Origin of the sequence: Streptomyces sp. NPDC001980 (genome assembly GCF_040296885.1) — a bacterium.
Lineage (GTDB): Bacteria > Actinomycetota > Actinomycetes > Streptomycetales > Streptomycetaceae > Streptomyces.
This window is the reverse complement of sequence record NZ_JBEOYD010000058.1, coordinates 1-51,617: the sequence shown is the minus strand read 5'-3', so window position 1 is coordinate 51,617 and position 51,617 is coordinate 1. Positions and strand designations below refer to the sequence as shown.

43 protein-coding genes are annotated in these 51,617 nt (G+C 72.0%); 25 read left to right on the top strand and 18 right to left on the bottom strand.

What is annotated here, in order from left to right; translation table 11 throughout:
- Nucleotides 1–231: 231 nt before the first annotated feature.
- Nucleotides 232–1,833: a serine/threonine-protein kinase gene (locus ABT137_RS46180; RefSeq protein ID WP_351718968.1), complete on the top strand. Its 1,602-nt coding sequence runs from the start codon at nt 232–234 to the stop codon at nt 1,831–1,833.
- Nucleotides 1,834–1,851: 18 nt separating this feature from the next.
- On the opposite strand, the gene ABT137_RS46175 is transcribed toward ABT137_RS46180, so the two are convergent.
- Nucleotides 1,852–2,526: a hypothetical protein gene (locus ABT137_RS46175; protein ID WP_351718965.1), complete on the bottom strand. Its 675-nt coding sequence runs from the start codon at nt 2,524–2,526 to the stop codon at nt 1,852–1,854.
- Nucleotides 2,527–2,647: 121 nt separating this feature from the next.
- Between ABT137_RS46175 and ABT137_RS46170 the strand changes: the two genes are divergently transcribed.
- Both ABT137_RS46170 and ABT137_RS46165 read left to right on the top strand, forming a co-directional pair.
- Nucleotides 2,648–3,097, top strand: a complete 450-nt coding sequence (locus tag ABT137_RS46170) for an Lrp/AsnC family transcriptional regulator (RefSeq protein ID WP_351718962.1) — start codon at nt 2,648–2,650, stop codon at nt 3,095–3,097.
- A 265-nt stretch (nt 3,098–3,362) separates the two neighbouring features.
- Nucleotides 3,363–5,195 (top strand): arabinofuranosidase catalytic domain-containing protein, encoded by a 1,833-nt coding sequence (locus ABT137_RS46165; RefSeq protein ID WP_351718960.1) that lies wholly within the window; start codon nt 3,363–3,365, stop codon nt 5,193–5,195.
- On the opposite strand, the gene ABT137_RS46160 is transcribed toward ABT137_RS46165, so the two are convergent.
- Together ABT137_RS46160 and ABT137_RS46155 are read right to left on the bottom strand one after the other, a co-directional pair.
- The gene (locus tag ABT137_RS46160; protein ID WP_351718980.1) at nt 5,080–5,508 is read right to left on the bottom strand and encodes an NB-ARC domain-containing protein; all 429 of its coding nucleotides are present in this window, start codon (nt 5,506–5,508) and stop codon (nt 5,080–5,082) included. The genes ABT137_RS46165 and ABT137_RS46160 overlap by 116 nt on opposite strands.
- 88 nt (nt 5,509–5,596) lie before the next feature.
- Entirely contained in the window at nt 5,597–6,121 is a 525-nt protein-coding gene (locus ABT137_RS46155; RefSeq protein ID WP_351718958.1) for a MarR family winged helix-turn-helix transcriptional regulator, read from the bottom strand.
- Nucleotides 6,122–6,160: 39 nt separating this feature from the next.
- On the opposite strand from ABT137_RS46155, the gene ABT137_RS46150 reads away from it, so the two are divergent.
- Complete coding sequence (locus ABT137_RS46150) at nt 6,161–7,087, top strand: EamA family transporter (RefSeq protein WP_351718955.1); 927 nt, start codon at nt 6,161–6,163, stop codon at nt 7,085–7,087.
- On the opposite strand, the gene ABT137_RS46145 is transcribed toward ABT137_RS46150, so the two are convergent.
- Complete coding sequence (locus ABT137_RS46145; protein WP_351718977.1) at nt 7,058–7,999, bottom strand: L,D-transpeptidase; 942 nt, start codon at nt 7,997–7,999, stop codon at nt 7,058–7,060. The genes ABT137_RS46150 and ABT137_RS46145 overlap by 30 nt on opposite strands.
- 540 nt (nt 8,000–8,539) lie before the next feature.
- Here ABT137_RS46145 and ABT137_RS46140 point away from each other — a divergent pair.
- Nucleotides 8,540–9,967: an alkaline phosphatase family protein gene (locus ABT137_RS46140; RefSeq protein WP_351718953.1), complete on the top strand. Its 1,428-nt coding sequence runs from the start codon at nt 8,540–8,542 to the stop codon at nt 9,965–9,967.
- An 81-nt stretch (nt 9,968–10,048) separates the two neighbouring features.
- Here the strand turns inward: ABT137_RS46140 and ABT137_RS46135 are convergent, their stop codons facing one another.
- Nucleotides 10,049–11,956, bottom strand: coding sequence for an FHA domain-containing protein (locus ABT137_RS46135; protein WP_351718950.1), 1,908 nt, complete (start codon nt 11,954–11,956; stop codon nt 10,049–10,051).
- 439 nt (nt 11,957–12,395) lie between these two features.
- On the bottom strand, nt 12,396–13,418 hold the full coding sequence (locus tag ABT137_RS46130; protein ID WP_351718947.1) for a LacI family DNA-binding transcriptional regulator: 1,023 nt from the start codon (nt 13,416–13,418) through the stop codon (nt 12,396–12,398).
- A gap of 168 nt (nt 13,419–13,586) precedes the next feature.
- Between ABT137_RS46130 and ABT137_RS46125 the strand changes: the two genes are divergently transcribed.
- The 9 genes from ABT137_RS46125 (at nt 13,587) to ABT137_RS46085 (ending at nt 27,046) form a co-directional block, all read left to right on the top strand.
- A complete protein-coding gene (locus tag ABT137_RS46125; protein WP_351718944.1) occupies nt 13,587–14,858 on the top strand; it encodes an ABC transporter substrate-binding protein in 1,272 nt (423 codons plus the stop codon).
- Between the two features lie 63 nt (nt 14,859–14,921).
- A complete protein-coding gene (locus tag ABT137_RS46120) occupies nt 14,922–15,827 on the top strand; it encodes a carbohydrate ABC transporter permease (RefSeq protein ID WP_351718942.1) in 906 nt (301 codons plus the stop codon).
- 41 nt (nt 15,828–15,868) lie between these two features.
- On the top strand, nt 15,869–16,732 hold the full coding sequence (locus ABT137_RS46115; RefSeq protein ID WP_351718939.1) for a carbohydrate ABC transporter permease: 864 nt from the start codon (nt 15,869–15,871) through the stop codon (nt 16,730–16,732).
- Nucleotides 16,733–16,734: 2 nt separating this feature from the next.
- Nucleotides 16,735–19,383 (top strand): hypothetical protein, encoded by a 2,649-nt coding sequence (locus ABT137_RS46110; protein ID WP_351718976.1) that lies wholly within the window; start codon nt 16,735–16,737, stop codon nt 19,381–19,383.
- Between the two features lie 59 nt (nt 19,384–19,442).
- A complete protein-coding gene (locus tag ABT137_RS46105) occupies nt 19,443–21,158 on the top strand; it encodes a class I mannose-6-phosphate isomerase (RefSeq protein WP_351718936.1) in 1,716 nt (571 codons plus the stop codon).
- Entirely contained in the window at nt 21,155–22,123 is a 969-nt protein-coding gene (locus ABT137_RS46100; RefSeq protein ID WP_351718933.1) for an ROK family protein, read from the top strand. Before ABT137_RS46105 ends, ABT137_RS46100 begins: the two co-directional genes overlap by 4 nt.
- 29 nt (nt 22,124–22,152) lie before the next feature.
- Nucleotides 22,153–25,026: a glycosyl hydrolase family 95 catalytic domain-containing protein gene (locus tag ABT137_RS46095; RefSeq protein ID WP_351718931.1), complete on the top strand. Its 2,874-nt coding sequence runs from the start codon at nt 22,153–22,155 to the stop codon at nt 25,024–25,026.
- Between the two features lie 274 nt (nt 25,027–25,300).
- On the top strand, nt 25,301–26,197 hold the full coding sequence (locus ABT137_RS46090) for an RNA polymerase sigma-70 factor (RefSeq protein ID WP_351718928.1): 897 nt from the start codon (nt 25,301–25,303) through the stop codon (nt 26,195–26,197).
- Nucleotides 26,198–26,299: 102 nt separating this feature from the next.
- Entirely contained in the window at nt 26,300–27,046 is a 747-nt protein-coding gene (locus tag ABT137_RS46085; RefSeq protein WP_351718926.1) for an SDR family oxidoreductase, read from the top strand.
- 66 nt (nt 27,047–27,112) lie between these two features.
- Here the strand turns inward: ABT137_RS46085 and ABT137_RS46080 are convergent, their stop codons facing one another.
- Complete coding sequence (locus ABT137_RS46080; protein WP_351718923.1) at nt 27,113–27,454, bottom strand: hypothetical protein; 342 nt, start codon at nt 27,452–27,454, stop codon at nt 27,113–27,115.
- Nucleotides 27,455–27,790: 336 nt separating this feature from the next.
- Between ABT137_RS46080 and ABT137_RS46075 the strand changes: the two genes are divergently transcribed.
- From ABT137_RS46075 to ABT137_RS46055, 5 genes are all read left to right on the top strand, one after another.
- Nucleotides 27,791–28,477, top strand: coding sequence for an alpha/beta fold hydrolase (locus ABT137_RS46075; RefSeq protein ID WP_351718920.1), 687 nt, complete (start codon nt 27,791–27,793; stop codon nt 28,475–28,477).
- Between the two features lie 158 nt (nt 28,478–28,635).
- Nucleotides 28,636–31,419: an ATP-binding protein gene (locus tag ABT137_RS46070; RefSeq protein WP_351718917.1), complete on the top strand. Its 2,784-nt coding sequence runs from the start codon at nt 28,636–28,638 to the stop codon at nt 31,417–31,419.
- A gap of 242 nt (nt 31,420–31,661) precedes the next feature.
- Nucleotides 31,662–33,452, top strand: coding sequence for a CocE/NonD family hydrolase (locus ABT137_RS46065; protein ID WP_351718914.1), 1,791 nt, complete (start codon nt 31,662–31,664; stop codon nt 33,450–33,452).
- A 117-nt stretch (nt 33,453–33,569) separates the two neighbouring features.
- The gene (locus ABT137_RS46060) at nt 33,570–34,394 is read left to right on the top strand and encodes a DUF1684 domain-containing protein (protein ID WP_351718911.1); all 825 of its coding nucleotides are present in this window, start codon (nt 33,570–33,572) and stop codon (nt 34,392–34,394) included.
- Nucleotides 34,395–34,444: 50 nt separating this feature from the next.
- Nucleotides 34,445–35,131: a TetR/AcrR family transcriptional regulator gene (locus tag ABT137_RS46055; RefSeq protein ID WP_351718908.1), complete on the top strand. Its 687-nt coding sequence runs from the start codon at nt 34,445–34,447 to the stop codon at nt 35,129–35,131.
- On the opposite strand, the gene ABT137_RS46050 is transcribed toward ABT137_RS46055, so the two are convergent.
- From ABT137_RS46050 to ABT137_RS46010, 9 genes are all read right to left on the bottom strand, one after another.
- Nucleotides 35,128–35,823: a DinB family protein gene (locus ABT137_RS46050; protein WP_351718905.1), complete on the bottom strand. Its 696-nt coding sequence runs from the start codon at nt 35,821–35,823 to the stop codon at nt 35,128–35,130. The genes ABT137_RS46055 and ABT137_RS46050 overlap by 4 nt on opposite strands.
- A gap of 116 nt (nt 35,824–35,939) precedes the next feature.
- The gene (gene paaE, locus ABT137_RS46045) at nt 35,940–37,052 is read right to left on the bottom strand and encodes a 1,2-phenylacetyl-CoA epoxidase subunit PaaE (protein WP_351718902.1); all 1,113 of its coding nucleotides are present in this window, start codon (nt 37,050–37,052) and stop codon (nt 35,940–35,942) included.
- Nucleotides 37,052–37,567 carry a 1,2-phenylacetyl-CoA epoxidase subunit PaaD gene (gene paaD / locus ABT137_RS46040; RefSeq protein ID WP_351718899.1) on the bottom strand — a complete coding sequence of 172 codons (516 nt, stop codon included), beginning with the start codon at nt 37,565–37,567 and terminating at the stop codon, nt 37,052–37,054. The genes paaE and paaD overlap by 1 nt, the downstream gene beginning before the upstream one ends.
- Nucleotides 37,561–38,391 carry a 1,2-phenylacetyl-CoA epoxidase subunit PaaC gene (gene paaC, locus ABT137_RS46035; RefSeq protein WP_351718896.1) on the bottom strand — a complete coding sequence of 277 codons (831 nt, stop codon included), beginning with the start codon at nt 38,389–38,391 and terminating at the stop codon, nt 37,561–37,563. The genes paaD and paaC overlap by 7 nt, the downstream gene beginning before the upstream one ends.
- 9 nt (nt 38,392–38,400) lie before the next feature.
- Nucleotides 38,401–38,691, bottom strand: coding sequence for a 1,2-phenylacetyl-CoA epoxidase subunit PaaB (gene paaB, locus ABT137_RS46030; RefSeq protein WP_093507257.1), 291 nt, complete (start codon nt 38,689–38,691; stop codon nt 38,401–38,403).
- On the bottom strand, nt 38,688–39,659 hold the full coding sequence (paaA, locus tag ABT137_RS46025; RefSeq protein ID WP_351718893.1) for a 1,2-phenylacetyl-CoA epoxidase subunit PaaA: 972 nt from the start codon (nt 39,657–39,659) through the stop codon (nt 38,688–38,690). Before paaA ends, paaB begins: the two co-directional genes overlap by 4 nt.
- Nucleotides 39,660–39,798: 139 nt before the next feature.
- Complete coding sequence (locus ABT137_RS46020; protein WP_351718890.1) at nt 39,799–40,650, bottom strand: 3-hydroxyacyl-CoA dehydrogenase family protein; 852 nt, start codon at nt 40,648–40,650, stop codon at nt 39,799–39,801.
- The gene (locus tag ABT137_RS46015; protein WP_351718887.1) at nt 40,647–41,450 is read right to left on the bottom strand and encodes an enoyl-CoA hydratase/isomerase family protein; all 804 of its coding nucleotides are present in this window, start codon (nt 41,448–41,450) and stop codon (nt 40,647–40,649) included. The genes ABT137_RS46020 and ABT137_RS46015 overlap by 4 nt, the downstream gene beginning before the upstream one ends.
- The gene (locus ABT137_RS46010) at nt 41,447–42,667 is read right to left on the bottom strand and encodes a thiolase family protein (protein ID WP_351718885.1); all 1,221 of its coding nucleotides are present in this window, start codon (nt 42,665–42,667) and stop codon (nt 41,447–41,449) included. Before ABT137_RS46010 ends, ABT137_RS46015 begins: the two co-directional genes overlap by 4 nt.
- A 203-nt stretch (nt 42,668–42,870) precedes the next feature.
- Here ABT137_RS46010 and paaI point away from each other — a divergent pair, with 203 nt between their 5' ends.
- Genes paaI through ABT137_RS45995 form a run of 3 tightly spaced genes read left to right on the top strand, consistent with a single transcriptional unit; the run spans nt 42,871 to nt 45,173 of the window.
- A complete protein-coding gene (gene paaI / locus ABT137_RS46005; protein ID WP_217555826.1) occupies nt 42,871–43,302 on the top strand; it encodes a hydroxyphenylacetyl-CoA thioesterase PaaI in 432 nt (143 codons plus the stop codon).
- Nucleotides 43,299–44,645: a phenylacetate--CoA ligase PaaK gene (gene paaK / locus ABT137_RS46000; RefSeq protein WP_351718882.1), complete on the top strand. Its 1,347-nt coding sequence runs from the start codon at nt 43,299–43,301 to the stop codon at nt 44,643–44,645. The genes paaI and paaK overlap by 4 nt, the downstream gene beginning before the upstream one ends.
- A 42-nt stretch (nt 44,646–44,687) precedes the next feature.
- A complete protein-coding gene (locus ABT137_RS45995; protein WP_351718879.1) occupies nt 44,688–45,173 on the top strand; it encodes a GNAT family N-acetyltransferase in 486 nt (161 codons plus the stop codon).
- Nucleotides 45,174–45,331: 158 nt separating this feature from the next.
- Here the strand turns inward: ABT137_RS45995 and ABT137_RS45990 are convergent, their stop codons facing one another.
- Nucleotides 45,332–46,390 carry a glycoside hydrolase family 5 protein gene (locus tag ABT137_RS45990; protein ID WP_351718876.1) on the bottom strand — a complete coding sequence of 353 codons (1,059 nt, stop codon included), beginning with the start codon at nt 46,388–46,390 and terminating at the stop codon, nt 45,332–45,334.
- A gap of 256 nt (nt 46,391–46,646) precedes the next feature.
- On the opposite strand from ABT137_RS45990, the gene ABT137_RS45985 reads away from it, so the two are divergent.
- Nucleotides 46,647–47,741: a LacI family DNA-binding transcriptional regulator gene (locus tag ABT137_RS45985; RefSeq protein WP_502984683.1), complete on the top strand. Its 1,095-nt coding sequence runs from the start codon at nt 46,647–46,649 to the stop codon at nt 47,739–47,741.
- Here ABT137_RS45985 and ABT137_RS45980 read toward each other — a convergent pair.
- Nucleotides 47,707–49,308 (bottom strand): FAD-dependent monooxygenase, encoded by a 1,602-nt coding sequence (locus tag ABT137_RS45980; protein ID WP_351718873.1) that lies wholly within the window; start codon nt 49,306–49,308, stop codon nt 47,707–47,709. The genes ABT137_RS45985 and ABT137_RS45980 overlap by 35 nt on opposite strands.
- Nucleotides 49,309–49,476: 168 nt before the next feature.
- Here ABT137_RS45980 and ABT137_RS45975 point away from each other — a divergent pair, with 168 nt between their 5' ends.
- Nucleotides 49,477–50,433 carry a GlxA family transcriptional regulator gene (locus tag ABT137_RS45975; protein ID WP_502984682.1) on the top strand — a complete coding sequence of 319 codons (957 nt, stop codon included), beginning with the start codon at nt 49,477–49,479 and terminating at the stop codon, nt 50,431–50,433.
- 119 nt (nt 50,434–50,552) lie between these two features.
- Nucleotides 50,553–51,548, top strand: a complete 996-nt coding sequence (gene gap, locus ABT137_RS45970) for a type I glyceraldehyde-3-phosphate dehydrogenase (protein WP_351718871.1) — start codon at nt 50,553–50,555, stop codon at nt 51,546–51,548.
- Nucleotides 51,549–51,617: the final 69 nt, after the last annotated feature.

The following is a 51,617-nucleotide window of genomic DNA, read 5'->3' as shown; positions in this document are numbered from 1 at the left end:
CGCCGCCCGCCCATTGTGCTCCACGCAGCCCCTGGCGCCCCACAACCCCACCTGTTCCGTGCGCTCCCCTGGCCCCCCACGCCACCTTTGCGTACCCGACTTCCCCGTACGCATCGCACCAACTGATATGAATACCTCACCGCAGGCCATGTCCACGCGGATGCCGAGGGGGGCTCCGCTCGCAGGTGGTGGGCCGCCCGGTCGCGACGCGCTCACCGCCCGGAGACGTTCATGAGAAGTCTCGATCCCACGGATCCGCCCGCCGTCGGCGGCTACCCGCTGCTGGCGCGGCTCGGGGAGGGAGGCATGGGGCAGGTCTTCCTCTCCCGTACGTCCTCCGGCCGGCCGCTGGCGCTGAAGACCGTGCGGAGCGAACTCGGCCTGGATCCGGGGTTCGAGGAACGGTTCGCGCGTGAAATCGCCAGCAGCGACCGGGTACGGTCACCGTGGACGGTCGCGGTCGTCGACTACAGCGCGCCGGGGCAGCGGCCGCAGTGGCTGGCCACGGAGTACGTCGCGGCGCCGGCCCTCGCCGACTGGGTGCACCGGTACGGTCCGCTGCCGGAGGCCGCGGTCCGTGCCCTCGGAGCGGAACTCGCCGAGGGGCTGCGGGCCGTGCACCGGACAGGGCTCGCGCACCGGGACGTGAAGCCGTCCAACGTGCTGCTCGGCCGCCGCCATCCGCTGCTCATCGACTTCGGTATCGCCCGGGCCGCCGACGACACCCGCCACACCCGCACGGGCGGCGTCATCGGTTCCCCCGGATACATGGCTCCCGAGCAGGTCACGGGCGGCGCCGCCGCGGAACCCGGCGACGTGTTCGCACTCGCGGCGGTCCTGGTGTACGCGGCCACCGGTGCGGGGCCCTTCCTGCGCCGCGGCGAGGAGCCCTCGGCGGCGCAGCTGCTCTACCGGATCGTGCACGAGGAACCCGACCTCGCCGACGTACCGCCGTCCCTGCTGCCGGTGCTGGCGGCCTGTCTGCACAAGGCGCCGCAATCCCGCCCCACCGCACAGGAGTTGCTGGAACGGCTCGGACCCGGCTCCCCTGAGTGGGCCGGCGTCCCGCCGCCGCGTCTGGCCGAGGACCTCGCCGCGCGGGAGGCCGAGCTGCGGGCCCTGCTGGAGGCGTCGACCGCCGCCGTACCGCCGCGGACCGCGCCCCCACCGCCGGTTGCGCCCACGACTCCGGGGTTCGGTCCGCCGTCGGCGTACGGTCCTTCGGCCGGGACCGGCACAGTTCCCCCGGCCACCCGGAACGGGGCGGCCCGGACCCGGACCACCGTCGTGGCCGTCGCGGTGCCGGTCGCCGCCGCGGCCGTCGCCGCGGCGGTCTGGTGGGGCGGAGCCGGGGACGGGCAGGACACGGACGGTACGCCGCCGCCGACGACACCCTCTCCCTCCGCGGCCTCGTCCGGCCCGGCCGCGGCGAACGCGCTGCCCGCGTCCTGGGTGGGGACCTGGAAGGGCACCGGCCCCGGCAGCACCGCGGGCGACGGCGTGTTCAGCGCCCGTACGACGAAGGTGTCCGTGACCCTCACCCTGCACGCCGCCGAACGGGGCGATCTCGTGGGCCGGCAGGTCAGCCATGTGACCGAGGCGGGCAGCGGCGACGACATCGGCTGCACCGAGACCCTGCGGCTGCAGGAGACCCACGGGACGACCATGGTGTTCCAGGCGGTCACCAGTACCCCCACGGATCCGTCGCTGGGTGTGGTGTGCAGACCCGGAAACGTCTACACCCTGGCCGAGGACGGACGGGACACCCTGGCGCTCGGAGACGAAGGCAGTCAAGCGGCGGGCTCACCGGCCCGCCTCCGGCGCGTCACCTGACCGGCCGCCGTGGGGCGTTCACAAGGCCGTGCAGAGCAGCAGCAGGAAGGCGAGGGTGCCGGGTACGACGGTCAGCGCGGCGCGCATCATCACGGCGGCGGCCTGCGGGCCGGTCGCGCGGTGGGTGGCCGGGGCCATCACGGCCAGCAGGACCGGGAACGCGGCCAGGACGCCCGCGGCGAAGGGGCCCAGGGCGCGGGCGGCCGTCATCGCCAGCGGGACCGTGACGACCGACACCGCCATCCTCGTCCCGACCTCCCGGCCGGGGTGTACCCGGCGGATGACGGGTCGCCCGGCGGGCGCCGGGGGCGGCCAGGTCGCGAGGCCGGCGCAGGTCACGGCCAGGGCGCCGACGGCGGTCAGCCAGACGTTCGGGCACGTGGCCGCCACCACGGCGGCCGCGGCGGTAGCGGTCAGGGCGACGGCAAGAGCGCGGGCCGGCCGCAGGGCGGGGGCGAGGCGCCCGTAGGCGAGACAGAAGCAGGCGACGGCGAGTTGGGCCGCGACGAGGCCGTGCGCGGCCCGGGCCGCGGCCCCGCTCCCGGCGTCCAGCCACACGAGCATGACGAACGGCACCGAGGTCGTCGGCACACCCAGCAGCAGCCCGCCCAGGCGCGGGCCGGAACGGCGTGCGACGGCGGAGACGAACAGCACGAGACAGGGGGCGAGGGCGGTCCGGAGCAGGATCTCCATGCCCTGGAGCCTGGCACCGATCGCGCCGACATTGGCTCGGACTTCTCGGCCTATCACCCACCTTCGCTGTGGAAAAATCGGCGACGTCGACAAGAGGCCGAGTTTTCCTGGAGGCGAGTCCGTGGACCGTATCGACCGGCAGCTCCTGACCATCCTGCTCGCGGACGGCCGGGCGACCTACCAGGACCTGGGCCGCCGGGTGCGGCTGTCGGCCAACACGGTCGCCGATCGCGTGCGACGGCTGCGGACGGACGGCATCGTCCGCGGCTACCGGGCCGACGTGGACCTCGCGGCGCTCGGGCGCGGCATGGAACTGCTCAGCGACATCCGCCTGCGGGAGGGCGTCGACCGCACGGCGTTCGAGGCCCGCCTGCACGACGTCCCGCAGGTCGTGGCCGCGATGCGGCTGACCGGGGACTACGACTACCAGCTGCGCGTCGCCTGCGCGGACGCCCGCGAGTTCGAGACCGTCGTCGACCGCCTCAAGGCCGACCTCGGGGTACGGGAGGCGCGCAGCCGCCTGCTGCTGCACGAGGTCCCGCTCGGCCCGGACCGCCTCCTGAGCCCCTGACACCCGCCCGATCCCGCAGGCGGGCGGCGTACAGCTCCGAATCGCACACGCCCCGACACGGGTTCACGTTCCGGCCTTGGTCTGAACCAAGAAAGGAAACAAATATTGACGCGGCCGAACAGCGTGCGTAGGTTCCGGGCGAGCCGATCGAAGAGCTGTGCCGCCGCACCCTGGCCGCGGCCCGCCCCCCACTCCAGCTTCGAAGGGACGCGCCATGCGAGGTTCCCCGTCCGCCTGGAATGTCATGAGCTCGCCAAGAACGTGGATGCGGAGGCCACGGGTGGCGGCCGTGCTGGCCTCCCTCGGACTCGCTCTCGGACTGCTGCTCGGATTTCCGGGCGCCTCACAGGCCGCCGGCTCGCTGCCGTGCGACATCTACGCCGCGGCGGGTACCCCGTGCGTGGCCGCCCACAGCGTCACCCGCGCGCTGCTCTCCTCCTACGACGGCCCGCTCTACCAGGTGACCCGCGTCTCGGACGGGGCCACCGCCGACATCGGGCCGCTGACGCAGGGCGGGTACGCCGACGCGGCGGCCCAGGACGCCTTCTGCGCGGCCGACGGCGGCTGCCGGATCACGAAGATCTACGACCAGAGCGGCCGGCACAACGACCTCACACCCGGGCCCGCCGGCACCGCCGGCATGGGTGCCGACCGGGGTGCCGACGCGTCCGAGATCGCCGTCACCGCGGGCGGGCACAAGGTGTACGGGCTGTGGATCTCGCCCGGAGTGGGCTACCGCTACACCGGGGTCGCCTCCGGGGTCGCCGTGAACGGCCGGCCCGAGGGCGCCTACATGGTGGCCAGCGGCACCCATGCCGGATCCGCCTGCTGCTTCGACTACGGCAACGCCGAGCGCACCCCCGCCGACACCGGCAACGGGCACATGGACGCCGTGTCCATCGCCACCACCTGCTATTTCGCGCCGTGCACCGGAAACGGCCCGTGGGTGGAGGCCGACCTGGAGAACGGCATGTTCCAGGGCGACAACGGCTCCAACACGGCGAACCAGGGCAACAGTTCGACTTTCGTCACCGCCGTGCTGAAGAACAACGGGCAGACCCGGTACGCGCTCAAGGGCGGTGACTCCCGGTCCGGCGGGCTGTCCACCTGGTGGGACGGGGCGCTGCCGACCCGGGGCGGGTATCAGCCCATGCAGCAGGAGGGCGGCATCATCCTGGGCATCGGCGGCGACAACAGCAACTGGAACCGGGGCACCTTCTTCGAGGGCGTGATGGTCTCCGGCTATCCCACCGACGCCGCCGAGAACGCCGTGCAGGCGAACATCGTCTCCGTCGGCTACAGCGGCGAGACGGACGTGCCGAACGGTCCGCAGGGGACGATCACCGGACCGGGCGGCACGTGCGTGGACGTCGCTGCCGACGACACCGGCACGAACGGGGCCGCCGTACAGCTGTGGGCCTGCCAGACGTACGCCGAGGACCAGCACTGGACCCACAATCCCGACGGTTCGCTGTCCACCCTCGGGCGGTGCCTCGACATCGAGAACAACGGCACGGCGGGCGGGGCCAAGCTGGAGCTGTGGGACTGCAACGGGGTCGGCGGCCAGAAATGGGTCCAGCAGGCCGACGGCTCCCTCCTCAACCCCCAGTCCGGACGCTGCCTCGACTCCCCCAGCGGCGCCACCGCCAACGGCACCCGCCTGCAGATCTGGGACTGCAACGGATCCGGCGCACAGAAGTTCTCGGTGAACGGCGGCGGGCCGGTCAAGGGCCCGGGCGGCACGTGCGTGGACGTGGCCGCCGACGACACCGGTGGCGACGGCGCGGCCGTGCAGCTGTGGGGCTGCCAGTCGTACGCGATCGACCAGCACTGGTACCACGGCTCGGACAACTCGCTCTCCACGCTGGGGCGTTGCCTGGACATCGTGGGCAACGGCACGGCGAACGGAACCAAGGTCGAGCTGTGGGACTGCAACGGGGTCGGCGGCCAGAAATGGGTCCAGCAGGCCGACGGCTCCCTCCTCAACCCCCAGTCCGCACGCTGCCTCGACTCCCCCAGCGGCGCCACCGCCAACGGCACCCGCCTGCAGATCTGGGACTGCAACGGATCCGGCGCACAGTCCTTCGGCCTGAGCTGAACGACGTGTCACTCCTCGGGCGGCACTCGGCCGGCAGGTGCTCGCAGGAGTCGAGCACCAGGAGCGTCTCGCGGTCGCCGATCCACGCGCAGATCACGTCCGCCGACAGCCGCGGGGTGTGGTCGGACAGCCCCAGTGCGTCCGCCACGGTGGCTGCCAGCAGGTGTGCGTTGCGCAGCGGGGACAGGTCCGCCCAGGCGACCACCGTGCTTTCCCGGGCCGCCGCCGCGCCCAGGGACACGACCCGCTGGGCGAGCCGGGTCTTGCCGACCCCGCCCGCGCCGCCGAGGGTGACCAGCCTGCTCCCGCCCATCAGCGAGGCGATCCGGTCGAGTTGCGCCGCCCCGTGAGGATCACCCACCCGAGTGAGCCGGGGATCGTGTCCGCATGCGGGAGACGGGTCACTCGCCGCCGGGAGTACGTGGATCCTCCATGCGGGAGAGCCAGGTGGTGAGCAGCGCTTCGAGCGACTCCGCCTCGGCGGGGGTCAGCAGGTCCACGAGGCGGCGTTCGTTGCGCATGTGGTCGGTGAAGGCCTGGTCGACGAGTTCGCGCCCCGGTGTGGTGAGGGCGACGATGCGGCCGCGCTGGTCGTCGTCGGAGCGGCGGCGGGTGACGAGTCCGGCCCGTTCGAGGCGGTCGATCCGCTTCGTCATCGCGCCGGTGGTGACCATGGTGTGCGCGGCCAGTTCGCCCGGCGCCCTCTCGTAGGGCTCCCCCGCACGGCGCAGGGCGCACAGGACGTCGAACTCCCCCTCGCTCAGGCCGTAGCGGCCGTAGACGAGACAGAGCTCCTCGGTGAGCCGGCCGGCCAGCCGGTGCAGCCGGCCGATCACCCCCTGCGGGCTGACGTCGACGTCGGGCCGCTCGCGGCGCCAGTCGGCCTGGATGCGGGCCACGCGGTCGATGGGTTCACCGTGCTTCATGCCTCCACAATACCTTCCCGGGAAGGTATATTAGTTTCCATGGAAGCTAATTCGCGTTGGGTGGCGATCACCGCGGTGGCGCCGGTGGCCTGGGGTGCCAACTACTACGTGACACACGAGTTCCTGCCGGCCGACCGCCCGCTCTACGGGGCCGCCCTGCGGGCGCTGCCCGCGGGGCTCGTCCTGCTTGCGCTGCGCAGGCAGCGGCCGCGCGGTGCGTGGTGGTGGCGGTCCGCGGTGCTCGGGCTGCTCAACATGAGCGTGTTCTTCGTCCTCGTCTACGCGGCCTCCCAGCTGCTTCCGACGAGCGTCGCCTCGACCGTCATGGCCGTGTCCCCGCTGACGATGATGCTCATGGCCTGGCCCCTGGTGTCCGAGCGGCCCCGCGCCGCCCAACTGGCCTGCGCCGTCCTCGGACTCGGCGGGGTCTGCCTCATGCTGCTCACGGGGGTGAAGGGCACGAGCGTCCCGGGCGTCCTGGCCTCGGCCGCCGCCATGCTGGTGTCGGCCTTCGGGCACGTCCTGACCAAGCGGTGGAGCGCCGGTACCGACGTGCTCGCCTCGACCGCCTGGCAGCTCACGGCCGGCGGCCTCTTCCTGCTCCCGGTCGCCGCGGCCGTGGAGGGTGCGCCGCCGGCGCTCTCCGCACCGGAGGTTCTCGCGTTCGGCTACGTCTCCCTGATCGCCACCGCGCTGGCCTTCGCCGCCTGGTTCACCGGGCTGCGGCACCTGTCCGCCGGAGCGGTCGGGCTGATAGGTCTGCTCAACCCCGTCACGGGCGTGCTGCTCGGCACGGTGCTCGCCGGCGAGGTGCTGACCGGCCGGCAGCTGTGCGGACTCGTCCTGGTCCTGGCCGGAGTCGTCCTGGGCCGGCCCAGGCGGCAGGGCCCGCCGCCCCTCCCGGAGGAGAGCCGGCGACCCTACCGCCGCCGCGACTCAGAGCGCCGTGGACGTCTCCTGTCCTGAGGCGCTGCCCGTGAGCCACTCGTCCCAGCCCAGGTTGAAGTCGGCGTAGCCGTTGTCGGCCGGGGCCTTGCCCCGGGGGGAGCCGGTGATGGTGACGGGGTCGCCCTGCTTGACCTGGCTGTAGAACCACTTGGCGTCCGACAGGGACAGGTGGACGCAGCCGTGCGAACCGCGAGCGCTGCCGCTGCCCGGGTTGGGGTCGCCGGTCGAGTAGTGCACGTAGGTGCCCGACTGGGTGAGGTGGACGTCCCAGGGCAGCGTCAGGTCGTAGAAGTTGGGGCTGCCCTTGTCGCAGCTGATGCCGACGCTGCAGGAGGTCATGTGGACCTTCTCCTGCTTGTCGATGACGGCCATCGTGCCGTCCCACGTCGGATACTCGGCGCTGCCCGCGTTGATCGACAGGGTGCGGACCGTCTGGCCGTTGCGGGTCACCTTCATGGTGTGGTTGGTCACCGAGACGTCCGCCCGCACGTCGTCGCCGATCGTGAAGGTGTGCGTGTAGCCGTGCACGCCGTAGCGTCCGTTGCCGTTGCTGACGCCCGTCATGTCGGCGTCGATCTTCACCTTCGTGCCGGCGGGCCAGTACGCCTTCGGCCGCCAGTCGGCGCGCCGGTCGCCCATCCAGTGCCAGGCGCCGACCACCGGCTGCGAGGTGCTGACCTTCATGTGCTTCTCGACCGTGGCCCGCGCCTTGGCCGCCACCGGGTTCGTGAAGATCACCGAGATCGGCATGGCCACGCCGACCGTGGTGCCCGTCTGCGGGGTGATCGTGTCCAGCAGCATCGGCGGGCCCGCGGGCTTCGTGGGACTGGGCGAGGCGCTCGCGCTCGGCGTCCCGGACGCCTTCGCGTCGTCCCCGCTCGCCTTGTCGCTGCCGCCCCCGCCGCCACAGGCGGTCACACCCACCAGCATTGCGACCGTACCGACTGCGATGCCTATGCCGCCCTTGCGCCGTCCCACGCCCTGCCCCACTCACTCGTCTCGCTCCGCGGCCTCGACAGGCCCCACTGTCCGTCAGACTCCTGCAGCACGGGTTCCAGTTCCCCGGGGGACGTAAAACATGGATCAAGAATGGGCGGTCGGCTCGGCGTGGTGATCCCTGCCCGGCCGAAGCGGCGGGGAGATGCACGGCAGCGAATCAGGAGTGCCGAGCGCCCGTCACGAGGTCCGTCATCACCGGCCGCACCCATACGACGGTGCGCGCCACCCGGACGCGCGTGATCAATGTAGCGGCCATCTTTCTCCAACACTCGGCAACACCCGTGCGTCCAGCGGGTGTTGCCCATAACGGCCCGGTAAATTCCTTCCGTGCGTTGGCCCGGAGTTCACCAGCCGCACCTGACGCACCGCACCGCCCGGGGCCCACAGTGAACGGCGGCCCGTCCTCGTGGCCGGGCCTGCCGTCACTCCCGCAAAGGCCTTCCTGCCGGAGGGCCTGAGAAAGGAGCAGCCATGGCTGAACTGACCCGTCGCAGACTCCTGGGCTCCGCCGCCGGCGCGATCGGCGGCGCCGCGGCCCTCTCCCTCCTGCCGCCCAGCATCCAGAAGGCCGTCGCCGCCGGGCCGCCGAAGTACGGCTCCCTGCACGACATCGAGCACGTCGTCATGCTGATGCAGGAGAACCGGTCCTTCGACCACTACTTCGGCACTCTCTCCGGCGTCCGCGGCTTCGCCGACCCGCACGCGCTGAAGCTGGCCGACGGACGGTCCGTCTTCTACCAGCCCGACGCCGTCAACCCGAAGGGCTACCTGCTGCCCTTCCACCTCGACACGCACAAGTCGAGCGCCCAGGCCATCCCCTCCACCAGCCACGCCTGGTCCGTGCAGCACCAGGCCTGGAACAACGGCAAGATGGACCAGTGGCTGCCCGCCCACCGCAAGGCCGACGGCGTCAACGGCCCCTACGTGATGGGCTACTACACCCGCAAGGACATCCCCTTCCAGTTCGCCCTCGCGGAGACCTTCACCATCTGCGACAACTACTTCTGCTCGGTGTTCGGCCCGACCTGGCCCAACCGGCTGATGTGGATGACCGGTTCGATCGACCCGGGCGGCACACTGGGCGGCCCGGTCATCAGCAACTCGGCGCCCACGCCGTACCGCTGGACGACGTACGCCGAGCGCCTCCAGGCCGCCGGGATCAGCTGGAAGGTGTACCAGGAGGAGGACGACTACGGCACGAACATGCTGGAGCAGTTCGCGTCGTTCAGGAACGCGCAGCCCGGCTCGGACCTCTACGAGCGGGGGGTACGGCCGCAGGCGCACGGCACGTTCGAGGACGACGCCCGGGGCGACCGGCTCCCGACGGTGTCGTGGATCTGCCCGACGAGCTACCAGTCGGAGCACCCGGACTACCTGCCGGCCGCGGGTGCCGACTACGTGGCGTCGAAGATCGAGGCCATCGCGTCGAACCCGAAGGTGTGGCGGAAGACCGCATTCATCCTCAACTACGACGAGAACGACGGCCTGTTCGACCACGTGGCGCCGCCGACCCCGCCTGCCGGTACCAAGGACGAGTTCGTCAAGGGCCTGCCGATCGGCGGCGGCTTCCGGGTCCCCGCGATCATCATCTCCCCGTGGACCGTCGGCGGCTGGGTGGCCTCCGAGGCCTTCGACCACACCTCCGCCCTGCAGTTCCTCGAACGCTTCACCGGCGTGGCGGAACCCAACGTCAGCGACTGGCGCCGGCGGACCTTCGGCGACCTCACCACCGCCTTCCGATTCCGCGACGCCCGCCCGCGCCCGCCGCGGCTCCCCCACAACACCGCCGCGCAGCTGGAGAAGGCGAAGGAGGAGGTCGCCACCCTCCCCAAGCCCACGCTCCCGCAGACGGACCAGACCTATCCCCGTCAGGAGAAGGGTCACCGCCCGCACACCTGACCGTCCGTGCAGAACGACGGAGCCAGGGCCGGCCCCGCCCGCCGGTAGCGCAGTCCGGCGGGCGGGGTCCGGAGGTGCGTACTAGGCCTGGGCGGCCGGTTCCAGTGCCTCCACGGCCGCGGCGGCCGCGGACGAGTCCTGGCCGTAGAAGATGTCGATGTCGACCTCCTCGCCGCCCATCGTCAGCGTGTCCCAGGCACCGCTGAGGACCAGCATGCGCAGGGTGGCGGGCTGCAGGGTGCGCAGGCGTTCCAGGATCGCCTCGTCGTCCGGCATGCCGGGCAGCCGGGGAGCCAGACGGTCGCGGATGGCCTGCATGCGCTCCAGCAGCGTCTTGGTGTCGGCCTCGCGGTCGGGCTCCTCGGGGATCCCGTCGATGCCGTGGCCGATGATGTCCTTGATCGCCCAGGTGACGCCCCGGTCGTCGGTGGTGACCATCGCCTTCCAGGCCCGGCTCTTGTGCCGGTACTGGAGCATCGACATCGCCGCCTCGTGCCGGAGGAAGTCCGCGTCCCGGAACGACCTGCCGTTCCACGCCCCGTTGAGGGAACGGGCCAGCGAGATGGCGGAGGCGAGGCCGCTGTTGAGGCCGCGGCCCGGCCAGAAGTGGATCGCGTTGGCGGCATCGCCGAGCAGGAAACCGTACGTGCCCGGGGAGGTGGTCGTGGGAGGCAGCAACTCGGCGGAGAAACGCGGGCGTTGCACCATGTCCAGGCGGAAGCTGGTGACCGCCGACAGGTCGTCGGCCTCCACGCCGAACAGCAGCAGCCCCTCCTGCACCCGCCGCCACAGGGCCGAGCCCTTGACCAGGGCGGGCAGGAACAGCGTGCCGTGCGTCGAGCACTGGAAGTCGCCGTACTCGTCGCGGTCCATCAGGCACGGCCGGGAGGCGATGCACTCCTCGAAGACGCGCCGCACCGGGTCCAGGCCGATCACCTCGGCCGCCTCGGCGTCGGTCAGCCGCATGTTGAGGAAGCCCTCACCGCGCAGCGAGTTGAGCAGGAAGCGGTTCTGGGCGACGGTGAGCAGGACCGCCATGGGGTCGGTCAGGCCGGACTTCACGCGCAGGCCGAGGACGACGTCCTGGAGGTGGCGGCCGTCGAGGGAGTAGATCGACTCGTCGGCCTTGCCGAACCGGGCGGCGAAGTGCTCGCGGGTGCGCGACCGGCCGCCGTCACAGATCGCGAGCACGTGCTGGGAGGCGAGCGCCTCCTGCTGCTCCGCCGGGTCGAACCGGGCGGGTATGAGGCGTATCCGGTCCCGCTTCTCGTTGGCCAGCTCCAGCAGCCGGTCCTCGATGTAGGCGATGCGCATGTTGCGCGGGCTGTGGTCGCCGACCGAGTCGGGGCCGGAGGGCCACATCTCCGTGTAGTGGTCCGGGTCGAAGAGGCGGGCCTGTACCTCCTCGGGCCACGCGAGGTACTGGCGGCTCTGCACGGTCACCACCTGCTGGCGCCGTACGTTGCCCTCGTCCTGGCCCTTCCAGACGACGGTACGGCCCTGCTTGCGCCACCTGCCCTCGTAGACGGTGATCTTCACCTGGGGCCCGAGGAAGTGCTCGAGGAGCAGGGCCAGGGACAGCCCGACGGGACCGCCGCCGACGACGGTGACCTGCAGTACGGGCCCCTGATCGCTCTTCTGGCCGGCGTGGGTGACGGACCGGGGCAGGGAGAGCGCCATCAGCGTCTCCATGGCGTCCGCCACCTCGAAGCGGAACTCCTGGTCGCCCAGGGTGATCTCGTCACCGGGCTGCAGCAGCCGGGACTCCACCTCCGCCCCGTTGACCAGCGTGCCGTTGCTGCTCTCCAGGTCGTGCAGTACGTATCCCTTGTCCTCGTCGAAGACGATCTCCGCATGGAAGCGGGAGACGCTCAGGCTGGAGATGACGACGGTGTTCTCCGAGTTGCGCCCAAAGGTGACGCGGGTGTCCAGGACCGGGATGCGCTCCCCCGCCAGCAGACCTTCGAGTCCGACCAGCACCGGTGCCACGGCACTTCCTTCCAGGAGTGATTGACCTCAACATCACTGCGGCACCGCCGGACACCGCCACGCACGTCCACGCCGGGCGGCAGTCAACCGGCGGAACAGCGACACGCTTGACATGGTGCCGAACCGTGAGATCGATCAGGTGTGACGACGCCACGGTTCTGCCGGCGGCGTCCGGCTTTCCTCACCAAATCGCCCCCATCCGGGAGCATATACTTGCGCAGCCAAGTAGTTCCAGTGGGCACCACGCTGCGATCTCGTCTCGGCGCAGCGGGAGTTCGCCGTTTTCGGCCAGTGATCCCAGCCGGCGTGTGCGGGGAGCCTCGCCCGGCGCCATGGGCCGGGCGGGTTGTCACCATATCGTTCTCCGACTCGTGTCGGATAACGTTATCGCAGCGCCGATGCCTCGCCAAGAGCCCGGGCGGGGCACCGTGCCCCGGGCTCAGGCGGGGATCTCTCCGGAGCCCCGGACCTTCAGGGTGACCGGGACGATCACCGACTGCACCGGGCGGCCGGGGTCGGCCATGCGGGCGCGGAGCAGTTCCACGGCCGTCCGGCCGATCTCGGCGGTCTGCTGGGCGACGACGGTGAGGGCCGGCTGCAGGAGGTCGGCCAGCGGCACCTCGTCGAAGCCGACCAGGGCCAGACGGGCGGCGGCCTGCGGGCCGAGCTGCCGCAGGACCGTGAGCGTGGTGTCCATGTTGCCGGTGACCAGGGCGGTCGCCGGCTCCGGGCCGCGCAGCGCGGTGTCCAGGGCGGCGGCCACCCGCTCTGCGGTGATCTCACCGGGGTGCACCAGCCCTTCCACGCCTTCGCCGTGGGCCCGCAGCGCGGCGCGGAAGGCGGCGGCGCGCTCCCGGCCGGAGAAGACGCGCTCGCTGTCGCCGATGTAGGCGATGCGGCGGTGTCCGTGCCGGTGCAGGTGGTGGAAGGCGATGCCGATGCCGGAGGCGTTGTCGGACATGACGCAGTCGACGGAGATCCCGCTCATCGGGCGGTCCATGGCCACCAGGGGCATGCCCGCGTCCAGTTCGGGCTGGAGGTAGGCGTGGTTCTCGCCGAACGGCTCGACGATGATGCCGTCGAGGCGTTGCCGGCACATCGAGATCAGGATGTCGCGTTCCCTGGCCTCGTCGAAGTCCGTGGAGGCGGCGAGGAGGGTGAGCCCCGAGTCGCGGGCGGTACGTTCGATGGCGGCCAGTTCGGGGTTGACCTCGGCGATCCTGCGGACCGCGGCGCCGATGGTCCCGGTGACACCGGTGCGCAGCTGCCGGGCGCGTTCGTCCGGGCGGTAGTTCAGCGCGGCGATCGCGGCCTCGACCTTGGTGACGTACTCGGGCCCCACCGTGGGGTCGTTGTTGACCACCCGTGAGACGGTGCGCAGGGCCACCCCGGCCTCGCGGGCGACGTCGACCATCGTCGGGCGCCTGGGCCGTCCCCCGTTCTCACGCCGTGCTCGCGTCATCCGGCAACTCCTCCTCGAAACATCGGACCGATATCAGACCGGCCCTTGACACATTCCCGCAACGCGCTCCTATCCTCGCGATAACGTTATCTCGAAGGATGCCGCGGCGTCGATCCTCTCCGGTCCGCCCCCGTCCATCGGGCCGCATCGTCCCTTCAGGAGACTTCCATGAGGCGCAAACGTCCGACCGTTGTCTGCCTCGCCGCAGCGCTCGCCCTCACCGGATGCGCTGCCGCGTCGACCGGAGGCGGGAAGGGCGGCAGCTCCCTGACCTACCTCACCTTCGAGACCCCGAGCCTGACCGCCACGTTCTGGGACACCTCGATCGCCGACGCCGAGAAGAAGGTGCCGGGCGTGACGGTGAAGAAGATCGTCGCGCCGAGCACGGACCGGGACGCGTACGCCAAGCAGCTCCAGGCCTCAGGACAGTTCCCGGATCTGCTCCAGTCGATCACCCCGTCGACGTTCGCGACCGCCGGGCTGCTCAGGCCGTACGACCAGAAGTGGGTGAACGCCAACTTCCTGCTGCCCCTGGGCAACGCCTACAAGGGCAAGGTCTACATCCCGCCGACCAACTCGCAGATCATCCCGGAGGTCTTCTACAACAAGAAGCTGTTCGCCAAGGCCCACATCACCGCCGCCCCGAAGACCTGGTCGCAGTTCATGGCCGTGTGCGCCAAGCTGAAGGCCGCCGGGATCACCCCGGTCGAGCTGGGCGGCGGCGATCCGTTCGCGGCGTCGATGCCGCTGGTCGGCATCCTGTCCGCCGACGTGCTGGGCAAGGACCCGAACTGGCTGAAGGAACGCTACGCGGGCAAGGTCCACTTCACCGACACCAACGTCAGGGCGGCGGTGGGCAAGTACCGGACGATGGTGAAGAACGGCTACTTCGAGGACGGCGCCCTCGGCGTCAAGTACGCCGACTCCATCACGCACTTCACCTCCGGCAAGGCCGCGATGTACATGATGGGCAGTTGGTTCCTCGGTTCGGTGCCCAAGGACCACGCCGACGACTTCGGCGCCTTCCTCACCCCGACCGAGGACGGGTCGCTCGTGGTGCCGTTCTCGGTGGGCGGCTCCATGGCGATCAGCGCCAAGACCCCCGACCCCGCCAAGGCGACCGCGTTCGCCGAGGCCTGGTCGCTGGACCCGGCCAACTACAGGGCCCTGATCGAGGGTGACGGCGCGTTCCCGATGCTGAAGAACAAGACCCTGGCCGACTACGGCGTGCACGTCACCGAGGTCTTCAAGGACTCGTACTCCTACGTCACCCGGCAGAACACGAAGGTCTCGGCGATCGGCTGGGCGACCAACGACGACTCCATGCCCTCCGGGCTGAACAACGCCTTCTACGCGGCCAGTCAGGCGCTGTTCTCGTCGGACGACGTCGACGGGCAGCTGGCCAGGCTGGACGCCGCCTGGGACTCGGCGACCAAGTAAGCCGCCTCCTCGGCACCGGGCCTGCCGGTTCCGGGGCCGCAGATCTCCTCCGAGGGAAGACCCATGACCACCCGAGCTGTGTCCACCCGAGTCCGCCGACGCCGTGGCGACCCCGCCCTGGGGTCGATCGCGTTCGTCGCGCTGGGCCTGTACGTCCTGTTCATCGTCGTTCCCGTGATCATGAGCGCCTGGAAGAGCCTCACGAACGAGAACCCGCTGCTGGCCCGGTCGGACTTCGTCGGCCTCTCCAACTACCGCGAGATGGCGCACGACAGCGCCCTGGCCGGAAGTCTCGGCTTCACCCTCCTGCTGGCCGGCGCGGCGACGCTCGTGGCCAACGCCGCCGGCATCGGGTTCGCGATGCTGCTCAACAGGACCTCGCTGAGCTTCCGGATGATGCGTACCGTGGCGTTCCTGCCGCAGGTGCTGTCCGGTGTCATCGTCGGCTACGTCTGGCGCTACATCCTGGCCCGGGACGGCATCCTCGACAACGTCCTGGTCTCCCTGGGCGTCATCGACGAGCCGATCACCTGGCTGGGCAGTCCGCACCTGGCCGCCGTGTCCGTCGGGCTCGTCGCGGCCTGGGTGCTGACCGGGTTCACCACCGTCGTCCACCTGGCCGCTCTGCAGTCGATCCCCGTGGAGCTGTACCAGGCCGCGATGGTGGACGGAGCCGGCCGGTGGCAGCGGTTCCGGCGGATCACGTTCCCGATGCTGGCCCCGGGCACCACGATCAGCGTCACCATCTCGCTGATCACGATGCTGAAGCTGTACGACATCATCGCGGTGCTCACCTCGGGCGGCCCGGCCGACTCCACCCAGTCCACCGCTCTTTACATCATCCAGCTCGCCTTCACGGACGACCGGTACGGCTACGCCTCGGCCGTCGCGATGCTCCTTCTCGTCGTCTCCGTCGTCATCGCGCTGTCCGTGACCGCTCTGCTGCGCCGCCGGGAGGTGGACCTGTGAGCACGTCGACATCGCAACGGCCCATGGCCCGGAGGGAAACAGTGACACCGCGGATCGTGCCGGCCCCGCGCGGCGACCGCCGTACCTGGGTGACGCGGGGACACCTCGTGGCGGCCGGTCTGCTCACGCTGGCCTTCGTCAGCCCGGTCTATCTCACGATCGTCAACGCCTTCAAGCCGCAGGACCAGATCATCCGCGATCCGGCGGCTCCGCCCGCTCCCCCCACCACGCACAACCTGACGGACGCTCTCGCCCGGCCCGACCGGATCGTGCAGATCGGGCTGACCAACTCCGCGGTCACCGTCGTCGCCTCGGTCCTGCTGATCATCCCGCTGGGTGCGGCCCTCAGCTTCTGGCTGTCCCGGCGCTCGGCACGCCTGCGCAGGATCGTCCTGGCGGGCTTCGCCGCCGGCCTGATGATCCCGCCCGCGGTGGTGCTGCTGCCGACCATCCGCATCCTGGCCTTCCTGCACCTGGACCACACCTGTCCGGGACTGGTCCTCGCCAACGTCGGCGGCGGCTACCTGTCGTTCGCGGTGTTCGTCTACTCCGGTTTCCTGCGGTCGGTCCCCGACGAGATCATCGAGGCCGCGACCGTGGACGGCGCCAGGAGCCTGCGGGTCTGGTGGACGATCGTCATGCCGCTGCTGCGCCCGGCCACCGCGACCGTCGCGATCTTCCTGTCGCTGTGGATCTGGAACGACTTCATGAACCCGCAGTTCATCCTCGGCCCGCTGCACGGCCAGACGATCACCACCGGAATCTATCTGTCGGTCGGTCAGTTCTCCACCGACTACGCCCAGTTGTTCGGCGTGATGCTCCTGGCGGCGGTCGTTCCCGTCGCCGGCTACCTCGCCTTGCAGAAGCAGTTCATCGCCGGACTGACCTCGGGAGCCACCAAGTGACCATGGAAACCGCCGCCGGAGCCGTGGACATCGGCAGGACCGGTGTGCCGGACCTGGAGGATGTCGCCGGGCACTGGGCCGGCGCGGACGAGATCGCGCACCTGCCCTCCCTGCGCAACCAGCAGGGGCAGGCCCATGTGAACCACGACCTGACCTCCCTGTCCTGGCTGGCCGCCCCGCCGTTCACCTTCGGCTACCACACCGGTGAGCTGCACGTGGACGGTATGGTCCCGGCCGCACAGCGCTTCCTCTGGAAGCCGTGGGGTGCGCTGCGCGAACACCGCCGCCCGGACGGGCTGTTGCTGACCACCGACACCCGGATGGCGCTGTCCCGGGATCTGCTCCTGTGGCGGATCGAGGTCAGCAACGAGAGCGACGAGGCCAGGACGGTCGAACTGGCCCAGGACCTGTTCGCGATGGCCGCCCACGCCGAGGTCGGATACGGCTGGCTGTACGACGGCCCCTGGAACCACGGCATGCACCACGACTTCATGGCGCTGGAGCGCATCCGGGCCACCACCGGCGGAGCCGAGCCGCACTACCTGCTGTCACCCGCTCGCCGGCGCCTCCGTCTCGGCAAGCCCCGCGTGCCGGGGATCCAGCGCGACGAGGACCACGGTCCGATGCTCCTGGACGACGCGCTCCCGGCACACGTCAGCCACGACAAGGAGCCGGAGCCACGGGCGGGCGTGGCCGGGGCCGTGCGCGGGCTCGGGGTGGCGGGGGCCGACGGCGGTGTGATCCTGCGGGCCGACGGGACGATCGCGCTGACCCCCGACGACGAGACGAACCTGGCCCCCTTCGTACTCTCCCCCGGCCTGACGATCGGCTTCGAGCTGCGGCTCGACGCGGCGGGCCAGTCCGGGACCGTCCTCACCCACGGCAACCACCCCGACTCCCTCCAGGTCGGCGTCGACGACGGCCGGCTGTGGCTCGGCATCACCGGAGAGCGGGAGTCCACCGGCGCCGAACTCGCCGTCGGGATCTGGCACCACGTCCACATACAGGTGGCGGCGGACGAGGTCGTGATGCGGCTCGCGGATGCGGAGGTCGCCCGTACCCGGCACTGGACCGAGTCGCGCCGCTGGGTGTCGCGGACGGAGGACGGCACGGTCTCCTTCGCGGACTCCAGGTCGGCGGCCCGTGCCGCCTACGCCTTCGCCGGTCCGCCCGGCGAGCTGCGGGCCGAGGGCGCCGGCCGACGGGCGACCTGGACCTGCCGGATCGAGCCCGGCCGGAGCGTGGTCATCGGGATCGCCTGCGCGTACGGAACCGACGCCGACACCGTCGCCGCACAGGCTCGTAGCGCGGCCGAGGACTTCGAGGCGACCATGAGTGCCGGCCGGGACGGCTGGCGACGGCTGTGGGCCGGCATGTTCACCCCGGGCAATCCCGACTTCTCCGGGCACCTGCCCACCTTCACCACCGAGGACGCCGGACTCGCGCGCACCTACTACATGGGGGCCCTGCAGGCGCTGTACATGCGCACCACCCGGATCCGGCCCGGGGAGCCGGTGTTCCTCACCGGCGGCCCCCGGCTCGGGCCGACCACCACCTACTTCTGGGACCACTGCGAGTGGAGCCGCCTGTACGCCCTGCTGGAACCGGCCGGACTGCGCCGCTGGCTGCTGCGGGTCCTGGCCGGGCCCTACCGGGACTCCTTCGGCGTGGAGAACCTCGGCGGCGGGCCGCTGGGCAACGCCTACAGCTCCACCGACTACGCCCTGTTCCGGCTCATCGAGCACTACGTCTGCATCACCGGCGACCTCGCCTTCCTCGACGAGACGACCGGCGGGGCGACCGTCCTCGCGCACGCGGAGCGGCTCGGGCTCGGGTGGCGCGAGCGGCGCAGCGCGACCACCGGGGGCGTGCTCGCCGACTTCGGTGCCGATCCGTGGCAACTGCTGGAGTGTGTGCCCACCTACACCGGTGTCGTCGCCTCCTTCAACGGCGCCTACGTCGCCTCGACGCGTTCGCTGGCCGGGCTGTACCGGTGGCTCGGCCGGCCCGAGGACGCCGAGCGGGCCGAGGCCGAGGCCGGTCGACTGGCCGACGCGCTGCTCGACCTGTACGCCGGGGCGGGCCGCTGGCGGATACTCCGCCCGGACGGGACCGACACGATCGGGCACTGCCTGGACTTCGGTCTGGTCGCGGCGGCCCTGCACCGCGAACTCCCGGACCGGGTACGGCGGGAGATGGCCGACTTCGTCACCGGCCGTCTGCTGGTGGGCGGTTGGATGCGGGCGCTGAGCCCCGACGATCCGATCGCCGCCGCCTCCGACCGTCCGGACCACGGCGCGGCCGGAGCCTTCGCCGCGTGGCCCGGCGTCACCGCCCACGGCCTGGCGCGCCTGGGTCGCCGCGACCGGGCGATCGCACTGCTGCGCGACCTCTCGTCGGCCGCCTCGGGCGGTCTGTGGGGTCAGGCCATGGAGATCGTCACCGGGCCGGACGGGCAGCACGGGGCACGGGTGGCCGAACGCGGCACCGCGACCCGCGACAACGTCGCGGGCGCCGCCGGGGCAGAGGCGGTGCTCTCGGCCCTGTTCGACATCAACCCGACGTTCGGGACCGGCCTCACCGCCGCGCTGCCCGCCACCCTGTCCGTCGAGGGCATCGGGACACTCACCCATCTCGGCCCGGTCGCCTGAGCGACCCGGCTCGCACCCCCCACAAGCCCCACAAACCCCACAGAAAGGCTGACATCGCCATGCCGGCAGTCCGTGGCTACGAAGCCGAACCCTGCCACAGCATCACCGGGGAAGTCGGTACCGGATATCGCGACGCGCTCACCGACCTCGCTCCCGGGCTGGTCCTCGCCGTGGACGGCCCGCCGGCCGTCGACTGGGAGACGGTCGCCGCCGGGATCCGTGACGCGCTGGCCGCCCGCGGCATCGCCGCGAAGCAGATCGACACGCGGGAACACTTCGCGCCCTGGCCCGACATCCTCGCCCGTACCGGATCCGCCGTGCTGGCGGACGACCCGGACTTCGCCCCGTTGTCCCGGGCGGGCCTCGCCGACTTCTTCACCGGGCTGCCCGAGCCCGGGGCCGCCGCCGACGCCGCCGACGACGCGGTCACCGTCGTGCTCGGACCGGGGGCGGCCCTGGTGCCGTACGACCGGCTCTGGTACGCGGACCTGCCCAAGCGGTACGCCGAGGCCGGGATCACCGGCGGGAGCGGCCGCAACCTGGGGCAGCCGGCCGGCACCGGTGCGGGCACGACGCGCCGGCTGTTCTACATCGACTGGCCCGTCCTGGACCGGCATCGCGACGCCCTCCTCCCCGACGTCGACCTGTGGCTGGACGTCCAGGACCCGCAGGCTCCGGCCTGGCTGGACGGCACCGGCCTGCGCGGCGCCCTCGCCGACCTGGCTCGCCGGCCCTTCCGTACCCGCCCCACCTTCAACACCACCTCCTGGGGCGGGCACTGGGCGCAGGAGCAGCTCGGTTTCAACCGGGAGGCGGCCAACACCGCGCTGGGCTACGAGCTCATCGCGCCGGAGAGCGGAATCCTCGTCGGCAGGCCGGAAGGACCGCGGGTCGAGATCCCGCTGCAGGCGCTGGTCGCGCTGCACCCGGAGGAGGTACTCGGGGAACCGGTGCACGCGATGTTCGGCACTTCGTTCCCGATCCGCTTCGACTATCTCGACACCGTCGGCGGCGGCAACCTGTCCGTGCACTGCCACCCGCAGTCCGACTACATGCGAGGGGTGTTCGGCTGGCCGTACACCCAGCACGAGACCTACTACATGATGCTCGGCGGCGCCGGCAGCCAGGTGTTCCTGGGGCTGCGCGAGGACGCCGACCTCGCGGCCTTCCGGCGGGAGGCGGACCGGGCGGTCCAGGAGGGCGTGCCGTTCGACATCGAGCGCTATGTGCAGACCTTCCCCGCCGACCGGCACCAGCTCTTCCTCATCCCGGGCGGCACCCCGCACGGCAGCGGCGCGGGCAATGTCGTCCTGGAGATCAGCGCGACGCCGTACCTGTACAGCCTTCGCTTCTACGACTGGCTGCGCAGGGACCGCGAGGGCAGGCAGCGGCCGGTCCATGTGGGCCACGCGTTCGAGAACCTGGACCCCGCCCGGTCCGGCGAGGCGGTGGCCCGGGACCTGGTCCAGCAACCGCGGACGCTGCGCTCGGGCGAGGGCTGGCGCGAGGACGTCATCGGGCGTCTTCCGGAGATGTTCTTCGAGGTGCGGCGCCTCGAACTGGCACCGGACGCCGTCGTGGACGACGACACGGACCACCGTTTCCATGTCGTCAACGTCGTGGCGGGCGACGGGATCCTGCTGGAGACGAGCGGCGGGCACCGTCGGGTGCTGGCCTACGCCGAGACCCTGACCGTGCCGGCCGCGGTCGGCGCATACCGGGTGCGGACCCTCGGGGCGGGGCCGGTGCGGTATGTCAAGGCGCTGGTGCGATGAGCTCCGGCGAAGGGCCCGTCGTGCCGGTGCTGGAGGTCGGCGGCACCCATGTGACCGCGGCGTGCGTGGACGTGGGGACCCGGGACCTGCGGGGCGGCCGGTCGTTCCGGGAAACGGTGGACGGTGACAGCAGTGCCGGGGACATCGTGTCGGCCCTGGTCCACTGTGCCGCCCGGCTGTCCGTGCGGGGCCCGGCCCGGTGGGCGGTGGCGCTGCCCGGTCCCTTCGACCACGAGCGGGGCATCGGCCGGTACGAGGGGGTCGGCAAGTTCGACGCCCTGCGGGGGTTCGACCTGCGGGCCGCTCTGACGTCCGCGCTGCCGGGTGCCTCGGGCGTGAGCTTCTGGAACGACGCGGACGCGTTCGTCCTCGGCGAGTGGTGGGCCGGGGCGGCGCGCGGACACCGCCGTGCCGTCGGGATCACCCTCGGCACCGGTGTGGGCTCCTGCTTCCTGCGCGACGGCCGCATCGTCCGGCAGGGGCCGGGGGTCCCGCCGGACGGGCGGCTCCACACCCTGCGGTACGCGGACGCCCCGCTGGAGGAGACGGTGTCCAGACGGGCCCTGCGCCGGGCCTACGCCCGGTTCAGCGGCCAACCGCCGCCGGACGTCCGGGAGATCGCGCGCCGGGCGCGGCAGGGGGACCGTGCCGCGGCCGGTGTGTTCGCCGGGGCGTTCCGGGTGCTGGGCAGCGTGCTCGGGCCGTTCGTCGCGGCCTTCGAACCGACGGTTCTCGTGGTCGGGGGTGCCGTCGCGGGGGCCTGGGATCTCGTGGCCGAACCACTGCGGGCGGGGCTCGCCGAGGCGGGCGGCCGAGCCCGCGACGGGTGCCCCGCCGTCACCCCGGCACGGCAACCTGCCCGGGCCCCGCTGCTGGGCGCGGCCTACCTGACCACCGCATACGGCCGAGCGGCCGCATCCGACCGGTCCAAAACACCCGCTCGCCAAGAGCGGGACGCCGGATGAGAAGAGATGAGAAGAAAGGTCACACCGCAGTGGCATCCTCACTTCGTTACCGGAGACGCGTCAGCACCCTGTTGGCCGCGGCGCTCGTGGCCATCGGCCTGACCGCCGTCCAGGGCGGTCCGTCCGCCGCCGCACAGACCACCGTCGGCGATCCCACTCCTGCCCAGGCGCTGCGAACCGTGGCGCAGTTCCGGGGCGTGTGGGACTCCCCGCCCACCACTCTGGCCAACGGCGAGACCGTCGACGCCCCGCTGCTGGGCAACGGCGATGTCGGCGTCGCGGTCGGCGGCTCAATCGACGATCAGACCTTCTACCTCGGCAAGAACGACTTCTTCTCCACCGCCACCAACGGCATCGAACCGCTCGGCCGGATCGTGCTGTCCGTCCCGGGCCTGGCCGGGGCCGACTATCACGTCGTACAGAACATCGCGCAGGGCCAGGTCGAGGGCACCTACACGCTCGGCGGCGAGAAGCTCTCGTCCACGAGCTGGGTCTCGGCGACCCGGGACCTGTTCGTCACCACCCTGCGGCTGTCCGGCTCGCGCCCGCAGCAGGCGACCGTCACCGTGCAGGACGGCCTCGGGAAGGCGCCGGCCACGTCGAGCAGGGACGGGGTGCTGGACGCCGACGTGCAGGCCGGCACCACCGACGCGCCGGGCAACCCCCACGCCCGTATCGCGACGAGCGTGGACGGCACCGCCGCGAACGTGTCGGGCAACCGGATCGGCCTGACCCTCGAGCCCGGCGTGACCTACACCGTCGCCGCGGCGATACAGAGCAGCCACGACACACCCCGCTACCAGTCCGTCGCCCACGCGGCGGCCGCCACGCTGACCGGCGGCTCGACGGCCAGGCTGTACGCGGCCCACGAGTCCTGGTGGCGGGAGTACTGGTCCCGGTCGTTCGTCCAGATCCCCGACCAGGCCGTGGAGAAGAGCTGGTACGGCTCGCTCTACCTGCTGGGCTCGGTCTCGCGCGCCGGGAAGTACGCCCCGGGCCTGTGGGGCAACTGGATCACCGGGGCCATGAACTGGTACGGCGACTACCACGCCAACTACAACTACGAGGCGGCGTTCTATCCGGCACTGTCGACCAACCACATCGCCCAGACGGGTTCCTACGACGACCCGATCCTGGACTGGATGCCCAAGGGCAGGGCGAAGGCCGCCGCGGCCGGTTACCAGGGCGTCCTCTACCCCGTGGGCATCTCGCCCAACGGGACCAGCGCCGCCGACGACCTGTACAACCAGAAGTCCGACGCCGTGAACTTCGCCAGCGACATGGTCATGAAGTACGAGTACACCCGCAGCGCCTCCTACGCACGCAAGGTCCTTCCCTACCTCGAACAGGTCGGGCTGTTCTGGCAGCACTACCTGACCTGGGACGCGGCCACGGGCACGTACACCATCGAGAACGACGCGCCGCAGGAGGGCGGTGTCTACCCGCAGACCAACAGCATCCTCTCGCTCGGTCTTGTGCACCTGCTCTTCCAGGGCCTGATCGACATGAGCAAGGACCTGCACGTCAACGACTCGCTCGTGCCCACCTGGCAGCACATCGACGAGAACCTCGCGCCGCTGCCCACGATGACGAGAAACGGCCGGACCGTCTTCCGGCAGACCTCCGAGGGCTCCGGCTGGGTCAGCGACGGCAACGACGTCGCCATCCAGGCCGTCTACCCCGGCCTCCAGATCGGGCTGAACGACTCAGCCGACCTGCTCCACACCGCGCAGAACACCGTGGCACAGCTGAACAACTGGCACAGCGACAACTCCCCGGCCACCCTGTACGCGGCCGCGGCGATGGTCGGCTACAACCCCAGCACGCTGATGGAGGAACTGCACTCCGAGGCCACCGCCCACTCGTACCCGAACATGGCGGTGCACCACTACGGCGGCGGCGTCGAGAACCTCAACGTCACCACCTCGGGGCTCGACGAGATGCTCCTGCAGTCCTACCAGCACGACATCAAGGTCTTCCCGAACTGGCCCGCGAACTCCAACGCCAAGTTCGGCGGCCTGCTCGCCTACGACAACTTCCTGGTCTCCAGCAGCATCCGGGACAACGCCGTGGAATACGTCCGGATCACCAGCCGGTCCGGCAGGAACCTCACCTTCACCAACCCCTGGCCCGGCAAGACCATGGAGTACTACGCCGACGGCGTCCACAAGGGCACCCTCTCGGGCACGACGATCAAGCTGCACACCGAGGTCGGCGAGACCATCGACCTCGCCCCGGCCGGCACCAGCCGGGCCACCGTCCAGCACGAGCTGTCCCAGCCGGCCGAGGCCGGGACGACCGGTTCACTCACCACCGGCTTCGAGACCGGACAGGCCCAGCCGACCTGGACCGACACCGTCGACAACGTCGACACCAACGGCGACGGCAACTACAACATCACCGGCCTGTGCTGTGGCCTCACGGGTCCCCAGGCAGCCGTGCGCACCGGCGAGCAGGCCCACACGGGCGACGCCGCGCTGATGTACTCGGGCTATGCCAACGGCGGTTCGTACGACCACGCCTACCTGCAGGTCTACGGCTTCAACGGCGCGCCGCTCACCGTCCGCGGCGACACCGCGCTCAGCTACTGGATCTTCCCGCAGTCCGACGCCACCACCCCGTGGGTGGACGCCGGTTCCGACAACAGCACCTGTGTCGCCGTCGACCTGGTCTTCACCGACGGCAGCGACCTGCGGGACTCCGGCGCCACCGACCAGTCCGGCCACGGGATCCATCCGGCCCAGCAGTGCGGTCACCTCGCGCCGGACACCTGGAACCACGTGACCGTGGACCTCGGCAAGGTCAAGGCAGGGCATGCGGTCAGCAAGGTGCTCCTCGGCTTCGACCACTCGGGGGCCACGGGCGGCTACCGCGGCTACGTCGACGACGTGAGCATCGGCTGACGCCGAGGGGCCCTGAACCGGAACGCGGCGCGGGCCGGGCGGTGGCCGCCCGGCCCGCGTTTCGTGCTGGTCGCTGATCAGCCGGCGTGGCCGTCGGAGCGCTTGCGATGCAGGCTGAAGGTCTCGAAGACCGACAGGTCGCCGTTCGGCTTGTTCACGTTGTAGTACGTGCCCTGCCCTTGGCCTCCGGAGGGCCGCCGACACCCCGGCCCGCCGTGCGCCGGCCGGGGCCGGACCGGCTTGTAGCATGCTGGTCCGACCCTGGAGGACATGGATGCGCGCCGGTGACCACGCCGACTCCCTGGACCGGGCGACGAAGGAGTTCGTCGCGGCGCGTCCGCAGCTCTTCGGTATCGCCTACCGCGTGATCGGCAGCGCCGTGGAGGCCGAGGACATCGTCCAGGAGGCGTGGGTGCGATGGCAGGGCACCGACCGTGCCGGTGTCCACGAGCCGGCCGCCTTCCTGGCGACGGTGACCACCCGGCTGGCGATCAACTTCACGCAGTCGGCCCGGGTGCGCCGGGAGTCGTACGTCGGGCCCTGGCTGCCCGAGCCCGTGAACACGGACGCGGATCCGCAGCTGGGCGCCGAGCGCGCGGAGGCGCTCGACATGGCGGTGCTGTTCCTGCTGGAGAAGCTGAACCCGGTGGAGCGGGCCGCATACGTGCTGCGGGAGGCGTTCGACTACACGTACCGGCGGATCGCGGACATCGTGGAGACCAGCGAGGCCAATGCCCGCCAGCTGGTGAGCCGGGCCCGCAAGCGGCTGGCGGCGGAGCGCCGGGAGCCGGTCGGTTCCGCCGAGCACCGGCGCTTCCTCGAGGTGTTCCTCGTCGCCGCGCAGAACGGCGATCTGTCGGTGCTGGAGGAGGTCCTCACCGAGGACGTGGTCAGCTACTCCGACGGGGGCGGCGTGCGCGGGGCGTCGAAGATCCCGGTCTCCGGGCTGCCGCACGTCTCCCGGTACCTCGTCGCCTTCGCCCCGCGGTTCTGGCCGCAGGCCCAGGTGCGCTGGGTCGAGGCCAACGGCAGGCCGGCCGTGCTGGTCTCCGCCTCGGGAACCGCGGTGGCCCTGCTGTCCGCCGACGTGTCGGAGCGCGGTATCGAACGCCTCCTGTGGGTGATGAACCCGGCCAAGCTGGCTCCCTACGTGGCGTCGCTGGACGGGTGACGCACCCGTTCCCCCGGTTTCCCGGAGCGCGTGTCACACGCGAGGGGGCTGTCCGGTCTCTTCTGATGGAAGCACCAGAAAGATCCCGAGAGGAATTCCGTCATGAAGGTCGTAGTGATCGGTGGCACCGGGCTCATCGGCTCCAAGCTGGTCCGCGGGCTCGGCGAGCAGGGGCACGAGGCGGTCGCCGCCGCGCCGAGCACGGGCGTCGACACCCTCACCGGCGAGGGCCTGGCCGAGGCCCTGGAGGGCGCCTCGGTCGTGGTCGACGTGTCCAACTCGCCCTCGTTCGAGGACCAGGCCGTCATGGACTTCTTCCGTGCCTCCACGGCCAACCTCCTCAAGGCGGAGGCCGAGGCCGGCGTGCGGCACCATGTGGCGCTGTCCGTGGTGGGCACCGACCGGCTCCAGGGCAGCGGTTACTTCCGGGCCAAGCAGGCCCAGGAGGAGCTGATCGAGGCGTCCGGCATCCCCTACTCCATCGTCCACGCGACCCAGTTCTTCGAGTTCGCGAAGGGGCTCGCCGACGGGGTCACCGAGGGCGACACCGTGCGGCTGCCGGCCGGCCGGATCCAGCCCATGGTCTCCGACGACGTGGCCGCGGCCGTGGCCCGCGCCACGGTCGGCGCCCCGGTGAACGGCGTGGTGGAGGCCGGCGGCCCGGAGAGCTTCGAGCTGGAGGAGTTCATCCGGATGGGGCTCGCTGCCCAGGACGACACCCGCAAGATCGTCACGGACCCGCAGGCGACGTACTGGGGTGCCGAACTCCAGGAGGACACACTCCTGCCGGGCCCGGGTGCGGAGCTCGGCGAGGTCAGGTTCGCCGACTGGCTCGCCGGGCAGAAGTAGGGCCGGCTTCGATGGGGTCCGGCGCGAGCGCCGGGCCCCATCTCCGTGTTCCGTCGGTCCGTCGGGCTATGACGCGCCGACCAGCACCATGGTGACGCACAGTGCCATCGCCGCGGTGACCAGGAGCATCGCGGTCAGCGTGCCGCGCAGCCACCGTCCGAAGCGGGCGTGGTGCCGTTGTTCCACCGCGCTGACGCTGGCGGCGATGTGCTCGGTCACCATGTGGGCCACGTAGGTCTGTTCCTGGAGATACCAGCGCTCGATGTCGGTCTTCTGCTCCTGGGTCAGCCCCGGCTCCCGTGCGACGAAGGCCGAGACGCGTCGGCGTGCCGCTCGTAGATGGGCCTGGTGGTACAGGAAGTCCTGGATGTCGGTCAGGCCGCGGGCGGCCTCCTCGCTCGTGTCCATGGTGTGCTCCACAGGTGAGGCGGCGGCTGTCCGGCCGGTCGCTGTGGTGCTCGGGCGCGGTGTACGCGCTTCAACGCCGGGAGGGAGAGCAGCGCGCACGAACGTATCGAGCCGGGACTGGTCGGGGCCGGCGGTCTCGCGAACGCCGTGGTGAGAGCAGGAGCAAGCGGTGTGAATGTCCAGCGTGGCAACTTCCGCACGCGGTCGCAAGGGTGTCGGCACCGTCCGGATGCGGCGTGTTCTGCGGACTACGTCAGTTGACGGAATCGATCACAACGGCCCACGCCTAGTTTTCCTCGTGCGGCCGCGACGGTCGGCCGCGCCGAAGGAGAGGCCATGAGTACGGAACCGAGGAACGTCGTTCTCGTCCACGGAGGCTTCGTGGACGGGTCCGGGTGGCAGGGGGTGTACGACGCCCTCAAGGGGGACGGCTACCACGTCACCATCGTCCAGAACCCGACGCTGTCCCTGGAGGGGGACGTCGCCGCGACGCGGAAGGTCCTCGACGCCCAGGACGGTCCGGTCGTCCTGGTGGGGCACTCCTACGGCGGTGCCGTGATCTCCGAAGCGGGCAACCACCCGAAGGTCGCGGCGCTCGTGTACATCGCCGCGTTCGCGCCCGACAAGGGCGAGTCGGTGAGCTCGCTCATCGCCGACCCGCCGCCCGGCGCCCCGGTGCCGCCCATCCTGCCGCCGCAGGACGGTTTCCTGTTCCTGGACCGTGCGAAGTTCGCGGACGCCTTCGCCGGTGACGTGCCGGCCGAACTGGCGGCGTTCATGGCCGACTCGCAGGTGCCGTGGGGTGTCGACGCACTCGGCGGCGCCGTGGCGGAGCCCGCCTGGCGGGTGAAGCCGAGCTGGTACCTGGTCGCCACCGACGACAGGATGATCCCGCCGCCGGCCCAGCGGGCGATGTCGGAGCGGGCGGGCTCGCAGGTCGTGGAGGTCCACGGCAGCCACGCGGTGTACGTGTCGCAGCCGGCCGAGGTGGCCGCACTGATCAGGCGGGCCGCGCAGGGCTGACCCCGCGTCCTCGGACGAACGGCCGGGATCCGGGCGACGCCCGCGGTCCCGGCCGTCCCAGTCCCGGCCGCCGCGTGCCTGGTCGCCGCGTGCCTGGTCGCGGCATGCGCGGCGGCGTCGTCCCGGCGTAGGGTACGGGCGTCGGTAAGGAGACGTGCATGGACGGTGCCGGTCTTCCGCCGGCGGGGTCGGCGGGGCGGCTGGTCGGGCGCGAGTACGACCTCGGTGTGATCCGGGGCTTCGTCGACGAGGCCCGGGGCTCGGGCGGCGCGCTGCTGCTGTCCGGGGACGCGGGTGTCGGCAAGACGGTGCTGCTGGACGCCGCGGCCGCGTACGCCCGGGACGTGGGCATGCGGGTCGTCCGTGCGGCCGGTGTGGAGTTCGAGAGCACCGTGAGTTTCGCGGGACTGCATCAGGTCCTGCATCCGCTGCTGACCGGGCTGGAGCGGCTGGCCGAGCCGTATCGCGGTGCGCTGAGTGTCGCGCTGGGGCTGGCCGAGGGGGCGCCGTCCGACCAGCTGCTGGTGTCGAACGCGGCGCTGACGCTGCTCGTCCAGGCCGCCGGGGAGTGCCCGCTGCTGGTGGTCGTGGACGACCTGCCGTGGCTGGACCGGGCCAGTGCCGTGGTGCTGGGCATCGTCGCCCGCCGTCTGAACGGCAGCCGGGTCGGCTTCCTCGGCGCGCACCGGGCGGAGGAAGGGACCTTCTTCGAACGCGGCGGGGTGCCCGACCACCACGTACGGCCGCTCGACGCGACCGCGGCGGCGGTGCTGATCCAGGACCGTTTCCCGGCGCTGGCGCCGCGCGTGCGGGAGCGGCTGCTGGACGAGGCGCAGGGCAACCCACTGGCCCTGCTGGAGCTGCCCATCGCCCTGAGCGACACGCGGCACCCCGCGTCCCCGGTCCCGGAGGTGCTGCCGTTGAGCCGCCGGCTGCAGGCGGTGTTCGCGTCCCGGGTGACGGCGCTGCCCGCCCCGACCCGGTCGCTTCTCCTGTACGCGGCCCTGGACGGCACCGGTGAACTGGGAGTTCTGGCGGCGGCCGGGGCCGATCCGACGGGGGTGCGGGACCTGGCCCCCGCGGAGCGGGCGGGGCTCGTGCACGTGGACGACGGCACCGGCCGGCTGGAGTTCCGCCACCCCCTCACCCGTTCGGCCGTCGTGGAACTGTCGACGAGCGGCCAGCGCCGGGACGTACACCGTGCCCTGGCCGAGTTCCGGGCCGACCGGCCCGAGCGCCGTGCCTGGCATCTCGCCCACGCCACGGTCGGGCCGAGCGAGGACGTCGCCGGACTGCTCGAACAGGTGGCGCGCGACATCGTGCGGCGGGGCGACGCGGGCGGTGCCGTCGCCGCGCTGCTGCGCGCCGCGGAGCTGAGTCCGCGCGGCTACGAGCGCAGCCGGCGGATCGCCGAGGCAGCGTATCTCGGTGCGGACCTGACCGGTGATCTGCGGGACGTGCCGAGGCTGCTTGAGGAGGCCCGCAAGGCCGACGGCGGACTTGCCGGGCCGCTGGTGGCCGCCGTCGCGGCGGCCCATCACATCCTGCTCAGCGGCGAGGGCGACCTCGCAACCGCCCACCGGCTGCTCGTGGGTGCCGTCGAGATGCAGGACCGGCCGTACGACGCGACCGACACCGCCATGCTGGAGGCGCTGCACAACCTGACCTGGGTGTGTCACGCCCGTGAGCGTGCCGAGGTGTGGGAACCGGTGCGCCGGGCGTTCGGCCTGCTGGTACCGGCGGTCCCGGACCTGCTGGCGCTGAGTCTCGACGCCATGGCCGATCCGGCCCGGGCGGGACGGCCCGCGCTCGAAAGGCTCGACGCCCTGCTGGCCTCGCTCGACCGGGAGCGGGACCCGGTCCGGGTCATCCGGACCGCCGTGACCTCCCTCTATGTCGACCGGCTGCCGGAGTGCAGGACCGCGCTGCGGCGGGTGCTCAGGGAGGGGCGGGACAGCGGCTCGGTCACCCTCGAGATCCAGGCACTGGTGTTCCTGGGCAGGGACTGTTTCGCGTCGGGTGAGTGGGACGAGCTGGAGCGGCAGGCCGACCGGGGCCGCCGGCTGGGCGAGGCCCACAGCTATCAGCTGATGTCGGCGGAGTTCCGCTACCAGCATGCGCTGGTCGCGGCCGCGCGCGGCGACGCGACCGCCGTCCGGACGCTGACGGACGAGATGGTCCTGTGGGCGCGACCGCGCGGGACGAACTTCCTGCTGTCGAGCGCCTCGCACGCGCGGGCGCTCGCCGCGCTCGGCCGGGGCCGGTTCGAGGACGCGTACCGGCACGCGTCCGCCGTCAGCCCCGCCGGGGAGCTGGCGTCGCACGTTCCGGCCGCGCTGCACGTCGTCATGGACGTGGTCGAGGCCGCGGTGCGCACAGGCCGCCTCGCGGAGGCCGCCGCCCACGTCGCCGCGATGCGGGACGCCGGGCTCGCCGCGATCTCGCCACGACTCGCCATGATCGTCAACGCGTCGGCGGCGCTCGTCGCCGACGACGCCGACGCGATCGGGCTGTTCGAGGAGGCGCTCGCCGTTCCGGGCACCGACCGCTGGCCGTTCGAGCTGGCCCGGGTGCGGCTCGCCCACGGCGAACGGCTCCGGCGGGCGAAGTCCACCACCGAGGCACGCACCCACCTCGGTGCCGCGCTCGACACGTTCGAGAGCCTCGGCGCCCGCCCCTGGGCGGCCCGGGCCGGCAACGAGCTGCGCGCCACGGGGCTGACCGTCGGGCCGGCCGGTGGCAGCGGTCTTGCATCGCTCACCCCGCAGCAGCGCGAGATCGCCCTGCTCGCGGCGGCGGGCCTCACCAACAAGCAGATCGGTGAACGGCTCTTCCTCTCTCCGCGTACCGTCTCCACCCACCTCCACCAGCTCTTTCCCAAGCTGGGCGTGGCCTCCCGCGCCGCGCTGCGCGACGCCCTGGGCGACGGCGAAGAGGCCTGACCGTCAAGGGGCTTGAGGCGCGCGCCGACGCACCTCAAGACGGAGAGGCTATCTCCACTTAGGCCCGGACGGAAGCGTCCGGAGGGCCGAACTTCTGCCCGTTCCGGGGACCTTGACAGCTCCCGGCCGCGCTTCACAGACTACCGACCATTCGGTCGATGACTCATGGCCGTGGCACCGCCCGGGGCGCTTCAGGCCGGGCGTGCGGCGCAGACGGAGATCCCCGATCCCAAGGAACCCGCATGACGAAGAGCAAGGCCCGCTCCAGGTTCAGGTCCTCTCCCGCCCTCTCGGTGCTGACCGGCGGTTCGGCCGCGCTGGTACTGGTGGCGGCGGGCCAGCCGGCGACCGCGACCGCGCAGCCCTCGGTGTGGCAGCCGCCCGCGGCCTCGTACGCGGCGAGCCGGCCCGTGCACACCACGGTGACCATGGACGACGGAGTGAAGATCGCCGTCGAGATCGTCTACCCGACGGACCCGGACACCGGGGAGCGCGCGTCCGGCACGTTCCCGGTACTGCTGTCGCAGAACCCGTACGGCACCCAGCGTTCCGACCCCGCGGACAACGGCACCTACTTCGTCCAGCGGGGCTATGTCTTCGTGGCCTCGGCGGTCCGGGGCACGGGTGACTCCGGCGGGCAGGTCGACTGGTTCGGTGACCGGCAGGGCGAGGACGGCGCCGAGCTGGTCGACTGGGCGGCCCACACCCTGCCGGGGTCCGACGGCAAGGTGGGGCTGGACGGCTGCTCCTATCTCGGGGTGAACCAGTGGTCCACGGCGGCGGCCGTGGGCAGGAACTCGGCGCTCAAGGCCATCGCACCGTTCTGCACCGACTCCGACTTCTACAACGACCTCACCGCCAACGGCGGCATCCCCACCGGCTTCGTGGCCGGCATCGCCCGGGCCGAGCCGCGCGGCCCCGAGGACGATCCGGCCACCGACCCGCAGTCCGTGACGATCGCCCAGCAGGCCGACGGCGGCTCACGCGCGTACGACGACGCCTACTGGCAGGACCGGAACGTCCAGAAGCTCATGCCGCGGATCGTGCGCAACGGCATTCCGGCACTCAGCGAGGCCGGCTGGCAGGACCTGTTCCCCGGAGGCAATCTGGGCGCCTACGTGGCCGCCCAGAACGCCTACTTCGGCCGGCCGTCGACCGCTCCGATCAGGGCGGGTGAAACCGTCACCGGCCGCTACCAGGCGATCGTCGGACCCTGGACCCACGGCGAGCACGTCGACGAGGCCGAACTGCAGGCCATTCGGCTGGAGTGGTTCGAGACCTGGCTGAAGGACGCGCCGACCGGCATGGCCGACACCTCGACGCCCCTGCACCTCTTCGAGAACGGCGCCGGTTCCTGGACCGACAGCGCCGCCTGGCCCCTGTCGCCGCAGGCGCGGACCTACTACCTCGGCGACGGCTCGCTTACCGCGGCCAGGCCGTCCGGACGAGCGGGCGACCGGCTCTCCTGGGCCGCGTCCACCTCCTCGGACGGCTCGCTGACCTACACCACCGCCCCGCTCACCGACGCGGCACTCCTCGACGGTCCGGCCGACGTCACCGTCTACGCGGCGGCGACCACGACGGAGACCGAGCTGTCGGCGACGCTGGGCATCGTCGCGCCGGACGGAACGGTGACCAAGCAGGCCGACGGCGTCCTGCTGGGCAGCCAGCGCGCCGTGGACACCGGGCAGAGCTGGTACGGCGCGAACAAGGCACTGCTCAAGCCGAGCCACCCCTTCACCCAGGCCGCGCAACGGCCCGTGACGCCCGGCAGCACGACCCGGTACGACGTCTCCCTGCTGCCCAGCCTCACGCGGATCCCGGCCGGCTACCGCATCCGGGTCGCCCTCACCAGCGGCCCGCCCGCCGACTTCCACTACCCCGTCTCCCCCACCCCACGGCAACTGGCCGACCTCGCCGCCGGCGTGTACACGGTCGAGCGCTCGGCGGACGCCGCGTCCTTCGTCAACCTGCCCCTCACGTCCCCCGGCACGGCACACCCCAGCGACAGGTCCTGGGGGCCCGCGTCCTGAACGACCGTGACACACGACTGACAAGAAGCTGTCACACGTGGACCGGAATGCGGCCTCGTCGGCCCCCGTTCTGACGGGTACGGCTGTTGCAGCGCCTCGCCCGACGAAAGAGGACCCATGACGACTGAGGCCACCACGACGGATCTCCAGGTCTTCACCGAGAGCTGGCAGGACTGGCACCGTGCCCAGGAGGCCCGGATCTCCGCCCCGCACGGGTTCCTGGCCATCACCGGTCTGCACTGGCTCGACGACCGTCCGCAGCGCTTCCCCGACGCCCCCGGTGCTTGGCGCACCGGCCCGGACGGGGTCGTCGTCGCCCTGGACGACGGCGAGGAGCTGGTCGTCGACGGCACGCCGGTGCGGGGCGAGCATCGCTTCGGCGTGCTTCCGGAGCGCAGCAGCGTCGAAGCGGTCTGGGGCGACGCGGTCATCGAGGTCGCCAAGCGCGGCGGGAACGACATCGTGCGTCCCCGGCACCCGGACGCCCCGCTGCGCACCGCCTTCACCGGAACCCCCGCCTACGCCCCCGACCCGCGCTGGGCCGTGACGGGCCGGTACGTCTCCTTCGACGAGCCGCGGCCGACCACGGTGGGCGCCGCGGTGGCAGGCCTTGAGCACGTGTACGACGCCCCGGGCCGGATCGAGTTCGAGCTGGCGGGGCGGCAGCTGTCCCTGACCGCGTTCCCCGGACACCGTCCGGGCGGGCTGATGGTGCTGTTCACCGACGCGACCTCCGGCGTCACCACCTACGCCGCCAACCGGTCCCTGACCGTCGACCCGCCCGCCGCCGACGGCACGGTGGTCCTGGACTTCAACCGCGCCGCGAACCTGCCCTGCGCCTATACGGACCTGGCCACCTGCCCGCTGCCGCCGGCCGAGAACCGGCTGCCGGTCGCGGTCGAGGCCGGGCAGAAGATCCCGCGCGAGCGCGGCGGATCCTGACCCGGACGGCAGGGCCGTGCGCACATGATCCACAGGGCTACCATGTGCGCATGGCCGAGCGTGACCCGGAGAGTACGTCGAAGGACGGCGAGCGCCCTCTGCGGCGCGACGCCGCCCGCAACCGGGAGCGGATCCTGCTGGCGGCACGGGAGGTCTTCGGCCGGCGCGGTCTCGGGGTGACCCTCGACGACGTGGCCAAGCACGCCGGAGTCGGCGTCGGCACGATGTACCGCCGCTTCCCGAGCAAGGAGGCCCTGGTACGGGCCGTGTTCGAGCAGGACCTCGCGATGCGGCAGGAGTCCGCGGAAGAAGCGCTCGCCCACCCCGATCCCTGGCAGGGGCTCGTCGACTTCCTCATGACGATGACGGCCGACCTCGCCGAGAACCGCGGCCTGCACGAGGTGATCATGCTGGGGAGCCACAGTTCCGAGCCCTTCGAGACGGCCCGCGGGGGCATGCTCCCCTACCTGGAGGCGCTCATCCGGCGGGCCCAGGACAGCGGGCAGCTGCGGGCGGAGGTGACCGCCTCCGACATCCCCGTCATGCAGCAGATGCTCATCGCCGCCGCCCAGTTCACCCAGGGCCGACGGCCCGACATCTGGCGCCGCTACATCGAGATCCTCCTGAACGGCCTGCGGCAGCGTCCCGCCGACCCTCCGCTGACGACACCCAGCCTGAGCAACGAGCTGGTGGAACAGGTGATGGGCCTGGTGCGGCCCGCCCCGGCGCAGGACTAGATCCGGCGGGCCCGCCACAGGTCGCGGAGCAGGGCGATCTCGGCCATGTGGTGGATGAGTTCGAGATTGGTGCCCCACAGCACGTCGACGAAGGCGTCGTCGGGATCGGAGCCGTACGGGTACTGGGAGAAGCCGACGGTGTCGAGCTGCTCGTCGGTGACCTCGGCGACGCTGTCGCGCCAGCGGTCCACGTCCGCCCAGAACCGGTCGAGGGCCAGGGCGGCGCTGGGGGTGAAGTCGACCATCTGCTTCGGATCCCGGCGGCGTTCGCCGAAGGTCCACTCCCATCCGCCCGCGAAGCCCGAGTGCAGATGCCCCAGCCGCCACGCGATCGTCGTCACCGCGGTCCGGTCGGGCTCCGGCGGAGCGCTGCGGTCGAGGATCTGCTCGACCCGTTCGACGCTCACGCTCCAGTCGTCGGCGATCTTGGCCACGCTCATGCCTCCGGCGGCCTGCCGGGCCACCTCGGCGTACTCGCTCGCCGGGATGTCCGGGACGCCCAGGTCTAGCACCCAGTCACCGGGACCGTACGCTCTGGGCGTCGTCGCCTCGCCGCGGTGCCGGATCGACCAGCAGCCGGGCACCGGTTCCCACAGGTACTCCTCGTCGCCGAGTCCGGTCAGCCGCACCTGGGCCCGCTCCCTGGTGATGTCGAACTGGTCCAGCAACAGGCCCAACCGTCCGGTCCCCATGCCTGGCTCCCTTCGCGGGCAGCCGCCCGGCTGCGCTCAGCCGGAGGCTAGCGGCCCATCCGCACGGGCCGCGACGGATTTCCGCACCCCCCGGCGGCACGGCCCGCCGGGCCGGGTCAGCTGTCGTAGTCGACCGTCAACGACTCGGAGACCGGGTAGGACTGACAGGTCAGGACGTAGCCTGCGTCCACCTCGGCGGGTTCCAGGGCGTAGTTGCGGCGCATGTCGGCCTCGCCGTCCGTGATGCGGGCGCGGCAGGTCCCGCAGACGCCTCCCTTGCAGGCGAAGGGGAGGTCCGGGCGGATGCGGGCGGCGGAGTCGAGGATGGTGCGCTCGCGCGGGAGGCGCGCGGTGGTGGAGCGGCCGTCGAGGGTGACGGTGACCTCGCTGGCCGGGCCCGTCGCCACCGCCTCCTCGTGGCGGAGGGGCTCGATCGGCTCGTCGGCGAAGAAGAGCTCCTGGTGGATCCGGCCGGTGGGGACGCCCAGTTCTGCGAGCACCTTCTGCGCGTCGAGCACCATGCCGTGCGGGCCGCACAGCCACCAGTGGTCGGCGCCCTCGATGTCGACCAGGCCGTCGATGAGCGCACCGAGGCGGCCGCCGTCGAGGCGGCCGGAGAGGAGTTCGGCTTCCCGGGGTTCGCGGGAGAGGACGTGGGCGAGGTGGAAGCGGGTGCGGTACTCGTCCTTCAGGTCGGCGAGTTCGTCGGCGAACATCACGGTGTCGGTGCGGCGGTTGCCGTAGAACAGCGTCACCGTCGAGCGGTCGTCGGCGGCGAGGACCGACTCGGCGATGGACATCATGGGGGTGATGCCCGAGCCGGCCGCGATGAGCACGTGGTGGCCGGGGACCGTGAGGTCGGGGGTGAAGGCTCCGGTGGGGGCCATCACCTGGACGGTGTCGCCCGGGCGCACCTCGTGGACCAGCCAGGAGGAGAAGAGTCCGCCGGGCACCTCGCGGACGCCGATGCGGGGCGCGGTGCCGGCCGGCGAGCAGATCGAGTAGGAGCGCCGCTCGTCGCGCCCGTCGACCTCGCGGCGGAGGGTGAGCGACTGGCCGGGCCCGAAGGCGAACTCCTCCGCCAGGGCCGCGGGGATGTCGAAGGTGACCGCCACCGCGTCCTCGCACAGGGGCTGCACCGCGGCGACGCGCAGGGGATGGAAGGCAGGGCGGCGCCGGCGTGCTGTCGTCGCGGGGGCACCGGCGGTCGGTGCCGTCAGCTCTGCCATCAGATCTCCTTGACGTACTCGAACGGCTCCCGGCAGCTGAGGCAGCGCCACAGCGCCTTGCAGGAGGTGGCCGCGAACCGGGAGGTCTCCTCGGTGGCGGCCGATCCGCAGCGGGGACACGGAACCGTGCGCCGGGTCGGCGACAGGTCCAGCGGGACGGGACCCGCGGGGCGCCGGGGCGCGGTGTTGGGCGGTGCGATGCCGTGGTCGGCGAGTTTGCGGCGCCCTTCGGGGGTGATCCAGTCAGTGGTCCACGGCGGGTCGAGGACCGTGCGGATCTCCACGCGGCCGAAGCCGGCGTCCCGCAGGCGGGCGGCGACCCCTGCGCGCATCTCGGCCATGGCGGGGCAGCCCGAGTAGGTCGGCGTGAGGTCGGCGACCACCGTGCCGTCCGGCTCGACGGTGACGTCCCGCAGCACGCCGAGGTCGGCGAGGGTGAGCATCGGAAGCTCCGGGTCGGGCACCTGTTCGGCGATGTGCCGGGCCCGCCGGGCGTCGGTCAGAACGGTCACCACGTCGCCTCCGGGTGGGCGCGGGCCACGCTCTGCAACTCCGCGAGGAGCGGGGCCAGATGACCGGTGTGCCCGCCGTCGCGGCCCTGGCCGGGCAGCGGTCGGACGGCCGGCATGGGGAGTCCGGCCGCGTCGAGGACCTGGTGGAGGTCCGCCAGCACCGCGTCGCGCACGTCGTGGGCGGCGAACAGTTCCTCCCAGTAGGGGGCCTGCGCCTCCAGGGCCGTCAGCATCCGCGCGTGCGACTCCTCCGTGCCGTCGCCCAGGCGTACGACCCACTCGGCGGAGTACTGCCGGTGGTAGGTGAGTTCCTTGACGCCCTTGGCCGCGATCGCCGCGAGCACCGGGTCGGGCGCGGCGGCCAGTTCGGTGAAGTGGGCGAGCCGCCAGCTCGCGAACACCAGGAGGCGCAGGACGGAGAAGGCGAAGTCGCCGTTGGGGAGTTCGGCGAGGCGTACGTTGCGGAACTCGTCGGCGTCCCGGAAGTAGGCGTAGGCGTCCTCCGTGCGGCCGGTGCCGTCGGTCTGGCCGGCGCGGGCGTACAGCAGGCGGGCCTGGCCCAGCAGGTCGAGCCCGATGTTGGCCAGTGCCACCTCCTCCTCCAGCTCGGGGGCCCGGGTGACCCATTCGGCGAGCCGCTGGGCCAGCACCAGGGCGTCGTCGCCGAGCGCCAGGCAGTCCGCGGCCAGTGCGGCCGCGTCGACGCCCTCGGGCACTGCGGTGTCGACGCCGTGCAGCGGGTCCTCGAAGCCGGTGCCGAAGGCCCAGCGGGCGTCGCTGTCGTCGTGGCCCTCGGCCAGGCTCAGGTAGACGTGGTCGTCGCTCATCACCGGCTCCTAGATGTGCGGGACATCGTCGGGGATGTCGTAGAAGGTCGGGTGCCGGTAGACCTTGTCGGCGCTGGGGTCGAAGAAGGGGTCCTTCTCGTCCCGGGTGGAGGCGGCGATGTGCTCGGAGCGCACGGCCCAGATGCTGACGCCCTCGTTGCGGCGGGTGTACAGGTCGCGGGCGTGGGTGAGGGCCATCTGGTCGTCGGCCGCGTGCAGCGAGCCGACGTGGACGTGGTTGAGGCCGCGCTTGCCGCGGATGAAGATCTCGTACAGGGGCCAGTTCCCGGTGTCGCTCATGCCACTGCCTCCTCGCGGGCTCGGGCGGCCTGCTTGGTGGCGTGGGCACTGGCGGCCGCACGCACCCAGGCACCTTCCTCGTGGGCGGCCCGGCGGCGCTCCATCCGCTCCGCGTTGCACGGGCCGTTGCCGCTGATGACTTCCTTCAGCTCGGAGAAGTCGGGGGTGCCGAAGTCGTGGTGGCCGCGCTCCTCGTTCCAGCGCAGCTCGGGGTCGGGCAGGGTCACGCCGAGCTTGGCCGCCTGCGGCACGGTCATGTCGACGAAGCGGCGGCGCAGTTCGTCGTTGCTGTGCCGCTTGATCTTCCAGGCCATCGACTGGGCGGAGTTGGGCGAGTCGTCGTCGGGCGGGCCGAACATCATCAGGGACGGCCACCACCAGCGGTCCACCGCGTCCTGCACCATCTCCCGCTGGGCGTCGGTGCCGCGCATCATGGTCATCAGCAGCTCGTAGCCCTGCCGCTGGTGGAAGGACTCCTCCTTGCAGATCCGCACCATCGCGCGCGCGTAGGGGCCGTACGAGCTGCGGCACAGCGGCACCTGGTTGCAGATGGCCGCGCCGTCGACGAACCAGCCGATGACGCCGACGTCCGCGTAGCTGAGCGTCGGGTAGTTGAAGATCGACGAGTACTTCTGGCGGCCTTCGAGGAGGCGCTCGGTGAGCTCCGCGCGGTCGATGCCCAGGGTCTCGGCGGCCGAGTACAGGTACAGGCCGTGGCCGGCCTCGTCCTGGACCTTGGCGAACAGGATCGCCTTGCGGCGCAGCGAGGGCGCCTTGGTGATCCACTCGCCTTCCGGCTGCATGCCGATGATCTCCGAGTGCGCGTGCTGGGCGATCTGCCGGATCAGCGTCCTTCGGTAGCCCTCCGGCATCCAGTCGCGCGGCTCGATCCGCTGGTCCCGCGAGATCGTCGCCTCGAAGTGGGACTCCAGATCGGGCCCGGCGTCCCTTCCGGCCGCTTCAGTCATCTCCACCAACTCCCAACCGACCATTCGTTCGGTTCATCATAAGGTGCGCCCTCCCCGGTCTGGCAAGGGGCTGCGCCGATCAGCGCAGTGAGCAGCGCGGCCGCCGTGTCCCGAAGAGAGGTAGTGCGGGCCGCCGCGGTCACCATGTGTAGAAGCCCTGTCCCGTCTTGTGTCCGAGTTCGCCGCGGGCCACCTTGTCGCGCAGCAGCTGCGGCGGGGCGAAGCGGTCACCGAGGGTCGCGTGCAGATACTCGGCGATGGCGAGCCGTACGTCGAGCCCGACCAGGTCGGTCAGGCGCAGCGGGCCCATGGGGTGGTTGTAGCCGAGCCGCATGGCGTCGTCGATGGCCTCGGGCACGGCGACGCCCTCCTCGACCATCCGGATCGCCTCCAGCCCCAGGGCCAGCCCGAGCCGGCTGCTGGCGAAGCCGGGCGAGTCCCTGACGACCACGTCCTGTTTGCCCAGCGCCGCGGTCCATTCCAGGGCGGCCTCGACGGTGCCCGGGGCGGTCTCGGGGGCGACGACGATCTCGACGAGCGCGGAGGCGGGCACCGGGTTGAAGAAGTGCATGCCGAGGAAGCGGTCCGGGCGCCGGAGGACCGAGGCGAGGTCGGTCACCGACAGGGAGCTGGTGTTGGTGGCCAGGACGGTGGTGTCGCCCACGGCCTCCTCGGCGGCCTTCAGGAGACGGGCCTTGAGCGCCGCATCCTCGGGTACGGCCTCCACGACCAGCTCCGCCTCCGCCGGAAGCGCCACCACCGTGGGGACGGCGGTCACCCGGCCGGCGACCTGCTCCGCGTCCTCCGTCAGGTGACCCCGTTCCGCGGCTCGCCGCAGGCTGCCGCCGATCCGCTCCAGCGCCGCCGCGGCGGCCTCCGCCCCGCTCTCCACCACGGTGACGGCCGAGCCGGCGGTGGCGAAGGACTGGGCGATCCCCGCGCCCATGCGGCCGCCGCCGATGACCGCGACGGTCCTGGGTGCCGATGTCATGCGCGGCTCCTCTCCTGCTCCGGGTTGTCCGACGTGTTCCGGGCCGCGTTCCTGGAAGCGCTCTTCTCCAGGAAGCGCGTCATACGGTCCTTCTTGTCCTGCCCCTCGAAGAGCACGGCCTGCGCCAGGTCGTCGGCGATCGGGTGGGCGCCGGGCGAGTCGACGACGAGCTTCGTCAGCCGCAGGGCCGTGGCCGAGGACCGTGCCATCCGGTCGAGCAGCGCGTGGGCCGCCGTCAGCAGTTCCTCGGCGGGGACGACGTCGATGACCAGGCCCGCGGCGAGCGCGGCCGGTGCGTCGAGGGTGCGGCCGGCGAGGAGGATCTGCTTGGCGACCGACTCACCGACCAGTTCGGGCAGCCGCCAGCAGGCGCCGGCCGCCGCGAGGATGCCGAGGCCGGGCTCGGGATTGCCGAAGACGGCTCCGGGGCCGGCGATCCGCAGGTCGCAGGCGTAGGCCAGCTCGGCCCCGCCGCCCAGGGCCCAGCCCTCGACGGCGGCCAGCGTGGGCATGGGCAGCCGTCGGACCCGCTCGAAGAGGCGGCTGTTGATGCCCTGGAGCGCCTCGTCACTGCCGCGCTCCAGGAGTTCGGCGATGTCGGCGCCGCCCGCGAAGACCCCGCCGTGGCCGGTCAGGAGCAGCAGCTTGGGATCCCGCTCCAGTTGCTCGCAGACCCGGTGCAGTTCGCCGATCATCCGGCCGCTGATGGCGTTGCGGGCCTCGGGCCGGTGGAGGGTGACGACGACCCGGTCGGCGCGCTCCTCGACAAGGAGGGTGTCGTACGACGGAGAAGTGGTCACACCCGCTCCACAAGGAGTGCGACGCCCTGACCGACTCCTACGCAGAGCGTGGCCAGGCCGCGGCGGCCGTTCTCGCGTTCGAGGCGGCCGAGCAGGGTGAGCAGGATGCGGGCGCCGGAGCAGCCGAGCGGATGGCCGAGGGCGATGGCGCCGCCGTCGGCGTTGACCTTGCCCTCGTCGAGTTTGAGGCGGCGGATCACCGCCAGTGCCTGGGCGGCGAACGCCTCGTTGAGCTCCACGGCGTCCAGGTCGCCGGTCTGCCAGCCGGCGCGGGCGAGGGCCTTCTCGGTGGCGGGGACCGGGCCGAGACCCATGAGGTTGGGCTGCACGCCCGCCGAGGCCGAGGCGACGATCCGGGCCCGCGGGGTGAGGCCGTACCGCTCCACGGCCTCGGCGCTCGCGACCACCAGGGCGGCCGCGCCGTCGGACAGCGGTGAGGAGGAGCCCGCCGTGACGATGCCGTCCGCGCGGAAGACGGTGCGCAGGGAGCCCAGCTTCTCCAGGGTGGTGGAGGGGCGGGGGCCCTCGTCCCGGGTGACCTCGCCGTCGCGCACCGGTACGGGCACGATCTCGCGGTCGAAGCGGCCCGCCTCCTGGGCGGCCACGGCCCGCTGGTGGCTGCGCAGGGCGAAGGCGTCGGAGTCGGCACGGGTGATGCCGTCCAGGGCGGCGACCTCTTCCGCGGTCTCGCCCATGGAGAGCGTGACCTTGACCGCCTCGGGTCCGGCGTCCCCGGGCACTTCCCGGTCGGCCGCGGTGAAGCGCGGGTTGGTGAAACGCCAGCCCAGCGCCGTGTCGTACACCTGCCCCGGCTTGGCCCACGGCGTCCCGGGCTTCTCCATCACCCAGGGCGCCCGGGTCATGGACTCCACTCCCCCGGCGACCACGAGGTCCGCCTCGCCCGCGCGGATCGTCTGGGCGGCCGAGGCGACGGCCGTGAGGCCCGAGGCGCACAGGCGGTTGACGGTGTAGCCGGGCACGGTGTGCGGCAGCCCGGCGAGCAGCACCGCCATCCGGGCCACGTCCCGGTTGTCCTCGCCCGCCTGGTTGGCGGCTCCCAGGACGACCTCGTCCACGGCTTCGCCGGGGACGCCGGAGCGCCGGACGGCCTCGCCGACGACGAGGGCGGCGAGGTCGTCGGGCCGTACGGCGGCCAGGGCGCCGCCGTAGCGGCCCTGCGGGGTGCGGGCCCCGTCGATCAGGTAGACGTCGGGCATCGGGCGGTCTCCTCGGCTTCGGGGTGCACGGTTCGCCGCGGCTGCGGGACGGCGCGGCGGCCGGTGGCGAAGGGGTGTCGGACAGGGTGGCGCGGGCACTTCCGCGGCCTGCGTTACACCTCTTGACATGCAGGTGTGTTGCTGGATTACTTGACCACGCCGCACGCTAACCGAATGTTCGGTCGGTTCACAAGGTGGTGGAAATGACGACCCAGGTACCCGGGACGACACCTGGCCCCGTCGAGACGATGTTCGCCGCGGACGAGGCTTCCCGGCGGCTCGGGATCGAATTGCTGGAGCACGGCGAAGGGACGGCCGTGCTGCGGATGACCGTGACCGCCTCGCAGGTCAACGGACACCGGATCGCCCACGGCGGGCATGTCTTCCTGCTCGCCGACACGGCGTTCGCCTGTGCCTGCAACAGCCACGGGCCGGTCACCGTCGCCGCCGGCGCCGACATCGACTTCGTCGCGCCCGCCTACGAGGGCGACGTGCTCGTCGCCACCGCGCGCGAACGCGTCCGGTTCGGCCGCAGCGGTGTCTACGACGTGAGTGTCGTGCGCGGCGACGAGGTGATCGCGGAGTTCCGCGGCCGCAGTCGCACCCTCCGCACGCAGAATGAGGAGCCGCAATGAGCAGCGAAGTGACCGTGTCCGAGCCGAGGGGCACTCGCCGGGGAGAGCCGCTTCCCGAGGCACTGCTGGACGAGGCCGAGCGGATGTCCCGCGAGGAGGTCCGGGCGCTCCAGCTCACCAGGCTGCGCACGACGCTGCGGCACGCGTACGACAACGTGGAGCTGTACCGCAAGAAGTTCGACGCGGCCGGTGTGGGTCCGGACGACTGCCACACCCTCGCGGACCTCGCCCGTTTCCCCTTCACGACCAAGGCGGACCTGCGGGACACCTACCCCTTCGGCATGTTCGCCGTACCGATGTCCGAGGTGCGGCGCGTGCACGCCTCCAGCGGTACCACCGGCCGGCCCACCGTGGTCGGCTACACGGAGAACGACCTGTCCATGTGGGCGGACGTCGTCGCCCGCTCCATCCGGGCCGCCGGCGGCCGCCCGGGGCACAAGGTCCATGTCTCCTACGGCTACGGCCTGTTCACCGGCGGCCTGGGCGCCCACTACGGCGCCGAGCGCGCCGGCTGCACGGTGATCCCCGCCTCCGGCGGCATGACCGCGCGTCAGGTGCAGATCATCCAGGACCTCCGGCCCGAGATCATCATGGTCACGCCCTCCTACATGCTGACCCTGCTCGACGAGTTCGAGCGCCAGGGCGTCGACCCGCGCTCCACCTCCCTGAAGGTCGGCATCTTCGGCGCGGAGCCGTGGACGGAGGAGATGCGCCGCGAGATCGAGGAGCGCCTGGACATCCACGCGGTCGACATCTACGGGCTGTCCGAGGTCATCGGCCCCGGGGTCGCGCAGGAGTGCGTGGAGACCAAGGACGGGCTGCACGTCTGGGAGGACCACTTCTACCCGGAGGTCGTGGACCCGCTGACCGACGAGGTGCTGGCGGAGGGCGAGAGCGGCGAACTGGTCTTCACCTCGCTCACGAAGGAGGCGCTGCCCATCATCCGCTACCGCACCCGCGACCTGACCCGGCTGCTGCCCGGCACGGCGCGTCCCGGGTTCCGCCGGATCGAGAAGATCACCGGCCGGTCCGACGACATGATCATCCTTCGGGGCGTCAATGTCTTCCCCAGCCAGGTGGAGGAGATCGTGCTGCGGACGCCGGGGGTGGCCCCGCACTTCCAGATCCAGATCAGCCGGCAAGGACGCATGGACCACATGACGGTCCGGGTGGAGGCGCGGCCCGACACCGGCCCCGCCGACCGTGAGGCCGCCGCGAAGACGATCGCCCAGGGCGTCAAGGACGGCGTCGGAGTCACCGTCGAGGTCGACGTGGTCGACCCGGAGACCCTGGAGCGCTCACTCGGCAAACTCCGCCGGGTGAAGGACCTGCGCAAGCCCTAATCCGCTGGCGGGCCGACGGCCGGAGTGCCTACCGTCCTCCCCATGCCCGAGCTCCAGTTGCTCCGTCCGGACCACGCCCCTGCCCTGCTCACCTTCGAGCGGGAGAACCGCGCCTTTTTCGCGGCGTCGATCCCCGACCGCGGCGACGACTACTTCGCCCGGTTCGAGGAGGTGCACCGTGCGCGACTGGCCGAACAGGCGGACGGGATCTGCTACTTCCATGTGCTGGTCGACGCCGCCGGCGAGGTGCTGGGGCGGGTCAATCTGGTGGACGTCGCGGACGGCGGCGCCGACCTGGGATACCGGATCGCGGAGCGCGTCACCGGGCGGGGGCTCGCCACCTGGGGCGTGCGGGAGGTGTGCCGACGCGCCGTCGACACCTACGGACTGACCACCCTGCGGGCCGCCGCCGACCTCGGCAACGCGGCATCCCGGGCCGTCCTCGCCCGGACCGGATTCACCGTGACCGGCGAGACGCGGCTCTCCCGCGGACCGGGGCTGACGTATCAACTCCGCCTCCAGCCCTGAGCGTTCCGCCCGAGTTGCCGCGCTGCGCCGTCGTCCGACCGCGGCGCCGTCGTGGCTGGTCGCGCCCACGCGGCGGTAGCCGCACGTGCGATACAGCCCCGCGCCTCTTCGGGGCGCTGCCGCGGTGCTCGCAGGCACCGCGGCCGCCCCGGAGTCGGTCAGCCCGTCACCGGCCTGCCGCGGCCCCAGGCCCAGGCGAGGCGGTCGGCGCCGGACTGGTTGGTGGTGGCCAGCCAGGGGCGGGACGCGTCGCCGATCAGCTTCTGGATCGAGTACGTGTCGTCGGTGCGCAGGCCGGGCCAGTACACCGAGCCCATGCCGAGCTTGCGGAAGGTGTCCGTGTCGGCCTGGACGAAGTTGACGGAGTTGTCGTCAGGAGCAGGCTTGTTGTAATTGAGGCCTGTGGTCATCGGGGCGCCGAACTCGTCGGCGACCGTGCGGTTCGCGCAGTCGCCGAGCCGCTCCTTCAGGTCGGCCACCCACTGGTCGTAGGTGGCGTAGCTCTTCCAGAAGCCGTAGTGGTGGAGGGAGAGGTAGGTGCCCTTCAGGCGCGGGTCGGCGCAGACGGTGGTGACGTGGTCGTTGTAGCCGGCGCCGCTGACGAAGACGCGGTCGTGCGGGACGGACGGGTAGGTCGCGAGCCACTTCGCCGCCAGGTCGGCCCACTCGGCGTCGGTGTAGCCGTGCGGCTCGTTCATCGGTTCGAAGTAGACGTGCGGGTCGTGCCGGTAGGCCTTCACGACCGTGTCCCACATGGGCCAGTAGGTGGCCTCGTCGTCGATGAAGCCGTCCTTGTTGGCGCCGGTGCCCTCCCAGTAGGAGACGATCACCTTGAAGCCCTGCGCCGAGGCCGCGTCGATGACCCCGCGGTACGACTTCCAGTACGCGCCGTTGACCGTGTACGGGTTGATGGGCAGCCGGACGGTGTTGGCCCCGAGGTTGGCGCGGAAGGCCGCGATCACCCGGGTCGCCTTGGCGTAGGTCTGGGCGTAGCTGTCGGAGAGCGACAGGCCGGAGAGGACGACGGGGTCGTCGGCGTAGTTGTCGCGCGGGTCGGCCCAGTTGACGCCCTTGAACTGGCTGGTGCCGTGCCCCGGTACGGCGGCGGAGGCGGGGCTGCCGGTGAGGGTCGTGGCGCCGACCGCGGCGATCGCGACCGCCGCGAGGGCGGCGCGGGTGCGGGGGGTGATCCGGGTTCTGGCGGGGGTCTTGCGCATCAACGTGCCCTTTCGGAAGACGGCGGCTCGACGCAGGGGCCCGCGGGCCCGACCGCGTGTTTACGTAAACATCGACGCGGCATGTTCACGTGAACATCTCCTCGGCGACCGTGCCCGCGGGATCTCCGTCGGGGCTGGTCACGGGGCGATGTTTACGTAAACTCGAAAGCGTCGGAATCGTGGCACCCGCTCCTGCGGCCGTCAAGATTCCCGGTCCCGACTTCCCGTGCATGAAGGAGATTTGAGGGGTGGGGCGATGGTCCTGAACGAGCCGGAGCAGCCGGTCGCACCGGCCGCGGGCGGTGCGCGGCGGGGCGGTTCCGGGGTACCCGGTGGGCGCCGCAAGCAGCGTGTCTCCATGGCGGACGTCGCCGAACTCGCCGGTGTCTCCTCGCAGACGGTCTCGCGGGTCTCCAACGGGCATCCCGGGGTGGTCAGTTCCACCCGGGAGCAGGTGCTGTCCGCCATGCGTGAGCTCGGCTACCGGCCCAACAGCGCGGCCCGCGCCCTGCGTTACGGCAGGTTCAACACCATCGGCGTGATCCTGTTCAGCCTCTCCTCCACGGGCAACAGCCGCACCGTGGAGGCGATCGCCACGCATGCCGCGGCCGAGGGCTACGCGATCACCCTCATCCCCATCGACGTGGCCACGCAGGACAACGTGCTGGGTGCCTTCACGCGGATGGGCGAGCTGGCGGTGGACGCCGTGATCGTCATCATGGAGATCCACCTGCTCGACACCGCCACCGTGCAACTGCCGCCCGGCGTCCACGTGGTGGTCGTGGACTCGGACGCCGGGGACCGCTACAGCGTGGTCGACACGGACCAGGCCGACGGCGCGCAAAGGGCCGTACGGCACCTGCTGGACCTGGGCCACCGCACGGTGTGGCACGTGGCAGGTCCCGAGTCCTCGTACGCGGCCCAGCGCCGTGCCCAGGCGTGGCGGGCTGTGCTGGCGGAGGCGAGGTGTCCGGTTCCGGTGCCCCTGCGCGGCGACTGGTCGGCCGAGTCCGGTTACGCGGCGGGGCTCGCGCTCGCCGAAGAGCCGGACTGTACCGCCGTGTTCGCGGCCAACGACCAGATGGCCCTGGGGCTGCTGCGGGCCTTCCACGGGCGGGGCCGGTCCGTTCCCGCGGAGATCAGTGTGGTCGGCTTCGACGACACCCCGGACGCGGCCTTCTTCATCCCGCCCCTCACCACCGTCCACCAGGACTTCGCCGAGGTCGGCCGCCGCTGTGTGCAGGGCGTCCTGCGCCGGCTCCGCACCGGCGACGACTCCCGCCCCGGCACCGACCTCGTCCCGGCCCGCCTGGTGGTCAGGGAGAGCACCGCCCCGCCGCGCACGACGTGACGGCGGTCAGGGCGGCGCGCAGGGCCGAACCGGCCGACGGGGGTTCGTCCCAGCGGGCGGCGATGTGGCCGTCGGGGCGGACGAGCAGCGCACCGCCGTGCGGACTCAGGCCGTACCGGTCGGCGGGTTCGCCGGACAGCGGCTCGACGCGCAACGGCCAGGGTCCGGTGGTGTGCTGCCGCCAGCGGCCGGGGTCCGGGGTCAGCACGGTGAACCACTCGCCGAGCGCGTCGAGCGTGGAGCGGTCCGGGGTGAGCCAGTGGTGGGGCATGCGGTGGCCCGGTTGCGCGGTGGGCACGTACTCGGTGCCGGGGGCCTCCGGCCGGCCGTCGCCATGGCCGTCGCCGTCGTCATGGCCATGGCCGTCGCCGAGGACGGCGGCGGAGTCGTACGCCGTGCCGAGCACCAGGCCGAGCTGTGCGAAGTACCGCTCCGACCAGGGAAGTTCGACCGGCGCCGACGAGCCGCTGCACAACTGCTCCTTGCGCAGGTTCTGCACCTGGAGCAGGAGGTGGGTGTTGGCGACCGCCTGGCGGAGGGTCTCGCGGGCCACCGGCCGGCGCTCTGTCTCGTACGTGTCCAGCAGGGCGGGTTCGGCCCAGCCCTGCAGCACGCCGGCCAGTTTCCAGGCCAGGTTGTGCGCGTCCGCGACACCGGCGTTCATGCCGAGGCCGCCGATCGGCGGGACCGCGTGCGCGGCGTCGCCGGCCAGCAGGACCCGGCCCCGCCGGAAGCTCTCGGCGACGTACGCGGTCATCGACCAGTGCTGGACCCGCACCACGTCGGCCCGTACGCCGGCGGCGGGGCCGAGCGCGTGCGAGACGCGGCCGGACCAGTCGGTCTGCCCGTTGCCGTCGGGTGTGGCGCCGAACCAGGCCCAGCCGCCGTCCGGGTAGAGCGGGGTGAAGGTGCCGAACGCGGTGAAGTAGACCCCGGCGGGCTGGTGTGCGCACCAGCGGGCCAGGTCGGCGTCGAACACGACGGTGGTGTAGTCGCCGAGCGCTCCGGGGCCGGTGGCGGGGATGCCCAGCCGCTCGCGGACGGTGGAGTTCGCGCCGTCCGCGGCGACCACGTACCGGGCCCGGACGCGGGTCCGCACGGCGCGCCCGCCGTCGACGAGCACGGCGACGACACCGTCCGTGTCCTCCTCCAGGTCGACCAGTTCGGTGCCGAACCGCACCTCTCCCCCGGCGGCGGCGAGCAGCGTGGGCTCCAGCCGGTCCTGCGAGGTGACCACCCCGACGACCGGGCTCTCGGCGACCGATGCGCGCACCCCGACCATCGCGGCGCTGGCGAAGTCGGGGTCGCACAGGGTGTCCCGGAAGCGCACCCGGCCGTACTCGGGTGCGAACGCGTCCGCCGTGATCCTGCCGGCGACCCCGAGCCGGCGGAAGATCTCCATGGACCGCACGTTCACCAGGCGGGACCGCGGAAACGGGGAGAGTTCCCGGTGCTTCTCGACCAGCAGGGACGGCACCCCCCACCGATCCAGCAACGCCCGCGCGGTGAGCCCGACCGGCCCCCCGCCGACGATCAGCACCGGCACCTCTGCGTCCGCTCCAGGCATGGCTCCATCATCGGGCCCCGGCGACCGGCCACCGTCACCGACCACGGGCATCCACCCGAACGGGCTCCCGCTCACGGAGCGGGCCGGACGGTGGAAGGGGACCGACCCGCCCACGTCCGGTGGGTGGGCCGCATCGGGTGTGGGCCGGGTCCTCGTACCCTGATCGATGTGTCTCCCGTCCGTCTGCATCGTGTCGCCGTCCTTGTGCTGGAGGGGGCGAAACCCCTTGACGTCGGTATCCCGGCGCAGGTGTTCACGACCCGGGCGAGCATGCCGTACGAGGTACGGGTGTGCGGTGCTGCGCCCGGTCTGGTCACCGGTGGCGACGGGCTGTCGTACCACGTCGCCGACGGCCTCGACGCGCTGGAGTGGGCGGAGATCGTGTTCGTCCCCGGGTACCGGTTCCCGGACCGGGAGGACCCGGCGCCGGCCGTCGTCGAGGCGCTGCTCGGCGCGCACCGGCGGGGCGCGCGGCTGGCCGCCATCTCGACGGGGGCCTTCGCGCTCGCCGCGACCGGGCTGCTCGACGGCAGGCGCGCCACCACGCACTGGCACTACACGCGCGCCCTGGCCGAGAAGCATCCGCTGGTCAAGGTGGACGAGAACGTGCTGTTCGTCGACGAGGGCAGCGTGCTGACGTCGGCCGGCGCGGCCTCGGGGATCGACCTGTGCCTGCACATCCTGCGCGGCGACCTCGGCGTTGCCGCCTCCAACCACGCGGCCCGGCGGCTGGTGGCGGCCCCCTACCGCAGCGGGGGCCAGGCGCAGTACGTGCCGCGCAGCGTGCCCGAGCCGCTCGGTGAGCGGTTCGCCGCGACCCGGGAGTGGGCGCTGCACCGGCTCGGCGAACCGCTCACCCTCGACGTGCTCGCCCGGCACGCGGGGGTGTCGGCGCGGACGTTCTCGCGGCGGTTCGTGGAGGACACCGGGTACACGCCGATGCAGTGGGTGATGCGCGCCCGGATCGACCTGGCCCGGGAACTCCTCGAACGCTCGGAGCGGAGCGTCGAGCAGATCGCCGCCGACGTCGGCCTCGGCACCGGGGCGAACCTGCGGCTGCACTTCCAGCGGATCCTCGGCACGACGCCGAGCGACTACCGGCGCACCTTCACCAAGGGCGAGTAGGGCTGCCGGGGTGATGCCTGCGGGATGCTGGCGGGATCCTTTTGAACCATGGCGTTCTCGCCGCTGTCACGGCCGCGGGCCGGACGCGAATCTGGAGGCGTAGCGAAGGGACACCACTTATGACTCGTATCGCCGTCAACGGATTCGGCCGCATCGGACGCAATGTGCTGCGCGCCCTGCTGGAGCGGGACAGCAGCCTGGAAGTCGTCGCCGTCAACGACCTCACGGAGCCGGCCGCCCTCGCGCGGCTGCTCGCCTTCGACTCGACCGCCGGCCGCCTCGGGCGCCCGGTGAGCGTCGACGGGGACGTCCTCGTCGTCGACGGCCGGCGCATCAAGGTCCTCGCGGAGCGCGAGCCGGCGCAGCTGCCGTGGGCCGACCTCGGCGTGGACGTCGTGCTGGAGTCGACCGGCCGCTTCACCTCGGCGAAGGCGGCCCGTGCCCACCTCGACGCGGGCGCCCGGAAGGTGCTGGTCAGCGCGCCGTCGGACGGCGCCGACGTCACGCTGGCGTACGGCGTGAACACCGACGCGTACGACGCGGAGCTGCACACGATCGTCTCCAACGCCTCGTGCACGACCAACGCGCTCGCGCCGCTGGCCGCCGTCCTCGACGAACTCGCCGGTATCGAGCACGGGTTCATGACCACGGTGCACGCCTACACGCAGGAGCAGAACCTGCAGGACGGCCCGCACCGCGACCCCCGGCGCGCCCGTGCCGCCGGTGTCAACATCGTGCCGACCACGACCGGCGCCGCCAAGGCGATCGGCCTGGTGCTGCCGAACCTCGACGGCAGGCTGTCGGGCGACTCGATCCGGGTGCCGGTGCCGGTGGGCTCGATCGTCGAGCTCAACACGACCGTCTCCCGTGACGTGACGCGCGACGACGTGCTGGCCGCGTACCGCGCGGCGGCCGAGGGGCCGCTCGCGGGCATCCTCGAGTACTCGGAGGAGGCGCTGGTGTCGTCGGACATCACGGGCAACCCCGCCTCGTCGATCTTCGACTCGGCCCTGACCCGCGTCGACGGCCGCCACGTCAAGGTGGTCGCCTGGTACGACAACGAGTGGGGCTTCTCGAACCGGGTGATCGACACGCTCGAACTGCTCGCGCGCTGACGGGTGTTGACGGACGGAGCGGTCGGCCACCCGGCGGGGGGCGCCCCCGGCGCGCGGGGCCGCACCCGG

Excerpts from the sequence above, each read along its gene's own strand:
- ABT137_RS46180 (WP_351718968.1), top strand. The coding sequence starts at position 232 with ATGAGAAGTCTCGATCCCACGGATCCGCCCGCCGTCGGCGGCTACCCG.
- paaE (WP_351718902.1), bottom strand. The coding sequence starts at position 37,052 with ATGGCAGAGCTGACGGCACCGACCGCCGGTGCCCCCGCGACGACAGCA.
- paaC (WP_351718896.1), bottom strand. The coding sequence starts at position 38,391 with ATGAGCGACGACCACGTCTACCTGAGCCTGGCCGAGGGCCACGACGAC.
- ABT137_RS45995 (WP_351718879.1), top strand. The coding sequence starts at position 44,688 with ATGCCCGAGCTCCAGTTGCTCCGTCCGGACCACGCCCCTGCCCTGCTC.
- ABT137_RS46105 (WP_351718936.1), top strand. The coding sequence starts at position 19,443 with ATGCCGGCAGTCCGTGGCTACGAAGCCGAACCCTGCCACAGCATCACC.
- paaA (WP_351718893.1), bottom strand. The coding sequence starts at position 39,659 with ATGACTGAAGCGGCCGGAAGGGACGCCGGGCCCGATCTGGAGTCCCAC.
- paaB (WP_093507257.1), bottom strand. The coding sequence starts at position 38,691 with ATGAGCGACACCGGGAACTGGCCCCTGTACGAGATCTTCATCCGCGGC.
- ABT137_RS46130 (WP_351718947.1), bottom strand. The coding sequence starts at position 13,418 with ATGACGCGAGCACGGCGTGAGAACGGGGGACGGCCCAGGCGCCCGACG.
- ABT137_RS45990 (WP_351718876.1), bottom strand. The coding sequence starts at position 46,390 with ATGCGCAAGACCCCCGCCAGAACCCGGATCACCCCCCGCACCCGCGCC.
- ABT137_RS45980 (WP_351718873.1), bottom strand. The coding sequence starts at position 49,308 with ATGCCTGGAGCGGACGCAGAGGTGCCGGTGCTGATCGTCGGCGGGGGG.
- ABT137_RS46080 (WP_351718923.1), bottom strand. The coding sequence starts at position 27,454 with ATGGACACGAGCGAGGAGGCCGCCCGCGGCCTGACCGACATCCAGGAC.
- ABT137_RS46175 (WP_351718965.1), bottom strand. The coding sequence starts at position 2,526 with ATGGAGATCCTGCTCCGGACCGCCCTCGCCCCCTGTCTCGTGCTGTTC.
- ABT137_RS46065 (WP_351718914.1), top strand. The coding sequence starts at position 31,662 with ATGACGAAGAGCAAGGCCCGCTCCAGGTTCAGGTCCTCTCCCGCCCTC.
- ABT137_RS46010 (WP_351718885.1), bottom strand. The coding sequence starts at position 42,667 with ATGCCCGACGTCTACCTGATCGACGGGGCCCGCACCCCGCAGGGCCGC.
- ABT137_RS46155 (WP_351718958.1), bottom strand. The coding sequence starts at position 6,121 with ATGAAGCACGGTGAACCCATCGACCGCGTGGCCCGCATCCAGGCCGAC.
- ABT137_RS46165 (WP_351718960.1), top strand. The coding sequence starts at position 3,363 with ATGCGGAGGCCACGGGTGGCGGCCGTGCTGGCCTCCCTCGGACTCGCT.
- paaK (WP_351718882.1), top strand. The coding sequence starts at position 43,299 with ATGAGCAGCGAAGTGACCGTGTCCGAGCCGAGGGGCACTCGCCGGGGA.
- ABT137_RS46140 (WP_351718953.1), top strand. The coding sequence starts at position 8,540 with ATGGCTGAACTGACCCGTCGCAGACTCCTGGGCTCCGCCGCCGGCGCG.
- ABT137_RS46075 (WP_351718920.1), top strand. The coding sequence starts at position 27,791 with ATGAGTACGGAACCGAGGAACGTCGTTCTCGTCCACGGAGGCTTCGTG.
- ABT137_RS46110 (WP_351718976.1), top strand. The coding sequence starts at position 16,735 with ATGGAAACCGCCGCCGGAGCCGTGGACATCGGCAGGACCGGTGTGCCG.
- ABT137_RS46100 (WP_351718933.1), top strand. The coding sequence starts at position 21,155 with ATGAGCTCCGGCGAAGGGCCCGTCGTGCCGGTGCTGGAGGTCGGCGGC.
- ABT137_RS46060 (WP_351718911.1), top strand. The coding sequence starts at position 33,570 with ATGACGACTGAGGCCACCACGACGGATCTCCAGGTCTTCACCGAGAGC.
- ABT137_RS46070 (WP_351718917.1), top strand. The coding sequence starts at position 28,636 with ATGGACGGTGCCGGTCTTCCGCCGGCGGGGTCGGCGGGGCGGCTGGTC.
- ABT137_RS46120 (WP_351718942.1), top strand. The coding sequence starts at position 14,922 with ATGACCACCCGAGCTGTGTCCACCCGAGTCCGCCGACGCCGTGGCGAC.
- gap (WP_351718871.1), top strand. The coding sequence starts at position 50,553 with ATGACTCGTATCGCCGTCAACGGATTCGGCCGCATCGGACGCAATGTG.
- ABT137_RS46150 (WP_351718955.1), top strand. The coding sequence starts at position 6,161 with ATGGAAGCTAATTCGCGTTGGGTGGCGATCACCGCGGTGGCGCCGGTG.
- ABT137_RS46160 (WP_351718980.1), bottom strand. The coding sequence starts at position 5,508 with ATGGGCGGGAGCAGGCTGGTCACCCTCGGCGGCGCGGGCGGGGTCGGC.
- ABT137_RS46085 (WP_351718926.1), top strand. The coding sequence starts at position 26,300 with ATGAAGGTCGTAGTGATCGGTGGCACCGGGCTCATCGGCTCCAAGCTG.
- ABT137_RS45985 (WP_502984683.1), top strand. The coding sequence starts at position 46,647 with ATGGTCCTGAACGAGCCGGAGCAGCCGGTCGCACCGGCCGCGGGCGGT.
- ABT137_RS46055 (WP_351718908.1), top strand. The coding sequence starts at position 34,445 with ATGGCCGAGCGTGACCCGGAGAGTACGTCGAAGGACGGCGAGCGCCCT.
- ABT137_RS46145 (WP_351718977.1), bottom strand. The coding sequence starts at position 7,999 with ATGCTGGTGGGTGTGACCGCCTGTGGCGGCGGGGGCGGCAGCGACAAG.
- ABT137_RS46050 (WP_351718905.1), bottom strand. The coding sequence starts at position 35,823 with ATGGGGACCGGACGGTTGGGCCTGTTGCTGGACCAGTTCGACATCACC.
- ABT137_RS46090 (WP_351718928.1), top strand. The coding sequence starts at position 25,301 with ATGCGCGCCGGTGACCACGCCGACTCCCTGGACCGGGCGACGAAGGAG.
- ABT137_RS46020 (WP_351718890.1), bottom strand. The coding sequence starts at position 40,650 with ATGACATCGGCACCCAGGACCGTCGCGGTCATCGGCGGCGGCCGCATG.
- paaI (WP_217555826.1), top strand. The coding sequence starts at position 42,871 with ATGACGACCCAGGTACCCGGGACGACACCTGGCCCCGTCGAGACGATG.
- ABT137_RS46125 (WP_351718944.1), top strand. The coding sequence starts at position 13,587 with ATGAGGCGCAAACGTCCGACCGTTGTCTGCCTCGCCGCAGCGCTCGCC.